Consider the following 56,438-nt stretch of genomic DNA (forward strand, 5'->3'; position numbering starts at 1 on the left):
CGGCCACGAGGGTCGGGGCATCGGCTTCAGCCACAAGGTGCGCGCCTACGCGCTGCAGGACGGCGGGCTCGACACGGTGGACGCCAACGTCGCCCTCGGGCTGCCGGTGGATGCCCGCAGCTTCGATTGCGCGGCGGAGATCCTCAAGGACCTCGGCGTGCGCTCGGTGCATCTGCTCAGCAACAACCCGCGCAAGAAGGACGAACTCGTCCGCGCCGGGGTGCCGGTGAATCGGGTCATCCCGGTGGTGCCACCCCATAATCACGAGAACCAGCGCTACCTGTACACCAAGCGCACCCGCATGGGCCACGACCTGCCGGGTTGAGCGGGAGGCGGCGGGGCGGCCGCTGTGCGGGCCTCGCCAGCCCCGGAAGCTTCTACCCTGAGGTGGCACCTTTTCTCGCCGGCCGGGCAATGGTGCGGGAGTGTCAGGAATTTTGTGTTCGAGACGGTTTTGATTCTTCCTGCCCCGCCGTGGCAGAGCGGGAAGAATTGGCTCATTGTTCCATCGCCGGGATGAAACGATCGATATACGGGATGGCGAACTGGTTCAATGGTGCCCGTGGCAACGGAAACATTGCGCCTACGGGGGATAAATCGCCCCGGGCCGTCGGCGCCTCAGGTGCCCCGTCCTTGCTTCCGCAGCGTACGCCAGGTGGTGACCGAGGCGATGCCCGGGGCCAGCCACAGCGACAGCCACAGCCCGGCCAGCACCGCCAGCGCCAGCGCGTTGGGCCCCGAGCGGGTGATCGCGTAGATGATCGCCAGCGCGAGCGCCGTCAGGATGACGCCCGAGGTGATGTAGACGACGGCCAGCTGGCGCAGGAAGACCAGCACGAAGCGCCCCGGCGGCACCGTCTCCAGGCGCAGGCCGCCCCGGCGGAAGGCGACGGCGCAGCCCGCCGCGCAGAGGGCCGCGGAGGCTGCCGCCAGCTGAAGCCAGAAGGTGTCCGTCCATTCCGCCCGGCCCCGTACAAACAGCACCAGGACGACCGAGCAGGCGAGGGCGCTGAGGGCGAAGACGACGCGAAGGGTTTGGCTGGGGGTGTTCATGGGCAGATCCCGATGGGCAGGCGGTGCATTTATACCCGTGGATGCGGGTTCGCCGCCTTGATGAAGGTGAAGCCGTACGGCCGGTCCGCCGGTTCCGATGCCGGCCGGGTGGCCTGGGCCACCCGGAGGGCGGCTGCGTCCGGCGGTGTCCGCCTGGGCGTATGATCGGGGTTCGACCCCCGCGGAGCCTGTGATGCCCTCTGCCGAATCCCGTCTGCCGCTGGCGCTCCTGGCCCTGGTGGGGCTTGCCCTCGCGGCCTCGGCGCTGGCGCCCTACGATCGTGCCACCTGGTGGATGGAGGTGGCGCCGGTGCTCATTGTGGCGCCGGTGCTGCTCGCCACCCACCGGCGTTTTCCACTCACCCCGCTGCTGCAGGTGCTGATCGCCGCCCACGCGCTGGTGCTGATCGTCGGCGGCACCTGGACCTATGCGCGGGTGCCCGTCGGGTTCTGGCTGCAGGATGTGCTGGCCCTCGACCGCAACCCCTACGACCGCATCGGCCATTTCATGCAGGGCTTCGTGCCGGCCATCGCGGCGCGGGAGATCCTGCTGCGCCAGCGGGTGTTGCGGGCGGGGGGCTGGCTGTTCTTCGTGGTGATCTGCATCTGCCTGGCGATTTCGGCGGCCTACGAGCTCGTCGAGTGGGGCGCCGCGGTAGCGCTGGGGCAGGGGGCGGAGGCCTTCCTGGGCACCCAGGGCGACCCGTGGGACACCCAGAACGACATGGCGATGGCGCTGCTCGGCGCGCTGGCGGCGCAGCTGGCGCTCGGCCGCTGGCACGGGCGCCAGCTTGCGCGGCTGGGCGGCCTGCGCCGCTGGTAGGCGCGGCCCTCAGTGCAGGGTGCGGGGCATCGCCAGCGTGAATTCGGCGATCGGGGCGTCGAACTGGCGGCCGTCGTCGGCCTGCATGAAGTAGCTGCCCTTCATGGTGCCCACCGGCGTGGCGATGCTGCAGCCGCTGGTGTACTCGAAGGACTCGCCGGGGCGCAGCACCGGCTGCTGGCCGATCACGCCTTCGCCGCGGACTTCCTGCACGTTCTCTTCGGCGTCGGTGATGATCCAGTGGCGGGTGAGCAGCTGCACCGTCTGCTCGCCGCGGTTGCTGATCGTGATGTGGTAGGCGAACACGTAGCGGTTGGCCGAAAGGTCGGACTGCTCGGGCAGGAAACGGCTGACGGTCTTGATCTCTACCGTCTCGGAGTCGGTCTGTATTTTCATCTTGTGGGCCGGACGATGGGTTGGGGAGGGTCAATTGAAACGGAAAGCGGGCCGTGCCGCAACCGGCGCGGGCGCCACGGGCCGTTGGCGCGGGGCAGGGCGGGCGGGTAAACTGCGGCGCTCGTGATGCGCCCCGTTTCGGGTCGCGTCGCCCTTCACCGCCAGGATTTCCCCATGAGCTTCCGCATCGCCCCCAGCCTGCTGTCCGCCAACTTCGCCAAGCTCGGCGAAGAGGTCGCCAACGTGATCGCCGCCGGCGCCGACTGGATCCACTTCGACGTGATGGACAACCATTACGTGCCCAACCTCACCATCGGCCCGCTGGTCTGCGAGGCGATCCGCCCGTGCACCACCGCGCCGATCGACGTGCACCTGATGGTCAAGCCCGTCGACCGCATCGTGCCCGACTTCGCCAAGGCCGGCGCCGACATCATCACCTTCCACCCGGAAGGCTCCGAGCACGTGGACCGCACCCTCGGCCTGATCCGCGACAGCGGCTGCAAGGCCGGCCTGGTGTTCAACCCGGCGACGCCGCTCACCTGGATGGACCACGTGATGGACAAGCTCGACGTGGTGCTGCTGATGAGCGTCAACCCGGGTTACGGCGGCCAGTCCTTCATCCCCGGCACCCTCGACAAGCTGCGCGAGGCCCGCGCCAAGATCGACGCCTACACCGCCCGCACCGGCCGCGAGATCCTGCTCGAGATCGACGGCGGCGTGAAGGTGGACAACATCGCCGAGATCGCCCGTGCCGGGGCCGACACCTTCGTCGCCGGTTCGGCGGTGTTCGGCGCCGGCCGCGAGGCCGACCCCAACCGCTACGACTCGGTGATCGCCAGCCTGCGCGGCGCGCTGGCCGGAGTCTGAGGACGCGGGGCCGGGTTCCGACCGTCCCCGCCTTGCCAGCAACGGCCGGCTCAGCCCGGCCAGCGCCGTCGCGCCGACGGCGGCATGCCGAGGGTGCGCAGAAACGCGCGGCGCATCCGCTCCGGGTCGCCGAAGCCGCAGTCCCGCGCCACCTGCTGCACCGGCCGGTTGCCGCTCTCGAGGGCTGCGGCGGCGGCTTCCACGCGCAGCCTTTCCACCGCCCGCGCCGGGGTGACGCCGGTCTCGGCGGTGAAGCAGCGCGAGAAATTGCGCGGGCTCATGCAGGCGATGCGTGCCAGCGTGTCCACGTCGAGCGGCGCCTGCAGGTTGCTCCGGATGTGGTCGAGCAGCCCCTCGAAGCGCTGTCCGGCCGGCTGCAGCTCGGCCAGCGCCGAAAACTGCGACTGCCCGCCCGGGCGCCGGTAATACACCACCAGTTGACGCGCCACCTGGCGCGTCACGCGCTCTCCCAGGTCTTCGGTGATCAGCGCCAGCGCCAGGTCGATGCCGGCGCTGATGCCGGCGGACGTCCATACGTTGCCGTCCCGCGTGAAGATGTGGTCGTCCTCCACCCGCACCGCCGGGAATCGCCGTGCAAAGTCGGGCGCGCGGCGCCAGTGGGTGGTGGCCCGCCGGCCGTCGAGCAGGCCGGCGGCGGCCAGCAGGTAGGCCCCCGAGCAGACGCTGGCGATGCGCCGCAGGCCGGCGCCGCTCCGGGCGACGAAGCCCCGGGTGAGCGGGCAAGCGGCGGCGGCCTCGACGCCGTCGCCGCCGACCACGATCAGGGTGTCTACCGCCGGGCCGTCGGCGATCGCCGCGGTGGCCAGGCTGGTGCCGCCGGAGCTGGCCACGAGGCCGCCGTCCCGCGACAGCACGACGAGGCGGTAGGCGCCGGGCACGAAGGCGCCGGCGGCCTCGAAGGCGGCCAGCGGACCGGCCGCGTCGAGGATCTGGAAGCCGGGATAGACGAGAAAGGCAATGCAGCGGCTCATGGCGTAAAAAGTGGGTTGGCTGTCATTTACGCCACGACTGTAGCGGGCGACGATGGGCGGGTCAAAACCTTCGGGAGTTCCGCCATGAATCGCAACGTCGTATTGCTGGCCCTCAGCCAGGCGCTGGTGATGACGGTCGTCAGCCTGATGCTGTCGGCCTCGGTGGTGGCCAGCGTCGGGCTGTCGGCCGCGCCGGGCTGGGCCACCTTGCCCCTCGCCATGCAGTATCTGGCCACCATGCTGGCGCTCCATCCCGTGGCCCGCCTGATGGCCCGCTGGGGGCGGAGGCCGGTGTTCGCCGGCGCCGCGCTGGTCGGGGCGGTGGGGCTGGCCTTGGCGGCGGCCGGGCTGGCCTGCGGCAGCTTCGCGGTGTTTGCCTGGTCGGGGCTGGGTGTCGGCGTGTTTGGCGCCGCGGGGCAGTTCTACCGCTTCGCGGCGGCCGAAGCCGTTCCGGCGGCGGCCCGCGGACAGGCCGTCGCCCTGACCCTCGCCGGCGGCGTGCTGGCCGCCTTTCTAGGGCCGTGGATCGCCGTGGCCACCCGCGATCTCGGCACCACGCCGTTTCAGGTGAGCTTTGCGGTGCTGGCCGGTCTGGCCCTGCTGGCCGCCGGGGTTGCCGGCCTGCTGCGGCTGCCCGCGCCGCCGGCCGTTGCCGCGGGGCCCGCGCCGCGGCCCTTGCGCCGCATCGCCCGTCAGGCGGATTTCCGGCTGGCGGTGGCCGGCGCGGTGGTGGGCTACGCGGTGATGGCGCTGCTGATGACCGCCACACCCCTCGCCATGCTGTGTGCCGGCGCGCCCGCCGACGCCGGCATCGCGGTGATCCAGTGGCACCTGGTGGCGATGTTCGCGCCGTCCTTCGTCACCGGCCTGCTCGTCGCGCGGATTGGCCTGCCGGCGCTCATGCTGCTCGGCGCCCTGGCGCTGCTGGCGGGGATCGGCGTTGCGCTGGCGGGCGAGGCGCTGGTTCATTTTTACGTCGCGCTGGTGCTGGTCGGCGTGGGCTGGAACTTCCTGTACGTCGGGGCGACCGCGCTGCTCACCCAGACCTGTCGCGACGCCGAGAAGCCCGCGGTGCAGGCCTTCAACGACAGCGCGGTGTTCCTGTCGGTGACCCTGGCCACCCTGTTCGCCGGGCGGCTGGTGGATGGGCTGGGCTGGGCTGGGAGAAGGTCAACCTGCTGGCGGCCGTGCCGGTGGCGGTGCTGGGCCTCGTGCTGGTGGCCGTCCTGGGGCGCCGCCGGGCGGGGCTGGCGCGGGGGGCCTGATCGCCGTATCCTCCGGCCTCCCCGACCTGCCTGTACGCAGAACCGCCATGCCTCCGTTCGCTCTCTCCACGCCGCCCCGGGCCGTGCTGTTCGACCTCGACGGCACGCTGCTCGACTCCATCCCCGACCTCGCCGAGGCCTGCCGGCGGATGATGGTCGAGCTCGGCCGCCCGCCACATCCGGTGGACACCATCCGGACCTTCGTCGGCAAGGGCATGCTCAATCTGGTGCGGCGCTGCCTGGAGGTCGGCGGCGGGGCCGACGAGGCGGGCTTCGAGGCCGCCGTCGACGCCTTTCGTCGCCACTACGCGGTGGTCAATGGCGAGCGTACCGAGGTCTACGCCGGCGTCGTGCCGGCCCTCGCCGCGCTGGCCGGGCGCGGGGTGGCGATGGCCTGCGTCACCAACAAGCCGGCGGCCTTCACCGGGCCGCTGCTGGCGCGCACCGGGCTGGCGCCGTACTTTGCGGTCACCGTCAGCGGCGACACCCTGGCCGAGAAGAAGCCCCACCCGGCGCCCCTGCTGCACGCCTGCGAACGCCTCGGCGTGCCGGCGGACGCGGCGCTGATGGTGGGCGACTCGGCCAACGACGCCGAGGCCGCCCGCGCCGCCGGGATGCCGGTGCTGCTGGTCACCTACGGTTACAGCGAGGGCGTGCCGGTGGACAGCATCGAATGCGACGGGCTACTATCGAGCCTCGTTGAAATGCTTCCGCATATCGGCGCCTGACCCAGATCGCAGACCATCCATCGTGACCCGCAAGCGCGTGCCCTTCGTTGAGGAGTTCCCTGCCGTTCGTATCCCCTCCGGTGGATGCGGCGGCCGGTCATGGCTGGGCTGCTGAGCCCCGCCCCGAACCATCGCGGTGAGCCTCCCGGCCCCGTGATACCCTCGCGAAAAAGCTGCATGCCCTTCCGGAGTCTCCATGACCGAAGCCGAATTCAACGCCCTGGCCGCCCAGGGCTATAACCGTATCCCGGTTACCCTCCAGACCTTCTCCGACCTCGACACCCCGCTCTCGGTCTACCTCAAGCTGGCCAACGCGCCCAACAGCTACCTGCTCGAATCCGTGCAGGGGGGCGAGCGTTTCGGCCGCTACTCGATCATCGGCCTCGCCGCGCCGACCCGCATCGAGGCCCGCGGCAACACCGTGCTGCTGCTCACCAACGACCGCCTCGTCGAGCGCCGCGACGACTGCAACCCCCTCGATTTCATCGCCGAGTTCAAGGCCCGCATCAAGGTGCCGCCGCGCGACCGCCTGCCGCGCTTTGCCGGCGGCCTGGTGGGCTGTTTCGGCTACGACACGGTGCGCTACATCGAGCCGCGCCTCGCCAAGACCAGCAAGCCCGACGCCCTCGGCACGCCCGACATCCTGCTGCTGCTGTCCGAAGAGATCGCCATCGTCGACAACCTCTCCGGCAAGCTGACCCTGGTGGTGTACGCCGAGCCCGACGTGCCCAACGCCTACAAGCGCGCCACCCGCCGCCTGGCCGAGCTGCTCGCCCGGCTGCGCGAGCCGGCCCAGCTGCCCGCCGACGTGCCGGCGCCCCACACCGAGCCGGTGTCGAGCTTCGGCGAGGAGGCCTTCAAGGCCGCGGTGCGGAAGGCCAAGGACTACATCGTCGAGGGCGACATCATGCAGGTGGTGCTGTCCCAGCGCATGAGCAAGCCCTTCGGCGCCACGCCGCTGGCGCTGTACCGGGCGATCCGCAGCCTCAACCCGTCGCCCTACATGTTCTTCTTCAATTTTGAAGACTTCCAGGTGGTCGGCGCCTCGCCCGAGATCCTGGTGCGCCTCGAGGACGACAACGTCACCGTGCGGCCGATCGCCGGCACCCGCAAACGCGGCGCCACCCACGACGAAGACCTGGCCCTGGAGGCCGAGCTGCTCGCCGACGAGAAGGAGCGCGCCGAGCACACCCAGCTCCTCGACCTCGGCCGCAACGACTGCGGCCGCGTGGCCCAGACCGGCTCGGTGCGGGTCACCGAGCGCTTCACCGTCGAGCGCTACTCCCACGTGATGCACATCGTCTCCAACGTCGAGGGCCGGCTCAAGGACGGTCTCGACGCCCTCGCGGTGCTGCGTGCCACCTTCCCGGCGGGCACCGTGTCCGGCGCCCCCAAGCTGCGGGCGATGGAGATCATCGACGAGCTCGAGCCCACCAAGCGCGGCATCTACGCGGGTTCGGCCGGCTACATCGGCTTCCATGGCGACATGGACCTGGCCATCGCCATCCGCACCGCGGTGGTCAAGGACGGCATGATCCACGTCCAGGCCGGCGCCGGCATCGTCGCCGACTCCGACCCCGACGCCGAGTGGCAGGAAACCCAATCCAAGGCTCGCGCAGCGCTCCGCGCCGCCGAGATCGCCGAAGCCGGACTCGACACGCGGCTGTGAGCGGCATGGCTGCCCACGCCATGAAAAAGGCCGCCCGGAGGCGGCCTTGCGGTGCTGCGCGGTGCCCGGCGGGGGCTCAAGGAAACGCAGGGCTGCCCCAGGTGTCCTTGCTCCCCACGGGGGGCGGGCTGGGCGGAGCCCGGCCCCGGGGGCGCTCAGAACGCGATGCCGACCTTCGCCTGCACCAGCCAGTTGTCGGCGCCTTCGCGGCCGCCGCCGACGTTCTTGTTGACGGTGTCCTGCCAGCGCGCGCCCAGGCCCAGGTTGAGCTGCCCGACGCGGTAGTCCAGGTCGGCGCCGGCCTGCCAGGCGAACATGTCCACGTTGCGGCCGCTGTCGGCCTTCACCCAGCCGATGCCGGGGCCGATGCCGAAGGTCAGGTCCTTGGCGACCGGGATGGTCCAGCGCGGGTTGAGCTCGACGGTGGTGAGGTCCAGCCCGGCCTTGTCGAACTTGTTCACCGACAGCTTGGTGCGCACCACGCCGGTGGGCGTCTGCACCAGGCCGCAGTTGAAGGCCAGCTCCAGGCCCCAGGCGTCGCCGCTGCCCACGTGCTGCGGGTCCATGATGCCGCCGGTCACCGAGGCGACGAAGTTCGGCGCGTAGCCCTTGTCGGCGATGGGCAGGAACTTCCAGTCGCCCGCGGCGAGGGCCGGCGTGGTGGCGGCGCCGAGGGCGAGGGCGGCCAGCAGGATGCGTGCGGATTTCATGAGGATTCCTCCAGGTGGGTTGAAAGATGCCCGGATGATTCCACAATCCGCCGTGCCCCGTCGGTAACCTTGGTTACAAAACTTTGTCCGCTGCCGCGCCGCCCGCGGCGCCGGACTGCAATTACGACAGAATACCCACCTGTGCCGGCCGCCCGTGGGGCGGCCCGCCGATCCGGAAAGGATTTCCAGCCATGCTGCTGATGATCGACAACTACGACAGCTTCACCTACAACCTCGTGCAGTATTTCGGCGAGCTCGGCGCCGACGTGCGGGTGTTCCGCAACGACGAGATCAGCGTCGAGCAGATCGCCGCCCTCGCGCCCGCCCAGATCGTCGTCTCGCCGGGCCCGTGCACGCCGGCCGAGGCGGGCGTCTCGGTGGCGGCCATCCAGGCCTTCGCCGGCAAGATCCCGCTGCTCGGCGTGTGCCTGGGCCACCAGAGCATCGGCGCGGCCTTCGGCGGGCGCATCGTGCACGCCCGCCAGCTGATGCACGGCAAGGTGTCGCCGGTCCATCACCTCGACAAGGGCGTCTTCAAGGGGCTGCCCAACCCGCTCACCTGCACCCGCTACCACTCGCTGGCGATCGAGCGCGACAGCCTGCCCGACTGCCTCGAGATCACCGCGTGGACCGACGATGGCGAGATCATGGGCGTGCGCCACAAGACGCTGGCCGTCGAGGGCGTGCAGTTCCACCCCGAATCCATCCTCACCGAGCGTGGCCACGATCTGCTGCGCAACTTCCTCGAACAATCCAGGCAAGCCGCCTGACCGGAGCCCCGATCATGACCTTTACCGCCCAGGAAGCCCTGCAGCGCACCATCGACCACCGGGAGATCTTCTACGACGAGATGCTGTCGCTGATGCGCCAGATCATGGCCGGCGAGATCTCGCCGGTGATGACCGCGGCGATCCTCACCGGCCTGCGTGTCAAGAAGGAGACCATCGGCGAGATCACCGCCGCCGCCACCGTGATGCGTGAGCTGGCCACCAAGGTGGTGGTGCCGCCGCCCAACGACCACTTCCTCGACGTGGTCGGCACCGGCGGCGACGGCTCCCACACCTTCAACATCTCCACCGCCACCATCTTCGTCGCCGCGGCGGCCGGCGCCCGCGTCGCCAAGCACGGCGGGCGCAGCGTGTCGAGCAAGTCGGGCAGCGCCGACGTGCTCGAGGCGCTGGGCGTCAATCTCAACCTCACGCCCGGGCAGGTCGCCGAGTGCATCGCCGCGACCGGCATCGGCTTCATGTTCGCGCCCAACCACCACGCGGCGATGAAGAACGTCGCCCCGGTGCGCCGCGAGATGGGGGTGCGCACCCTGTTCAACATCCTCGGCCCGCTCACCAACCCGGCCGGCGCGCCCAACACCCTGCTGGGCGTGTTCCACCCGGACCTGGTCGGCATCTGCGTGCGCGTGATGGAGCGCCTCGGCGCCAAACACGTGCTGGTGGTGCATGGCCGCGACAGCATGGACGAGGTGTCCCTCGGCGCGGCGACCATGGTCGGCGAGCTGAAGGACGGCCAGATCCGTGAATACGAGATCCACCCGGAAGACTTCGGCCTCACCATGATGTCCAGCCGCAACCTGCGCGTGGCCGACGCCGCCGAGTCGAAGGCCGTGCTGCTCGGCGTGCTCGACAACCAGCCCGGCGCCCCCCGCGAAATCGTCACCCTCAACGCCGGCACCGCGCTGTACACCGCCAACGTGGTGGACTCCATCGGCGCCGGCATCCAGCTCGCCCGCGAGACCCTGGCCTCCGGCGCCGCCCGCGCCAAGATGGAAGCCTTCATCGCCTGCACCCAAAAGTTCGCCTGACCCGCCTGGAAAACCGCATGTCCGACATCCTCAACAAGATCCTCGCCGTCAAGCGCGAGGAAGTGGCCGCCGCCCGCGCGGCGGTTTCCGACGCCGCCGTGCGCGAGCTCGCCGCGGCCCAGCCCCCGGCGCGGGATTTCGTCGGCGCGATCCGCGCCAGGATCGCCGCCGGCCGCCCGGCGGTGATCTCCGAGATCAAGAAGGCCAGCCCGTCGAAGGGCGTGATCCGCGCCGACTTCCGCCCGGCCGAGATCGCCGCCAGCTACGAGCAGGCCGGCGCCGCCTGCCTGTCGGTGCTCACCGACCGCCAGTTCTTCCAGGGCGCCCCGGAATACCTGCAGGCCGCCCGCGCCGCCTGCAGCCTGCCGGCCCTGCGCAAGGATTTCCTTGTCGATGCCTACCAGGTGTACGAGGCCCGCGCGATGGGCGCCGACGCGATCCTGCTGATCGCTGCGGCCCTCAGCCTGGCCGAGATGCAGGAGATGGAAGCCATCGCCGAGGGCCTCGGCCTGGCGGTGCTGGTGGAGGTGCACGACGGCGATGAGCTCGAACAGGCCCTGCAGCTGCGCACGCCGCTCATCGGCATCAACAACCGCAACCTGCGCACCTTCGAGGTCAGCCTGCAGACCACCCTCGACCTGCTGCCGCGCATCCCGGCGGGGCGCATCGTCGTCACCGAGTCCGGCATCCTCAAGCCCGCCGACGTGGCCCTGATGCGCGCCAACCAGGTTAATGCCTTCCTGGTCGGCGAAGCCTTCATGCGCGTCGACGACCCGGGCGCCGGGCTCGCCAGCCTGTTCGGCTGAGCAACGATCCGCGGATGAGCGAGGCGCCCGTTGCCCCCCCTGAAGCGTCGTCGGCACCGGCGCCGCGCCGTCCCGGCTGGCCCGTGCGCATCCTGCGCGGGCTGCTGGCGGCCGTCATCGGGCTGGTCGTGGTGGTGCTGGCGCTGGTCGGCTGGCTGGGCGCCACCCGCTCCGGCCTGGAGCAGGTCGTCGACTTCGCCGAGCGCCTCTCCGGCGGCCGCGTCACCATCGAGCGGCCCGAGGGCTACCTGCTCGGCCAGCTCCGGCTCGGGGCGCTCCACGTGCGTACGCCCACGCTGCATGTGGACGTGGCCGATCTCGTCCTCGACTGGCGCCCCGGCGCCTTCGCCAGCAGCGGGCTCGACGTGGCGGCGCTCACCGCCGCCGATGTCCAGGTCGCCACCGTGCCGAGCACCGAACCTACCGTGATGCCGGCCAGCCTCGCGCTGCCCGCCGCCGTGCACGTGGGGCATTTCCAGATCGACCGGCTGCGCATCGGCAAGCTCGACGGCGGCCAGCCCGCCGCGCCGGACCTCGAACTCACCCGCATCTCCGGCCGCCTCGATTCCGACGGCAGCCGGCACCGCCTCGACGCCCTGCGCGTCAGCGCGCCCTTCGGCCAGCTCGCCGGCCGGCTTGATCTCGACGGCCGCCGGCCTTTTCCGCTCACCGCCCGGGCCGTCCTCACCACCCACCAGGCCGGCGAGGCCTACACGGTGGCGGCGGGGGCGGCCGGCGACCTCGCCAGCTTCGCGCTGGATGCCCACGCGAGCGGCGCCGGCGTCGACGGCCGGGTGCGGGCGGTCGCCACGCCCTTCGCGCCGCTGCCGCTCGCATCGGCCCACATCGAGCTGCGCGGGGTGGACCCGCAGCGCTTCCACGAAGCCGCGCCCAAGGCCCGCCTCGACATCGACGTGGCCCTCGAACCCCGCCCCGGAGACGGGGAGGGCGTCGCCGGCTGGGTCGTCAGCGGCCCCGTCCGGCTGGTCAACACCGAACCCGGCCGCTACGACAGCGGCGCGCTGCCCCTCGAATCCCTGTCTGCCGCGCTGCGCTGGGCCGATGGCGAGCTGGCCGTCTCGCCGCTCGACCTGCGCCTGCCCGGCCAGGGCCGCGCCCGGGGCGAGGTGCGCTGGCGGGCGCCGCTCGCGGCCGACAGCGAAGGCTTCGGCCGCGTGGATGGCGAGCTCGCCATCGCCGGCCTGGATGCCCGCCGCCTCGACGGGCGCGCGGTGATCACGTCCATCGCCGGCCGCCTCGCCGCCAGCGCCGACGCCGCCGGCCAGCGTTTCAGCGCCGACCTGCGCGACCCGCGCCTGGCCCTGCGCCTCAAGGGCCAGCACGCCGATGGCGAGCTGGTGCTCGACGAGGTCTTCGCCCAGGCCCGCCAGGCGCGCCTCGAAGCCCGCGCCAGGCTGGCCCTCGCCGGCGACGGGCGCTTCGAGGTGGGCGGCAGCCTCAGCCGCTTCGACCCGCGGGCCTTCGTGGCCAGCGCGCCGCCGGCCGATCTCAACGCCCGCTTCAATGCCACCGGGCGGCGCGCGCCCCGGCTGGCCGCCCGCCTCAAGCTCGAGCTGGCGCCCAGCACCCTCGAAGGCAAGCCGCTGGCCGGCAAGGCCGCGCTGGAGGTGGACGGCAGCCGCCTTGTCGACGCCGACGTGGCCCTCGACCTGGCCGGTAACCAGTTGTTCGCCAAGGGGCGCTACGGCCGCCCCGGCGACGGGCTCGACGTCAATCTCGACGCGCCGCGGCTGGCGGCCCTCGGCCACGGGCTGGGCGGGCGGCTCCGGCTCGACGGCGTGCTGCGCGGCAGCCCGGCCCAGCCTACCGGCGAGTTCGAGCTGGCCGGCGACAAGCTCCGCTTCGGCAGCCTGCTGCTCGACGCCATCAAGGGCCGCGGGCGCCTGGCCGAGGGGCGCCACGGCGCGCTGGGCCTGGCCCTCGACCTGGAGGGCCTGCGTGGCGGTGGCGACGAGGCCCTGGTCCGCCGGGCCTCCCTGCGCATCGACGGCAGCCGGGCCGCCAACACTACCCGGCTCGAGCTGGCCGGGCCGGGCAAGGCGACCCTGGCGCTGAACCTCGTCGGCGCCCTCGCCGACGGGCTGCGCTGGGACGGCCAGCTCGCCGGCCTGGGGGTCGGCGGCGACTACCCGCTGCGCCTGCTGGCGCCGGCGCCGCTGCAGCTCTCGCCGGAGCTCGTCCGCCTCGGCCGGGCCGAGCTGCGCGGCGGGGGCGGCGGGCTCTACCGGCTCGACGAGACCCGCTGGCAACCCCGGCGCATCGTCGCCCGGGGCAGCGTCAGCGGGGCGCAGGTGGGCCTGATCCTCGACCCCGCCACCCGGGCGGTCAAGTCGCGGGGCGATTCGCTGCAGATCGGCGGCGAGTGGGACGTGGACATCACCGAGCAGGTGAATGGCGTGGTGCGCCTCTTCCGCGAGAAGGGCGACCTGACGCTGCAGGGTGACTCGCCGGTGCGGCTGGGCCTCGATGACCTGCAGCTGACCCTCACCGCGGCCAGCAACCGCCTCGCCTTCGGTTTCAGCGCCCGGGGCAGCCAGCTGGGCAGCGCCTCGGGGGCCGGTACGGCGCTGGCCGAGCGCAGCCCCGACGGCGCCCTGCGCCTGGTGCCGGGGGCGCCGCTCTTGGGTTCGGCGCGCATCGACATCCCGTCGATCGCCTGGGCCGGCCCGCTGGCCGACCAGAACCTCAAGACCGACGGCAGCCTGAAGGGCGAGTTCACCCTGGCCGGCACCCCGGCCCGCCCCGAGGCCGCCGGGCGCCTGCGCGGCGACGGGCTGTCCTTCGTGATGGCCGACCAGGGCCTGCACCTCTCGGGCGGGACGCTGGTGGCCGACTTCAACCGCGACCGCCTCAACCTCGACGAGCTTAGCTTCGTTTCGCCCAACCGCGTCAAGCCCGACGAGAAGCGCATCGCCCTGGCGCGCCTCACCGCCACCCCGGGCACCCTCAAGGTCCGCGGCGGCATCCAGCTGGCCAGCGGCGACGGGCGCTTCGAGTACCGCGCCGAGCGCCTGCCGCTGCTGCAGCGCACCGACCAGTGGCTGGTGCTGAGCGGCGAGGGTGAGGTGCTGTCGGGCTGGAACTTCGCCAACCTCAAGGGGCGTTTCTCGGCGGATGCGGGCTTCGTCGGGCTGGCCCACACGCCGCCCCCCAGCCTGGGCGCCGACGTGGTGGTGATCGACCCGGCCAAGGCCGCCAAGCCCGCCGCCAGCCCCTTCCAGATGTACACCGACCTCACCGTCAATCTCGGCGACGCCCTCTACGTGCGGGCCCTCGGCCTCGACACCCGCCTCGCCGGCGAGCTGTCGCTGGTCTCCGGCCCCGGCCGGCCGCTGGAGGCGACGGGCAGCATCCGCACCGTCGGCGGGGTGTTCGAGGGCTACGGGCAGCGCCTCAGCATCGAGCGGGGGATCATCACCTTCAATGGCCCGCTCGCCAACCCGGGGCTCAACGTGGTGGCGCTGCGCAAGGGGCTGGCGGTGGAGGCCGGCGTCGGCATCGGCGGCACCGCGCGGCGACCGGTGGTGCGGCTGGTCTCCGAGCCCAACGTGCCCGACCCCGAGAAGCTCGGCTGGATCGTCCTCGGGCGGCCGCCCGACCAGGGCTCCGGCGGTGAGATGGGCCTGCTGCTGCCGGCGGCCCAGGCCCTGCTCGGCGACACCGGCGGCGGCCTGCCGGCCAACATCGCCAAGTCCCTGGGCTTTGACGAGTTCTCGTTCGGCAGCAGCATCGATCCGCGTAGCCGCGTGCAGACCAGCAGCGTCGCCAGCAGCAGCGTGACGGGGGCCAGCAGCGCCTCGTCGAGCCAGGCGGCGACGATGCCCGGCCAGGTGGTGACGATCGGCAAGCGTCTGTCGGCGCGGGCCCAGCTGTCCTTCGAGCAGAGCATCGGCGGCACCTCCAGCGTCATCAAGCTGACCTACCTGCTCACCCGGCGCCTGTCGGTGATCGGCCGCGCCGGCAGCGAGAACGCGCTGGACCTGCTGTTCTCCCTGTCCTTCCGTTGAGGCGCCGCCGGCCCGCTTGATACAGGTCATGGACGCCGCCGGCCGGGCGGCGGCAAATGGGCCTTTCGACTCCGGAGCCCGCCGTGCCGCCCAGCCTCGACCCCTGCCGTATCCCCATCTCCACCGTGTCGGCCGCGCTGGCCGGCGGCTGGCGGGACTTCCGCCGCGTGCCGGCCCCGGCGGCGGGCTTCGCCGCCGTCTTCGCGCTGATCGGCGTCGTCATTTTTGCGCTGCTCGAGCACTTCGGGCTGGCGCCGATGCGGCTGCCCCTGGCCGGTGGCTTCCTGCTGGTGGGGCCGGCGGTGCTGGCGGGTTTCTTCGCGCTCCGGCGGGCCGCCGAAGCTGGCCGCCGGCCCGCGGTGGGTGAGGTGCTGGCGGGTTTCCGGCAGGCGCCACGGGGTCTGTGGGGGCTGGCCGGGGTGTGCTGCCTGCTGTTCCTGATCTGGGTGAGCGACGCGGCGACGGTGTACAGCTTCATGATCGGCGGCGACGCCGCGCCGGCGGGCGGCCAGGTGCTGCGCTTCCACCTGTGGACCAGCCTGATGGGGGTGGTGCTGGCGGGCATCGTGTTCTGCATCACTGCCTTTTCGGTGCCGCTGCTCTTTGATGGCCGGGCGGGGCTGGTGCAGGCGGTGACGGCCAGCGTGCGCGCGGTGTTCGCCAACTTCGGGGCGATGCTCGCCTGGGCAGTGGTGCTGGGGGCGGCCCTCATCGCGACGATCCACCTGCCGCCGCTCCTGCTGCTGTCGCTGCCCTGGCTCGCCTTTGCCAGCGATCTGCTTTATCTTGCGGTCTTCCCGCCGGCCAGCCGGCGCCCGGATGGAGAGACCAATTGACCGAAATGCGGACAGACAAGCAGACCGACAAACGCACTGCCACGGCGATCCTCGCCGGTGGCTGCTTCTGGTGCCTCGAGGCGGTGTTCCTGGGGCTGAAGGGGGTGGTGCGCGTGCAGTCGGGCTACATCGGCGGCCACGAGGATTCCCCCAGCTACGAGCGGGTCTGCAGCGGTGACACCGGCCACGCCGAGGCGGTGCGGGTCGAGTTCGCCCCCGACCTGCTGAGCTTCGAGGATCTCCTCGACGTCTTCTTCGCGATCCACGACCCGACCACGCCCAACCGCCAAGGCAACGACATCGGCACCCAGTACCGCTCGGCGATCTTCTACCTGAGCCCCGAGCAGGAGGCCGCGGCCCGCGCCAAGATCGAGCAGCTGGCCTGGGAGGGCGCCTTCGACGAGCCCATCGTCACCGAGGTCGAACCCGCCACCACCTTCTGGCCCGCCGAGGCCTACCACGACAACTACTTCGCCCGGAACCCGAACCAGCCCTATTGCCGCTACGTGGTGGCCCCCAAGGTCGCCAAGTTCCGCCACAGCTTCGGCGCACGGGTGAAGGGTAATTGACTTAGAATCGGCGGCCTTGCCCGGGGCCTTCCCCGATCAACCCTTGTCCATTCCCACCCACAGGAGCACCCCATGACCCAAACCACCACGGCGAGCGGCCTCGTCTACGAAGACCTGGAAGTCGGCACCGGCCCCGAGGCCAAGGCCGGCATGCACGTCCAGGTCCATTACACCGGCTGGCTCACCGATGGCCAGAAGTTCGATTCGAGCAAGGATCGCAACGACCCCTTCGTCTTTCCCCTCGGCGCGCGCCACGTGATCGCCGGCTGGGACGAGGGCGTTCAGGGCATGAAGGTCGGCGGCGTGCGCAAGCTGACCATCCCGCCCCAGCTCGGCTACGGCGCCCGCGGCGCCGGCGGCGTGATCCCGCCCAACGCCACGCTGGTGTTCGAGGTGGAGCTGCTGGCGGTGAAGTGATGCGCCGGGCCGGCCGGTGCCGGCTCGCAGCAGAAAACGGGCGCCCGATGAGGCGCCCGTTTTGCGTTTGGGGGCGGACAACGCCGATCCGCCCGCGGCCCCGGCGGGGCGCTCAAGGAAACGCAGGGCCACCCCAAGTTGCCTTGATCCCCACGGGGGCGAGCCCGGCCCTGGGGGCGCTCACGGATTGCTCGCGGCCCGCTCGGTCGGGCGGGGGGCGCTGGGCCGGAGCGCGTCGAGGGCGGCCAGCCGGCGCCGCCCGGCGATCAGGATCTCGCTGAGGGCCCGGTGCTGGGTGTGCCAGATGGGCGCGGCGGCCATCGCCCGGGTGGCGTCCGCCAGCGTTGCCCGCAGGATTTCGTTTTCGGCACGCAGCCGGGCGATCTCGTCGCCGGTGGTGTCTGGGAGGTGGCACTTTCTGGCGACCTCTCGCAGGTATTTCACGACGTCCATGATGTCTCTCCTGGGTAGGTTCCACATTGCAGGCCCTGGCGGAGGATGTCCGTTTGTGCACTGCATCATGAGGCCATGTTAGCGGCGTGGAGGGCGTTGTCAATAAATTTTGCTGCGATGCAACAATTCTTGCAAAGGCTTACTTATTTGAAAAATGTATAGATAAATCAGTTGCTTGAATGATCATGCCGATCATCGCTGCTGAAATTTTGATGGCATGCTTGCGCCAGGGGCTGGTGCAAGGTGCGTCGGGCAAGGACAGCCCGGAGGTGGGCGCGGCGCTGGCGGCCCAGGCCGCGTCCCGGGCAGGCGCTGGGCCGGGGCGCTGAGGCTGCTGAAGCGGGCGGTGGAGATCCGCAGCGCCCGTAAATGGCCGGGGCGACAGGCCGGCCAGATCGGTCCGTCGCCGCCGCGGGTGACGTCTTGCCTTACCGGGCGGCTTCTTCCTCGGTGATCCGCGCGATCTCGTCGCAGACGAAGTCGGCGAAGGTGCTGATCAGCCGGGAGCGGAACTTGTCGCGGGGCAGGATCATCTGCATCGTCGTGAAGGTGCGCGGCTCGAGGGGGATCGCGACCATGCGCCCTTCCTCCACGTCGACGCGGCTGGCGCGCTTGGAGGTGATGGCGCAGCCCATGCCCGCGGCCACGAAGTGCTTCACCGCGCTCAGGCTGCCAAACTCGGCGCAGACGGTGATCTCGCTGTCGGCGACGCCGCCGTTCTTGAAGAAGTCGTTGGTCGCCTGGCGCAGGCCGCTGCCCGGGTCGCGGTCGATGAAGGGGTGGCTGGCGAGCTCCCGGGCCGTGACCTGCTTGAGGCGGGCCACGGGATGGTCCGGGCTGCAGATCGCCACCAGCTCCTCGCGGGTGGTGGCGCGGGGTTCGATGCCCGGGTTGTCGCTGCTGAACTCGATGAAGCCGATGTCCATCTCCCGGTTGGCGATCCCCTCTTCGATGTGCCGCGCGTTGCCGAGGGTGACCCGCGGCAGCACCCGCGGGTACTGGCGCTTGAAGCGCTCGAGGATGGGCGGCAGCCAGTAGCCGGCGATGGTGGGGATGCAGCCGATGTCGAGCTTGCCGGCCAGCTCGCCGGCCAGCTCGGCGACCCGGGAGTCGAGTTCTTCCGAGAGGTCGAGGATCTTCTCGGCGTAGGCCAGCACGAGTTCGCCCGTCGGGGTGAGGCTGATCTTGCCGTGGCCACGCTCGAGCAGCCGGGCGTTGAGGTGGTCCTCGAGCTGCTTGATCTGGAAGGTGACGGCGGGCTGCGTCATGTGGAGGGACTCGGCCGCCCGCGTGAACGAGCCGTGCTTGGCAACGGCGTGGAATACCTGGAGTCTGCGGTCTGACATGGCTGGGCTGTGGCGTGCGGGTGGTGGGTCAGGCGTGCTCGGCGATGAGCCCGATGATCTCGGCGCCGTAGGCTTCGAGCTTGCGGTCGCCGACGCCGGAGATGGTGCCGAGGGCCTCGATGCTGCCGGGCCGGGTGCGGGCGATGTCGCGCAGGGTGGCGTCGTGGAAGATCACGTAGGCGGGCACGTTGCGCTCCTTGGCGGTGCTGGCGCGCCAGGCGCGCAGGCGGCCCAGCAGCTCGGCCTCGGCGCCGGTGGCCTCGGGCCAGTCGGCGGCCTTGCGGGCGCTGCCGACGTTGCGGCCCTTCTTGGGCGTGGCCACGTCGAGGCGCATCGTGAAGCTGGCCTCACCGCGCAGCAGCGGGCGGGCGGCCTCGGTGAGGGTGAGGGCGCCGTAGCGCTCGTGGTCGACGGCCAGGGCGCCCTGGGCCACCAGCTGGCGGATCAGGGTGCGCCAGCCCTTGTCGTCGAGTTCGGTGCCGATGCCGAAGGTGCTCACCTGGTCGTGCTGCCACTCCTTGACCTTGTCGGTGGCCTTGCCGATCAGCACGTCCACGATGTGCCCGGCGCCGAAGCGGCTGCCGGTGCGGAACACGCAGGACAGCGCCTTGCGGGCCGATTCGGTGGCGTCGCGCACCTGGGGCGGGTGCAGGCAGGTGTCGCAGTTGCCGCAGGGCTCGGCGGCCTCGTCGAAGTAGCCGAGCAGGCGCTGGCGGCGGCAGCCGGTGGTTTCGCACAGGCCGAGCAGGGCGTCGAGCTTGGCGGTGGCGACGCGCTTGACCTCGGCGCCGGCCTCGGACTGGTCGATGAAGCGGCGCTGCTGCACCAGGTCGGCCACGCTGTAGGCCATCCAGGCTTCGGCGGGCTGGCCGTCGCGGCCGGCGCGGCCGGTTTCCTGGTAATAGCCCTCGATGGAGCGGGGCAGGTCGAGGTGGGCCACGAAGCGCACGTCGGGCTTGTCGATGCCCATCCCGAAGGCGATGGTGGCCACCATCACGATGCCGTCCTCGCGCAGGAAGCGGTCCTGGTTGGTGGCGCGCTCCTCGGTGCTCATGCCCGCGTGGTAGGGCAGCGCGGCGATGCCCTTTTCGGCGAGCCAGGCGGCGGTCTCGTCCACCTTCTTGCGGGAGCTGCAATACACCACGCCGGCCTCGCCCAGGTGGCCGTCGCGGATGAAGGCCAGCAGCTGGGCGCGGGGGTTGTCCTTGGGGACGATGGTGTAGCGGATGTTGGGCCGGTCGAAGCTGGAGACGAACTCGCGGGCCTCCTGCAGGCGCAGGCGCTCGGCGATCTCGTGGCGGGTCTGGGCGTCGGCGGTGGCGGTGAGGGCGATCCGCGGGATCTGCGGGTAGCGCTCCTGGAGGATGGAGAGCTGCAGGTATTCGGGCCGGAAGTCGTGGCCCCACTGGGACACGCAGTGGGCCTCGTCGATGGCGAACAGCGCCAGCTGACCAGCCTCATGCAGGTGGTCCAGCAGATCCAGGAAGCGCGGCGTGACGAGGCGCTCGGGGGCCACGTAGAGCAGGTCGAGGGCGCCGGCCAGCATCGCCCGCTCGATCTCCATCGCCCGGTCGAAGCTGAGGGTGGAGTTGAGGAAGTCGGCCGCCACGCCGACCTCCTTGAGCGCGCTCACCTGGTCCTGCATCAGCGCGATGAGGGGCGAGACGACGATCGCCACCCCCGGCCGCAGCAGCGCCGGGATCTGGTAGCACAATGACTTGCCGCCGCCGGTGGGCATCAGCACCAGCGCGTCGCCGCCGGCGGCCACGTGCTCGACGATGGCCTCCTGCGGGCCGCGGAAGCCGGTGTAGCCGAAGACGTGGAAGAGGGTTTCGTGGGCGCGGCTGGTGTTCATGGGGGCGGATTTTACTCCGGCCCGGCCGTCAGGTCAGAACAGCTTGGCAAGATGCGGGACGAGCCCGGCCGGGCTGACGAAGCTGAGCTCGTACATCCCCGACAGGCCGGCGGCCTGCTCGTCGGAGAGCCCGGTGCAGCACAGGATGAACTGGCTGCGGTCGATGTCCAGGCGCTTCTTGAGGCGCAGGTATTTGTCGATCTCCTGGCGGAACTCGCCGGTCTTGCACTCGATGCAGACGGGTGTGGCGCCATCCACCAGAAAGAAGACGTCGAGTTCGTGGAGGTCTTCGTTGGGGAAGATCACCGACAGGTTGCGGGTGCACGACACCGCCCGGCGCCGTTCGCCGAAGAAGGCCAGCAGCTTCATCAGCGCGAACCATTCGAGCCACTCGCCGGCGAAGAAGCGGCGGATGTTGGGCGCCGGCTGGAGGGTGGCGCGGCCGATCTTCTCGGGCTTCTGGTAGTAATACTTGGCCAGGAAGGTGTGGTCGTAGAGGCGCTTGCAGAAAGCGTTGATGGCCTGGCCGTCCTTCTGGCTGCGGTCGGCGAACTTGAGGCTGAAGTTGGGCACGTCCTTCTGCTGGCCCCAGCGGATCTTGTCGACGACCTCGCCGTAGAGGGCGTAGTTGTCGCCGATCTCGACGGCGATCTCGTCGAAGAAGCCGGTGGTGTTGACGGCGTCCGGGTTGGTGCGCACCTGGATCTGGCGGCGCTGGAACCAGTCGAGGATGGCCGCGTGCTGGGCATCGCTGGCGAGCTGGTCGGTGTTGTGCAGGTCGAGGGCTGCGGATGCCGCGGCGGAGGGCGCCGTTGCCGCCGGCGCCACCGCCCCCGGCTGGGCCGCCTGGAGGCGCTGCAGCTCGTCGCGCAGGGCAAAATACTGCTGCAGCACCTTGCGCACGAAGAGCACGGTGTCGTAGGCAGGCGTCGCGTTGCCGCAGGCGGGGCAGGCCACTGGGGTGCCCGTGAGTTCGGCGGCCACTTCAGCCACGTGGCCGCATTTGTTGCAGCGGATCAGCGCCATGGAAAAATCGAATCGAATCGGAACAGGATGACGGATTATGCCAATCTGCTCCTCCGTTGGCGACTCCGCCAGCCTCAGGTCGTGTCGCTGTCGTGGCCCGGGGGGTGTTCGGACAGGTAGTGCGCGAGGGCGCTCTTGAGCACCGCGGCGTGGCGGGTGTCGCCCCGCGCGCGGGCGGCGTGGATGTCGTCCACGATCATCCGCCGGATGCGCCGCTCGCCCGCCTGCGTGTGGCACAGGTAGTTGCCCATCTCCAGGGCCGCCATTTCGGGGATGTGTTCGTGCTCGGCGATGGCGAGGATCTCTTCTTCGTCGAGTCCGGACAGCCCGATGCAGTCTTCCAGGGTCAGCATTGTGTCTCCTCTTCGTTTCTTCATTTATAGCCTGCTGGCCGGCGGGCGTCTGTACACTTCAAGGCGGGCTAGAATCGGGCCTTTACAAATACATGAGGGAGGATGGCAATGCAGGGTCTGACAGCTTTCGGTAACGGCATCTATGCGGTGGAGTCGGGCTACAACGGCCCCGACGTGGCAGCGATCCACCTGATCGAGGAGGGCGGCCGGGCCGCGCTGGTGGATACCGGCAACAACGACGCGCTGGTGCATGTGGAGCAGGCCCTCGCCGCGACCGGGCTGTCGCCCGAGGCGGTGGATTTCGTGCTGCTGACCCACATCCACCTCGACCACGCCGGCGGCGCGGGGGCCTTCATGCGGGCCTTCCCGAACGCGAAGCTGGTGGTGCACCCCCGCGGCGCGCGGCACATGGTCGAGCCCTCCAAGCTGTTCGCCGGCGTTTCGGCGGTGTACGGGCCGGAGCGGGCCCGGGAGCTCTACGGCGAGCTGATCCCGGTGCCCGCCGAGCGCATCGTCGAGGCCACCGACGGTCTCGAGCTCGACCTTGCCGGGCGGGTGATCCGCGTCTTCGACACCCCGGGCCATGCGCGCCATCACGTGTGCTACTTCGACACCCGTAGCCGCGGCTTCTTCACCGGCGACACCTTCGGGCTGTCCTACCGGGCGCTGGATGTGGACGGCCGGCCGAGCATCTTCCCGACCACCACGCCGGTTCAGTTCGAGCCCGAGGCGATGCACGACTCCGTCCGCCGCATGGAAGCCGAGCAGCCGGCGGCCATGTACCTCACCCACTACGCCCAGGTTACCGACGTGCCGCGCCTCGCCGCCGACCTGCACCGCCTGATCGACGCCCATGTGGCCGTCGCCGAGCGCCACGCGGGCGTCGAGGCTGGCGCGGCCCGCCAGGCGCTGATCGAGGCCGATCTGTGGAAGCTGGTGGACGAGGAAGGCGCCCGCCAGGGCTGGACGCTGCCGCCGGCCGAGGTGCGCCGGGTGCTGGCGCTGGACGTGGAGCTCAACGCCCAGGGCCTCGACGTCTGGCTGGCGGGACGCTGAAGCCCTCAGCCTTCTGCCCTCAGCCCTCGCTCTCCGGCCGGGTCGCCAGGTAGAACGCGGCGGCGAGCTGCGGCAGGCCGGCGACGGCCAGCAGCAGCGGGCGCTCGTGGAGGGCGAGGATGGTCATCGACAGGCCGAAGGCCAGCCCGCTGACGGCAAAGAACTTGCCGCGGCGGGTCAGCGTGCCGTCCTCCATCCAGCGGCGCACGTGGATGCCGGCGCCGGGCAGGTCGTAGAGGCGCCCGAGCAGGCGCGGGCAGCTCCGGCTCCAGGCCCAGGCGGCGATGATCCAGAACACCGTGGTGGGCAGCAGCGGCACCACCAGGCCGAGGGCGCCGGTGGCGAAGCTCAGGCCCCCCAGCACGAACAGGCCGTGGCGGCTGGCCCTGGCGAGCAGGCCCTCGGCCTGGGGGGCGATGGCGGCGGTGGCGGGGTAGCAGGGGCTGGGGCGCATGGCGGCGTGCTCTGTCTGACCGATGGGTTGGCGATGCCGCCCCGCGCGGTGGAGGCGGGGCCGGACGGCATGGTCAAAGTATGGAGAGCGGGCCCGCCCGCGGCCAGTTGAAAGATTTCCTGATCCGAATAGCCGCAACCTATCGGCCGCGCCGGCCGGCGCGCCCCGGGGAGCGGCTCACGCCAGCAGCGCCACCGCCTTGACCTGGGCCCACACCTGGCGGCCCGGCTGGATGTCCAGCTCCCGCTGCGAACGCCGGGTGATGCGGGCCAGCAGCGGGGTCGGGCCGACGTCGAGGCGGACGAGCACGTGCCCCGGCGTATCGGTGGGGGCGATCGCCGCCACCGTCGCGGCGAAGCTGTTGAGGATGCTGCTCGCCCGGGGCGGCTCAAGGGCGAGGCTGACGTCGCGGGCATGCACGCGGCAGCGCAGGCGGCTGCCCAGCGGCTCGGCGCGTTGGCCGACGCGCAGGCAGGCGCCGGCAAAGTCGAGCCGCGACAGGGCGTCGGCTTCGTGGCAGGCCAGCACCGTCTCGATGACCACCCCGGCGTCGTCGGCGAAGGCCGGCGGCAGGTCGGCGCGGGCCAGGGTCTCGCCGAGGGGGCCGCTGGCCACCATCCGGCCCTCGTGGAGCAGCACCAGGTGGTCCGCCAGCCGGGCCACCTCGTCGGGGGCATGGCTCACGTAGATGATGGGTATCGACAGCTCGTCGTGCAGGCGTTCGAGGTAGGGCAGGATCTCCAGCTTGCGCTTGAGGTCGAGGGCCGCCAGCGGCTCGTCCATCAGCAGCAGGCGCGGCGAGGTGAGCAGCGCCCGGGCGATGGCCACGCGCTGGCGCTCGCCGCCGCTGAGGCTGTCTGGCTGCCGGTCGAGCAGGCCGTCGATGCCCAGCAGCCCGGCGATCTCGTCGAGCCGCGCCTTGCCGGGGCTGCGCTTCTGGCCAAACGCCAGGTTGGCCCGCACCGACAGGTGGGCGAACAGGTTGGCCTCCTGGAACACGTAGCCCAGGGGCCGCCGGTGGGTGGGCAGGAACACTCCCTTGGCGTCGTCCTGCCACACCTCGCCGCCCACCGCGAGATAGCCGCCCGGGGCTCGCTCCAGGCCGGCCATGGCGCGCAGGCAGGTGGTCTTGCCCGAGCCGGAGTGGCCGAACAGGGCGGTCACGCCCTGGCCGGGGAGGGTCAGGTCCACATCCAGCGCGAAGCTGCCCCGGTCGAGGCGGAAGCGGGCGCGGATCTCGCTCATGGCCGCCTCCCGCCCGACGGTTGCGGGTTGAAGGTGTACAGCGCCAGCAGCACCAGGAAGCTGAAGACCACCATCCCGCCGGCCAGGAGGTGGGCCTGGGCGTACTCCATGGCCTCCACGTGGTCGTAGATCAGCACCGAGATGACCCGGGTCTTGTCGGGGATGTTGCCGCCTATCATCAGGACCACCCCGAACTCGCCCACGGTGTGGGCGAAGCCGAGGATCGTCGCCGAGATGAAGCCCGGCCGCGCCAGCGGCACGGCCACCGACCAGAAGGCGTCCCACGGACTGGCGCGGAGGGTGGCGGCGACCTCGAGGGGCCGCTCGCCGATGGCCTCGAAGGCGTTCTGCAACGGCTGCACCACGAAGGGCAGCGAGTAGAACACCGAGGCGACCACCAGCCCGGCGAAGGTGAACGGCAGGGTGCCGAGGCCGAGGGCCTGGGTGAGGCCGCCGACCGGCCCGTCCGGCCCCATCGCGACGAGCAGGTAGAAGCCCAGCACGGTGGGCGGCAGCACCAGCGGCAGGGCCACCACCGCGCCGACCATGCCCTTCAGGCGCGAACGCGTGCGGGCCAGCCACCAGGCGATCGGCGTGCCGATCACCAGCAGCAGGGCGGTGACGGTGCCGGCCAGCCGGAGGGTGAGCCAGATCGCGGCGAGTTCGGCCTCGGTCATGGGCTGAGCCTACAGATCGTAGCCGTAGGACTTGATGATGGCCCGGGCCTTGTCGCCCTTGAGGTAGGCGAGCAGGGCCTGGACGGCCGGGTTGTGGCGGCCCCGGGCGAGCGCGACGGCGTCCTGGCGGATCGGGGCGTGCAGGCTGGCGGGCACCGGCCAGGCCGACCCGGACGCGAGCTTGCCGTCCTTCAGCACCTGGGACAGGGCCACGAAGCCCAGCTCGGCGTTGCCGGTGGCGACGAACTGGTAGGCCTGGGCGATGTTCTCGCCCTGCACGAAGCGCGGCTGGAGGGCGTCGAACACGCCGAGCTTGCGCATCGCCTCGACGGCGGCCGTGCCGTAGGGGGCGGTCCTGGGGTTGGCGATCGCGAGGTGCTTGAAATCACCCTTCGTCAGGACTTCGCCGCGGTCGTCCACGTAGCCTTCCCGGGGTGACCACAGCACCAGCTTGCCGATGGCGTAGGTGAAGCGGGTGGCGGGGGCGGCGAGCTGCTCGTGCTCGAGCCGGGCGGGGGTTTCGTCGTCGGCGGCGAGCAGCACCTCGAAGGGCGCGCCGTGGGCGATCTGGGCGTAGAACTTGCCGGTCGCGCCGAAGGCCAGCTGGGCCCGGTGGCCGGTGTCCTTTTCGAATTCGGCGGCGATCTTCTGCATCGGCGCGGTGAAATTGGCGGCGACCGCCACGGAGACTTCTCCCGCGTGGGCGGGCAGCGCGAACAGCAGGGAGGCGAAGAGGGGGGCGAGGCGTTGCATGGGGCTCCGGTTCGGTGGCAGGCGCAGGGGAGGGCGGCTCGGGCCGCGCCGCCGGCTCCGGTTGTCGTGCCGGCGGCGGTCGTCGCAATGCTAGCCCAAAAGTGCGGGTCGGGCAGGGGGCGGCTGCGCCGGCCGCCCCCGCTGGGCGCGCCTTACAGCGCGATGTTGGCCTTCAGCCAGAGGGTGCGGCCGGGCTCGTTGACCCGGGTGGTCTGGGTGAAGCCGCCGATGCTGGCGCCGCTGCGGCTGATGAACTCGGCGTAGGTCTTGTCGAAGAGGTTGTCCACGCCGGCGGAGATCAGCGTGCCCTTTTTCGGCCGCCAGCCGGCGTTGAGCGACATGATCGCGAAGCCCGACGAGGCGCCGATGTCCTGGCCGACGATGTTGCCGTAGTCGGTGTCGTAGCGTTTCTGGCCCTGGACGAGGCGGAGCAGGGCGCCGGCGCTCCACACCTTGTCGTCGTAGCCGCCGCCGAGGCGCGCCTCCAGCGGGGCGATCTGCGACAGGGGCTTGCCGGTGCTGTCGTTCTCGCCGTGGGTCCACGCCAGGGTGCCGTAGGTCTTCCAGAAGCGGCCCAGGGCGTAGCTCACGTCGGCCTCGGCGCCGTAGGTGGTGGCGTCGATGTTGAGGGCGTCGGTGGCGAAGGTGTTGATCTGGCGGATCTGGATGAAGTCGTTGTGCCTGGCGTAGAAGGCCGACACGGAGGCCCGCAGCGGGCCGGCGGCGTAGATCGTGCCGGCGTCGAGCTGGGTGGTCTTCTCGGGCTTGACCAGGAAGGTGCTGGCGCTGCCGAGCACGGTCATCGAGGTGGCCGCCGGCGACTTGGTGCGTTCCCAGTAGTCGGCGGCACGCTCGCTGTGGCCGAGGCCGGCGTAGACGGTGGTGGTCGGGGCGAGGGCGTTCTCCCAGCGCAGGAAGCCGGCCTTGAGGGTGTCGTTGTCGGTGATGCCGGAGGTGCTGCGGCCGCTGCGCTGGTCCTGGGCCTTGCTGAAGTCCACCCGCAGGCCGCCGATCAGGCGGTTGGCGGCGTCGAGCTCGTGGGCGAGTTCGCCGAACACGCCCCAGCTGTAGAAGCGCATGTCGGGGCTGCGGGCCAGGCTGTCGTAGCCGGCCACGGCGGCGCCGCTGGCCTTGCGCAGGGTGTGCTCGTTGGTCTGGAAGTCGATGCCGGTCTCGAGGCTGGTGCGCGGCGAGAGGTCCAGCGTGGCGGCGACGCGGCCGCCGCGGGTCTCGCGGTCGGGGTTGTTGACCATCTTCATGTCTGGCTGCGCGCGCAGGCTGTAGTTGTCCATCACGTGGTCCACGTAGTTGTAGTAGACCTGCGCCTGCAGCTTGGCGACGAGCGGGCTGATGCGGGATTTCTCGAGCTTGAGGCCGACGTTGCTGCGGTCGAACTTGACGCCGTCCATCGTGCGGTCGGCGTAGGCGGCCTGGCCGTCGCTCTTGGCAAAGGTGAGTTCGAGGCGGGTGTCCTGGTCGGGGGTCAGGCCGATGGCGCCGCTGGTGCTCCAGCGGTCGTAGGCCGAATGCACCTGGCGGCCGGCGCCGTCGCGGTAGTCCTGGGCGTGGGAGTGGGTGCCGGTGATCTCGGCGTAATACCTTTCGTTGCCGACGCCGGCTTCGAGCACCTGGTCGTTGCGGCCGAAGCTGCCCCCCAGCAGGCTGGCCTCGAGATAGCTGGAGAAGCCGGTGCGAACCTTGGGGCTGCGCTCGAAGAGCACCACGCCGGCGCTGTTGCCGGGGCCGTACTTGACGGTCTGCGGGCCCTTCAGCACGGTGATCCTGTCGAAGGCCTCGGGGAAGACGTAGGCGGTGGGCGGGTCCATGCGCATGCCGCAGCCGCCGAGGATCATCTCGCCGTCGAGCAGGATGCCCAGGCGCGACGCCGCCATGCCGCGGAACACCGGGTCGCCGTCGGTGCCGCCCTTGCGGATCACCGAGAAGCCGGCGATGTTCTTGAGGTAGTCGGCGCCGTCATGGGCGGGCACCGGCTGGCGCGGGGCGCGGGGGTCGGTGGTGACGGTGAGCGGCGCCTCCATCGCCGGGGCGGTGACGACGACCTGGCCGAGGGGCGTGGCCTCCTGGGCGAAGGCCGCGGAGGCGCTGGCGATGGCGGCGACGATGGCGAGGGGCCGCAGCGCGGGGTGTCGGGACGGGCATTGCGGCGACGTGCGATGGTTCATGGGTAGCTCCCTGGTTGCAAGTGGGCGCTACCTTAAATGTCCAGCCCGCCGCCGGGTTTGACCTGGCGTAAAAAAACGCACCAAAATGGTGCGTCATGGTGTCGCAGGGGCGGCAGCCCCGGGCCCGCCGGGGCCCGGGGAGGCGGGGCTCACACCCGGAAGCTGGCGACGCTGGCGCGCAGGGTGTCGGAGACCCCCACCAGGTTGCGGGCGGTGCCGGCCACCGAGGCGACGGCGACGGAGTTCTCCTCGGACATCTGGGCGATGGCCTCGACGTTGCGGGCCAGTTCGGTGGAGGCGCCGCGCTGCTCGCGCAGGGCGTCGGTGATGTTCTCGATGGTGATCTGCATGGTGTGGGCGGAGTCGCAGATGCCGCCCATCGACGCGCTGGCCTTGTTGGCCGCCTCGACGACCTCGCCGACCAGCGCGCGGCTCGACTGCATGCTGCCCACCGCCGCCTCGGCGCCCTGCTGGATGGTGCTGATCACGGTGCTGATTTCCTGCACCGAGCTGGTGGTGCGTTCGGCGAGCTTGCGCACCTCGTCGGCCACCACGGCGAATCCGCGGCCCTGTTCGCCGGCGCGCGCCGCCGCGATGGCGGCGTTGAGGGCGAGCAGGTTGGTCTGGTCGGCCACCTCGCGGATCACCACGGTGATCCGGTCGATCTGGCGGACCTGCTCGGAGAGGGTCTGGATCTGCCCGGCGGTGTTCTCGACCTGCTGGGACACCTGGCCGATCTTCTCGGCGGCCGCATCGACCCCCTTGCCGCTGTCGATGGCCTGGCTGCCGGCTTCGGCGGCCTGGCGGTTGGCTTCGTCGGCGCTGCTGCCCACGTGATCGATGCTCACCGTGAGCTCCTCGACGGCGGCGGCGGCGGCGGCCGTCGAGCTGGATTGCTGGGCGCTGCTCACCGAGACCTGCTGGGCGGAGGCCGACAGCTCTGCAGCGGAGCTGGCCACGTTGTTCGAGCATGCCACCACCTCGCTGATGGTGCTGGCCAGCTGGCCGCGCATCCGGTCGAGGGCGTCGAGCAGATGGCCGATCTCGTCGCTGGCCGTGCCGCTGGCCGTGCCGCCGCGCAGGTCGCCGCCGGCGATGCGCTCGGCGAGGGTGTTGGCGTCACCGAGGCGGGCGCTGATGCCGCGGATCGTGATGAAGCTGAAGATCCCCAGCACGGCCGCGGTGGCGATCAGGATGGCGATGGAGACCAGGGTGGCGGAGTCCTTGGCGGCGGCGCCTTCCTCGGCGGCTTTCGTGCCGATGGTCTTGTTGTACTGCATGTGGGCGGTGATCCCGTCGATGAAGGCGACGGCCAGCGGGCCGATCTGCTGCTTGGTCAGCAGCTTGGCCTCCTCGGTCTTGCCGGCACGGGACACGGCGAGCATCGCGTCGACGGCCTTGGTGTACTCGGCCATCGTCTTGCGTTCCGCTTCCAGCAGGCGCTTGTCTTCGGCATCGGCGACATAGGCCTCGTAGTCGTTGAAGGCCTTCTCGATCCGTGCGCGCGATTCCTGGATGGTCTTTTCGGCGGCCGCATGCTCTGCCGGGTCGGAGGCGAGGATGTGCCGGAAGGTCCACACCCGCAGGCGTCCGAAATCCAGGGTGATGGTGTTCAGGGCTTCCATGCTAGGCACGACGTTCACGTTGCCCCAGTTGGCTGCGTCGTACACCTTGCTCATCTGGTTGTAATTGATGGCGCTGAGGGCTGCCAGACTGATGAGGGCCGCTCCGACGAGGAGCAGAAGTCGTTGTTTGATCGTCATGTTCGTGTCGTCCGTCGCGAGGGAGTGTCCGTGCCGCCGCCGGTCTGGCATAACGCATCGGCTCTAGCGGTAACGGCCCGCGGGCTGAAAACTTTAGCGGTATACGGGGGCGTCCGGCGGGTCGCGCCGCGCCGGGGCCGGGCGTACAATCCGGCCTCCGCCGTCGCCAGCCCTTCCGGGAACCGCCCGTGCCCCGCCCCCAAGCCGCCTCCGTCCTCGTGCTGCCCAGCCCGTTTTTCTCGGACTCCGACACCATCCGACTGCTCGAGCCGGCCGATTGCGATACCCGGGACGTGCTGCGCCAGGTGGTCTCGGGCGAATACGACCGGCCCTTCGTGATCGACGACGGCAGCACCCGCACGCTGCATTTCTCGCTGTCGCTGATCCAGAGCACGATGAGCCTGAAGGATCCCTTCGCCCTCGAGCTGGACTACACCCAGGCGATGATGAGCTTCCTGCTGTTCCTGGCGCGGCCGCAGCACATCTTCATGCTCGGGCTGGGGGGCGGCTCGCTGGCCAAGTTCTGCTGGCGCCACGTGGGGTCGGCGCGCATCACGGTGGTCGAGATCGACCCGGACGTGATCGCCTTCCGCGACGAGTTCGAGCTGCCGCCCGACGGCCCGCGGCTGGCGGTGATCGAGGGCGACGGCGCCGCGCACGTACAGGCCCTGAGCGCCACGGGCGAGAAGCCCGACGTGATCATGATGGATGCCTTCGACCGGCATGGCCTGGCCGGCTCGGTGAGCTCCGTCGATTTCTACGAGAGCGTGCTCCGCGCGCTGGCCGGCCGCGGCATCATGGTGGCCAACCTCGCCGGCGAGGGGGCCGACCGGGTCGAGCACCTGGCGATGATCGGCGAGGTCTTCGACGATCGGGTGCTCAGCCTGTCGCTGCCCGACGGCAACGACATCGTGCTCGCCTTCAAGAACCCGGCCTTCGCCCCCCGCTGGCGCGACGTGGCCACCCAGGCCAAGGCGCTGCGGGCGCGCACCGGGCTGGATTTTCCGAAGTTCGCCCAGCGCCTCGAGCGCAACTCGCGGCTGCGTTATTTCTAGGCCCGGGGGGGCCGCGTCGAGGGCGCCGTTGCCGCCGGATGGGGGCGGGTAGTGACACTCGCGGCGGCTCGCGCCTGCTGCTGCCGGTTCCTGTTTCAAGCATAGATAACGAGGCGGACAACGCAACAGGGGAGTGAGGATGCGCGGGCTGGACAGGGTGCAGCGCCGGGAAGTGTGTTTCCACGAGGCCGGCCACGCGGTGGTCTTTGCCCTCGGCGGCGTGGCGGTGTCGCGGGTCGCGGTGGCACCGGAGGGCGCCGGGGAGTGGCGCACCCCGAGCGGAAACGGACGCACCTGCTCCGACCTGTGGGGCCTGTGCGTGAAGGCCGAGCTCGTGCTGCCCCGCCAGCTGCTGCGCTGGCTGATGAGCGAGGGCGCCCTGTGCCCCGACGGCAGCGGCTACGCCCGCGTGCTGGAAAGCGCCGAAGGCCGGGCCATCGTCGAGGCCCTGGGCCCGCGCCAGCGACGGGACATCCGCGCCCAGCTGGCTGGTCTGCTCGCCGGGCCGCTGGCCGAGCAGCTGTGCCGGGGCGGGGCCGTGGGGATCCGGGCGGACAGCGACGCGGGGGACATCGTCAGGGCCCGGGGGCTGGCCAGCCTGCTCGGCGACCCGGACGAACTCGGGCGCCTGGCCCTGCTCGCCGAGGCTGCGCTGCGCGAGTCGGCCGTGTGGGCGCGGGTCACGGCCCTGGCCGACGCGCTGGAAGCTGCCGGGCAGGTGGAGGCGGGCATCCGCGAGCACCTGCCCGCGGCCGATCCGCGCTGGCCGCCGGCGCCGGCCTGAGCGGGCGCTCCCGGCGCACCGGCGCGGGGCACGCCGCCATGGAGGCGGGCGGGGTTTCCGGCTAGCATCGCGGGTTTTCCCGCCCCCACCCCCCCCTGCCTTCCCGCGAAGACCTGCGGGCCGGACGCCTGGCGGGCGCCCGCCACCTCAAGCTCGCCGCCGGCCTCACCGAGTTCCCGCCGGAGATCTTCACCCTGGCCGACACGCTGGAGGTGCTCGACCTCGCCGGCAACGCCCTCACCCAACTGCCCGACGACCTGCCGCGCCTGGGCCGGCTGCGCATCCTGTTCTGCTCGGGCAGCCCCTTCGAGGCCCTGCCCGAAGTGCTCGGCGCCTGCCCCCGGCTGGAGATGATCGGCTTTCGCGGCTGCGGCATCCACACCGTGCCTGAGGCCGCGCTGCCGGCGGGGCTGCGCTGGCTGATCCTCACCGAGAACCGCATCGAGGCGCTGCCCGCCGCCATCGGCCGCTGCAGCCGCCTGCAGAAGCTGGCCCTGGCCGGCAACCGGCTGGCCAGCCTGCCCCCCGAGATGGCGGGCTGCACCGGGCTGGAGCTGGTGCGCATCGCCGCCAACCGCCTCGACGCCTTGCCCGGCTGGCTGCCGGCGCTGCCGCGCCTGGCGTGGCTGGCCTACGCCGGCAACCCCTTCTGCGCAGCGGTGGAGGCGGACCGCCAGCGGGAGGGGCGCAGCCACCCGTTTGCGTGGGATGCGCTGGAGATCGGCGAGGTGCTGGGGCAGGGCGCCTCCGGGGTGATCCACCGGGCGCTGTGGCATGACGGCGGTGAGCGGCGCGAGGTGGCGGTGAAGCTCTTCAAGGGCGCGGTCACCAGCGACGGCCTGCCCGAGGACGAGATGGCCGCCTGCCTGGGCGCCGGCGCCCATCTCAGCCTGATCCCCATCCTCGGCCGGCTGGCCGGCCACCCGGAGGGGCGCGACGGGCTGGTGATGGCGCTCGTCGAGCCGGCCTTCCGCAGCCTCGCCGGGCCGCCCAGCCTGGCGTCGTGCACCCGCGACGTGTATGCCCCCGGCACCCGCCTCGGCGCGGCCCAGGCGCTGGGAATCGCCCGCGGCATCGCCTCGGCGGCGCGCCAGCTCCACGCCCGCGGGATCAACCATGGCGACCTCTACGCCCACAACATCCTGTACCACCCGGACGGCCGGGTGCTGCTGGGGGATTTCGGCGCGGCCTCCTTCGTGCCGCCGGGCGCGTCGCGGCTGGCGGCGGCGCTGGAGCGCGTCGAGCTGCGCGCCTTCGGCTGCCTGCTGGAGGAGCTGGCCGAGCGTTGCCCGCCCGACCCGGGCGCCGCGCTGGGCGCATTGGCCCGCCGCTGCCAGGCCCCCGAGCCGGCCCGGCGGCCGTCGTTTGTCGAGGTGGAGGAGGCCCTGGCGAGGCTTGCGGCCTAGCCCCGGGCCTTGTCGCGGTACATGCGCCGGTCGGCGTGCTTGATGAGGCTGTCGGCGTCGTCCCCGTCTTCGGGGTGGATGGCGACGCCGATGCTGGCCCGGGCGTGCAGGGTGTGGTCGGCGATGGCGAAGGGCTGGCGCAGGCTGTGGTGGATCTTGTCGGCCACGGCGGCGGCGTCCTGGGGGCCGTGGATGTCCTCCAGGATCACCACGAACTCGTCGCCGCCCAGCCGCGCCACGGTGTCGGCCCGGCGCACGCAGCGCTCCAGGCGGCGGCCGATCTCCTGCAGCAGGCGGTCGCCCGCGGCGTGGCCGAGGGTGTCGTTGACGCCCTTGAAGTCGTCGAGGTCGATGTAGAGCAGGGCCATCCGCCCTTGGCGGCGCCGGCTGCGGGCGAGGGCGGTGTCGATGCGGTCGTGGAAGAGGCGCCGGTTGGGCAGGCCGGTGAGTTCGTCGTAGCGGGCCGCGCGCAGGAGCTCGGCCTTCAGCCGGCTGCGTTCGATGGCGGTGGCGACCTGGGCCGACACGAAGCCGAGCAGTTCCCGGTCCTTGTCCGAGAACGCCGTGCCCGGGTGGGCCTTGAGCAGCAGCGCGCCGATCGGGTCGGCCTCGTCCATGAGCGGGACGACGAGCCAGAACACGCCCGCTCCGGCGGTCTCCGGCGGGGTGAGGGCGGAGTCGGGCAGCTGCTGGGTCTGGCTGCTCGCGATGACTTCATGGCAGTGCTCCCGCGCCAGCCGCTCGTCGACGGTGAGCGGCGCCCCGTGGTGGTCCCGCCCGTAGGCGAGGTGGACGCCGGCCCCCTTGCCGTCGCAGGTGGCCACGACGAGGCCGGCCACCGGCACCAGCCGGGCGATGATGTCGTGGATGGTCGGGAACAGGGTGTCGAGGTCGCTGGCGTGGTGGGCAGCCTCGGAGACCGCGTAGGTGGCGGCCTGCAGGTCCTGGGAGTGGTGCTGTTCGGTGACGTCCCGGGCGACGCCGATGCGCAGCTGGTCGGCCGCGGACCAGCGGGCCGACCACATCACACGCACCGGGCGGCCATCCTTGCGCCGGTAGCGGTTCACGAAGCCGACCCGCGGCTGGCCGGCCATGATCAGCGCGGCCTCTTCGAGGGTCCGGGCGCGGTCTTCGGGCAGCACGAGGTCGAACAGCGGCTGGCCGATCAGCTCGTCCGGCGTGTAGCCGAAGATGGGTTCGCAGGCCGCATTGACGTAGCGGATGCGCCCGTCGGCGCTGATGAGGAAAACCGCGTCGAGGAGCAGATCGACGCAGTTGAGGAGCAGGCGAGGTGATTCTGAGAGTGGCATGGTGACAGCGCGCGTGTTTGCCCGGGTGCTGCAATCCTTTGGATAAACGCGCGGTAGACTGGCGCAAGCCACCCGCGTTCCGCAAGCCTCGGTGTGCCGCCGGTGTGCGGAAATGCGTCACCCGCGGGCGGTGGGCGCAAAAAAAACGGCGGCCGTTTGCGCGGCCGCCGTCAAGGCTCCCCCGGGGCGCCTCACCCCGGTGCTGAAGAAGCGTTGCGGGTGATCAGGGGATCATCCAGGTGAACACGTAGGCCTGCAGGGTGGTGATGATGCCGACCATGCCGGCGAACAGCAGGCTGTGCTTGACGGTGAAGCGGAACAGGTCGGACTCCTTGCCCACCAGGCCGACCGCCGCGCAGGCCACCGCGATGGACTGCGGCGAGATCATCTTGCCGGTGACGCCGCCGGTGGTGTTGGCCGCCACCAGCAGGGTGTCGGAGACGCCGACCTGGTGCGCGGTGGTGGCCTGCAGCGAGCAGAACAGCGCATTGGATGAGGTGTCGGAGCCGGTCAGGAACACGCCCAGCCAGCCCAGGAAGGGGCTGAAGAACGGGAACAGCGCGCCGGTGCCGGCCAGCAGCAGGGCCAGGGTGGCCGACAGGCCCGAGTAGTTGGCCACGAAGGCGAAGGCCAGCACCATGCCGATGGAGTAGATCGGGCGCTTCAGCTCGACCACCGTCTCCTTGAGGGCCTTGGCGGCGTCGCTGGAGCGCATGCCCAGCACGACCATGCTGATGATGGCGGCGATGAAGATCGCGGTGCCGGTGGCCGACAGGATGTCGAGCTTGTACACCGCGGCGTAGGGGGTGGCCTTGGCGACGATGGGCTCCATCTTGATGACCAGCTTGTCGAGCATCGGCACCGGGAACTGGAACACCAGCGAATACAGCGGGCCGTCCTTGGCGAACAGCGCCTTGAAGGGCTTGAGGCTCCAGATGGTGACCATGACGGTCAGGATCACGAAGGGCGACCAGGCCTTGATGATCTGGCCGAAGCTGTGGTGGCTGTCCTCGCCCACTTCGGCGTGGTGCTGGTTGTCGAAGCGGAAGATGCGCTTGGGCTTCCAGTTCTTCAGGAAGACCGTCAGGCAGATCAGGCTGACCAGCGCCGAAGTGATGTCCGGCAGCTCGGGCCCGATGTAGTTGGCGGTGAAGAACTGGGTGATGGCGAAGCTCAGGCCGGCCACCAGGATCGCCGGCCAGGTCTCCTTGATGCCGCGCCAGCCGTCCATCATGGCGACCAGCCAGAAGGGCACGATCACCGACAGCAGCGGCAGCTGGCGGCCGGCCATCTGGCCGATCTTGAAGGGGTCGATGCCGGTCACCTGGCCACCGACGATGATGGGGATGCCCATCGCGCCGAAGGCCACCGGGGCGGTGTTGGCGATCAGGCACAGGCCGGCGGCGTAGAGCGGGTTGAAGCCCAGGCCCACCAGCAGCGCGGCGGTGATCGCCACCGGCGCGCCGAAACCGGCCGCGCCCTCCAGGAAGGCGCCGAACGAGAAGCCGACCAGCAGCATCTGCAGGCGCTGGTCGTCGGTGATCGACACCACCGAGGCGCGGATGATGTCGAACTGCCCGGTCTTGACGGTGATCTTGTAGAGGAACACCGCCGCGATGATGATCCAGGCGATCGGCCACAGGCCGTACAGGAAGCCGTAGCCGGCCGAGGCGAGAGCCATCTCGACGGGCATCTTGTAGAAGAAGATGGCGACGGCCAGCGCGATGGCCACCGTGATGGTGCCGGCCACGTGCCCCTTCATGCGCAGCACGGCCAGCGCGACGAAGAAGAAGATGATCGGCAGGGCGGCGACCAGCGAGGACAACCAGAGGTTGCCGAGCGGGTCGTAAATCTGCATCCAGGGTTGCATTCGGTGTTTCCTCCTTTGGTGAATGCGCGGTGTTGCGGGTGTGGGGGCGGTGGGAAAGGGGGGCGCAGGCCCGCGGGCCAGGTGTGTGCCTGGCGGGCGGGGGGTCAGCAGGTGGCCAGCCGGGCCGCCTCGGCGCTGCATTCGTCGAGCAGATGCACGATGGAGCGGTAGGGCAGGCCGGTGGCGTGGGTGAGGCCGATCTCGCAGGTCTGGTTGCTGGAGTAGCCGCCGCAGCAGCCGGCGGGCACCTCGGCGTGGAGCTTGCGCAGGGCGTAGGCGTTGAGCTCGGGCACCACGAAGCCGCGGTCGCCGCCGAAGCCGCAGCACTTCACCTCGGCGGGCAGCACCACCTCGTTGGCGCAGGCCGCGGCGAGCTGCCTGAGCTTGGCCTCGAAGCCCATCCGGCGGGCCGAGCAGTTGAGGTGCACCAGCACCGGGTCGGTCTTCTTGTGGAGCATCAGGCGCGGCAGCAGCGCGTCGTGGGCGAACTCGACGAGGTCGAGCACCGTGAGGCGCCCGGCGAGGAAGGTCTTCATGCGCAGGCTGCAGGCGCTGGCGTCGAGGATCACCGGGTATCTGCCGTTGTCGCTGGCCCGCAGCAGGGCGGCCTCGAGCTCGGCCGACTTGCGGTCGGCGTCGTCGGCGAGGCCCTTGCTGGCGAAGGACTGGCCGCAGCACAGGCTGCTTGCGCCCTCCGGCACGATGGGCGCGTAGCCGGCCCGCTCCAGCACGCGGATGACGGTGGCCGACAGGGCCTGCTCGGGCGTGTCGGCGCCGAACATGCGCCCGGCGCAGGTGGGGAAATACACCACCTTGTCGCCGCTGCCACGGGGGGCGCGGCTTGGTGAACCCAGAGGCTGTGGGCGCGGCATGCCGGCCTTCCAGGCGCCGCCGGTGAGCCGCCCGAGGGCCGAGGGGCCGACGATGGCCTCGGCCAGGTGGCCGGCCTTGAGGGCGGTGCGGGCGAGGGCCTGGGTGGCGCCGAAGTGGTTGGCGGCGACGCGACCGAGGCTGCGCGCGACGCTGGAGAGCCGCTCGCCGCGCACCGCGCGGGTGAGGGCTCCGGTCTCGATGCCCACCGGGCAGGCGGTGGAGCACAGCCCGCACGTGGCGCAGGTGTCGAGGCCCATGTAGAGGTAGTCCTCGCCGAGCTTGCCGGGAGCCTCGCCGGCGGCCTCCCGGCGCGACAGCTCGCGCCAGCCGACGATGCGCTGGCGGGGCGACAGGGTGAGGCCGTGGGACGGGCACTGGGGTTCGCAGAAGCCGCACTCGATGCAGCGGTCCACCGGCGCGTAGAGCTGGCCGGCGGCGGGCATCGGCTTGAGGTGCTTGAGGTGGGCGGCGGGGTCGTCGTTGATGATCACGCCGGGGTTGAGCAGGCCGTCGGGGTCGAAGAGCTGCTTGATCTCCTTCATCAGCCCGTAGGCCTGGGCGCCCCATTCGAGCTCGACGAAGGGGGCCATGTTGCGGCCGGTGCCGTGCTCGGCCTTCAGGGAGGCGTCGTACTTTTCGACCAGCACCGTGCACAGCTCGTCCATGAAGGCCGCGTAGCGGGCGACTTCCGCCTCGATGCCGAAGTCCTGGGTGAACACGAAGTGCACGTTGCCCTCCAGCGCGTGGCCGAAGATGATCGCCTCGTGGTAGCCGTGCTTCGCGAACAGGCGCTGCAGGTCGAGGCAGGCGGCGGCGAGGTCGGGCACGGCGACCGCCACGTCCTCGATGATCACCGTGGTGCCGGGCTTGCGTACCGCGCCGACGGCCGGGAAGGTGCCCTTGCGGACGTTCCACAGGCGCTCGATCTCGGCCGGGTCGGTGGTGAAGCCGGGGGCCTCGATGAGCGGGTGGGCGTGCAGCTCTGCCAGCACCGCCGCGATGCGCGCCTGCAGCTCGGGGGCGCCGGGGGCGCGGGTCTCGATGAGCAGCGCGGTGACGCCGTCGGGCAGGGTCTTGAGCTGCGGCGGCATGCCCGGCTTGTCGGCCACGCAACGCAGGGAGGCGCGGTCGAGCAGCTCGACGGCGTCCACGGGCCGTGCCTTGAGGCCGACCACCGCCCGGCAGGCGCTCACCATGTCGGGGAAGAAGGCCAGCGCGCTCGCCTTGTGGGCGTACTCGGGCACCGTGTGGTAGGTGACCTGGGAGATGAAACCGAGGGTGCCCTCGGAGCCGATCATCAGGTGGGCCAGGATGTCCACCGGGTCGGTGTAGTCCACCAGGGCGTTGAGGCTGTAGCCGGTGGTGTTCTTGATCTTGTATTTGCTGCGGATGCGGCTGGCCAGGGCGTCGTCGGCGCGCACCCGCGCGGCGAGCCCGGCGAGGCCGTCCAGCAGGGCGCCGTGGCTGGCCTTGAAGGCGGCCACGCTGGCGGCGTCGGCGGTGTCGAGCAGGGTGCCGTCAGCCAGCATCACGCGGATCGCGGCGAGGGTGTTGTAGCTGTTCTGGGCGGTGCCGCAGCACATGCCGGAGCTGTTGTTGGCGGCCATCCCGCCGATCTTGGCGGCGTTGATCGAGGCCGGGTCCGGCCCGATCTTGCGGCCCAGCGGGGCGAGGCGCCGGTTGACCTCGGCGCCGACGATGGCCGGGCCGACCCGCACCGTGGTGCCGCTGGCGGGGATGTGGCAGGTGGCGAAGCCTTCGCCGAGCAGCACCAGCACGCCGTCGGTGACGGCCTGGCCGCACAGGCTGGTGCCGGCGGCGCGGAAGGTGACCGGCCGCCCGTGGGCGCGGGCGATGCGGGTCACGTCGCGGACTTCGGTTTCGTCGTCCACCACGGCGACCACCTCGGGCACGAGGCGGTAGAAGCTGCCGTCGGTGCCGTAGGCGAGGCGGCGCAGTTCGTCGGTGATCACGCGTTCGGCGGGCAGCCGTTGGCGCAGGGCGTCGATGAGAGCGGACACGGAGGGGCCTCCCGTCAGGGATGAGGTTTGAATTTGGGGGGTGGGCATGTAGGGGCGACTTCAGTCGCCCCTACACCAGGCGGCGCTACCTTCGGTCTTTGACCATGTCCCTCAGCCTTCGCGGAGCGGGTTTGAGCGGCGTGCGGGCGGCGGTCCAGCCGCTCTGCTGCTTCGGGGTGAGAAAACGGAAGCGGGTCGCCAGCCAGCTGAAGGCCCGATAGGTGGCCGGGCGGGCGTAGAGCCGCGCCCACAGCTTCCACAGCAGGCTGACCTTCGGGTCGTGGCCGGCGCCCTGGCCGACCATCGCCGGGTTGGCGTGGGGGGCGCTCTGCGCTTCGCCGCGCAGGCGGATCAGCAGCTCGGGGATGGGGATCTTCACCGGGCACACCTCGCCGCAGGCGCCGCACAGGCTGGAGGCGGTGGGCAGCAGGTGGGTCTGCTCCAGGCCCAGCATGTGGGGCGAGACGATCTTGCCGATCGGGCCGGGGTAGGTGGTGCCGTAGGCGTGGCCGCCGATGCGGGTGTACACCGGGCAGTGGTTCATGCAGGCGCCGCAGCGGATGCACTGCAGGGTCTTGCGCAGCTGCTCGTCGGCGTAGGCCTGGCTGCGGCCGTTGTCGAGGAGCACCAGGTGCACCTCCTCGGGGCCGTCCCGGTCGCCGCCCCGGCGCGGGCCGGAGATCATGTTGAAGTAGGTCGACACCGCCTGCCCGGTGGCCGAGCGGGTGAGGATGGAGAACAGCGGCGCCACGTGTTCCAGCTTCTCGACCACCTTCTCGATGCCGGTGATGGCGATGTGCACCTTGGGCACGGTGGTGCACATGCGCCCGTTGCCTTCGTTCTCGACGAGGCACAGGGTGCCGGTCTCGGCCACCGCGAAGTTGACGCCCGACAGGCCGATGTCGGCTTCCTCGAACTTCTCGCGCAGCACCCGGCGGCCGATCTGGATGAGGGCGTCCACGTTGTCGGTGTAGTCGACGCCGGGGATGTGCTCGGCAAACAGCCTGGCGATCTGCTGCTTGGTCTGGTGGATCGCCGGCATGATGATGTGGGACGGCTTCTCGCCGGCCAGCTGGACGATGTATTCGCCCATGTCGGATTCGAGCGCGCCCACGCCGGCGGCTTCCATGGCGTGGTTGAACTCGATCTCCTCGCTCACCATCGACTTGCCCTTGACCACGAGCTTCGCGGCGTGGCGCCGGGCGATGGCGAGCATGATGGCGTTGGCCTCGTCCGGCGTTTCGGCCCAATGCACCTGCACGCCGTTGCGGGTGAGGCTGGCCTCGAGCTGTTCGAGCAGGTCGGGGAGGCGGGACAGGCTGTACTGGCGGATGGCTTCGGACAGCGCGCGCAGCGATTCCAGCTCGTCTGCGTCGGGAAACTGGGCGGCGCGCTTGGCCATCAGGAAGTCCATCGCGCCGCGGAAGCTCTGGCGCAGGTGGGCATCGTTCACCGCGTCGTGCATCCGCGCGCGCAGGGCCTGGGCCGACACGAAGGCGATGGGCTGGCCGGCGGTCTTCTGGGCCTGGGTGCTCATTGCGCGTCTCCTTCGGCGTTGATGACCAGCACGACGAGCTCCTTGGGGCCGTGGGCGCCGTAGGCCAGGGTCTGCTGGATGTCGGCGGTCTTCGACGGGCCGGAGATCAGCAGCGCGTTGGTGGGCAGGCCGGCGGCCCAGTTCTCGCTCACCAGGGCGTCGTAGAAAGTGGGGTGAATGGTGGCGGCGTCGAGCAGCGCGAAGTGGATCGGCGGCACCAGTGACAGGCTGCGCGGCTCGTCGGCGGACGACCACAGGATCAGGCTGCCGGTCTCGGCGATGGCGCCGCGGGCCTGGGTGAAGCCGGCGTCCACCCGGTGGAACAGGTCGGCCTTGATGTCCTCGAACTGGCCGGCCCACGGGCGCAGCGTGGTGGCGTCGCAACCGGCCTCGGCCAGGCGCCGGCCGGCCGGAGTGTTGGCGCCGAACATCAGGGTGCCCACCTGCTTGTCGGCACACAACCGGGCGAGCAGGGCCGGCCAGTCGGCCTCGCTGCTCACATGCACTTCGGCGTGAAAGCCCTCGATGCCGGTGCGGAAGCGGGCCAGGCGCGCGGCTTTGGCTTCGCCACGGGCGCGGGGCGCGTAGTGGGCGGCGAGGTCGGGCAGGGGGTCCGGCTGGGCCGGCTGGCTGCCGCGCAGTTTGGTGAGGATGCGGTCGCGGGCGCTCATTGCTGGTCCCCCGCCGGGCTACCGCCAGTGCGACGCAGCAGGAAGGTGGCCAGGTGCTCGCCGGGCAGCGAAGGCTTGCTGCGGCCTGCGTCCTGGTCTTCGCGGGCGGCGCGCTGGGTGATGTTGAGCATGCAGCCGCAGTCGGCGGTGACCAGCTGGCTGGCGCCGGTGGCCTTCAGCGCGGCCACCTTGTCGCTGACCATCGCGGTGGAGACGTCGGGGTGCTTGAGCGAGAAGGTGCCGCCGAAGCCGCAGCATTCCGATTCGTGGTCGTGGTGGGCGAGGGTCACGTTGCCGAGGCGGGCCAGCAGTTCGCGGCCGACCAGGTGGGTGCCCATCTCACGCCGCGCGGAGCACGAGGTGTGCAGCGTGACGGTGGTGGCCGGGCCTTCGTCCTTGCGGTTGAAGCCGACCACGTGCAGCAGGAACTCGGCGAGCTCGAAGGTGCGCGCGGCGATCGCCGCAGCCCGGGCCTTGAGGGCCGGGTCGGCGCCGACCACCTTCTCCCAGTGCCAGCGGATCATCCCGCCGCAGGAGCCGGACGGCACCACGATGGGATAGTCGCCGGGAAACAGGTCGAGCTGCGACGCCACCACCCGGCGGGCTTCGTCGGGGAAGCCGCTGGTGAAGGCCGGCTGGCCGCAGCAGGTCTGGTTGTCGGGGAAGATCACCCGGATGCCTTCGCGCTCCAGGAGGGTGATGGCGTCCATGCCGGCCTCGGGCACGAACATGTCCACCAGGCAGGTGGCATAAAAGTACACCGCCTCGGGGCGGGGCGGATAGCTGCGCGTGGGCGTGCCCGGCATGTGGCTGCTCATGTCTCCTCCTGTCCTGCCGGCGGGCGTCGGGTGCTCCGTCGCCGCGGCGGTCTGCGATCTGGTCATGATTTACGGTAAATTGGTAATACCAACCAATCCGATGGAGCGAAAATCTACCCGCGGGTCGGCGAGAAGTCAATCTTATGAGCGCATCAAAACTTTGATTTGATGGCGTTCTACGGGTAAACCGTTAGCGCGAGCGCCCGCCCGGCTTGTCCTGATGCGGACGCTGAAAGTAGAATTTTGGTCAGACCAATTGAGAGACCCCGCCCATGGCCACCGGCAAGCTCGCAGTCCCGCGCCTCTCCGACACCATCGCCCACGAACTCGAGCGCCGCATCCTGGATGGCGCCCTCAAGCCCGGCGACCGCCTGCAGCCTGAACGCGAGCTGGCCGCCGAGCTGGGCGTGTCGCGGCCGTCCCTCCGCGAGGCGATCCAGAAGCTGGTTTCAAAGGGCCTGCTGCACAGCCGCCAGGGCGGCGGCACCTACGTCACCGATCGCCTCGATGCCGGCTTCACCGACCCCTGGCAGGAGATGCTCCGCCAGCACCCCGACATCCAGGCGGACCTGCTCGAATTCCGCGGGATGCTCGAATGCGAGGCCGCGGCCCTCGCCGCCAGCCGGGCCACCGAGGCCGACCTGCTGCGCATCGGCGCCGCCTTCGAGCGCCTGGAGGCCGTCTTCGCCGAGGGCACTTCGCCGGAGGTGCTGGCCCAGCAGGTGGATGCGGACCTCTCCTTCCACCAGGCGATCGCCGAGGCCGCCCACAACGTGATGTTCGGCCACCTCACGGCCAGCCTGTTCCGGGTCATCAACGACCACATCGACCGCAATCTGCGCCACCTGCGCGGCCAGGCGAGCAACTGGCTCGACCTGCAGGGCCAGCACCAGGCCATCTGGGACGGCATCCGCCGGCGCGACCCGGCCGCCGCCCGGGCCGCCGTGCGCCGCCACATCGACTTCGTGCACGAGAGCATGCAGGCCCGCGCCCTCCACGAGGAGCGCGAGCGGCGGGCCCGCACCCCCCGCGCCAGCGTCACCGCCACCCCCGGGTGAGCGCCGGCGGAGGAGGGCTCGAGAAGCACAAAACGGCGCGATATTGCGTGATATTTTTAACGTATTTAACAAGTTTGCTACCATCGAGCCATGTCTGTAGCCCCATCGTCCCCGTTGCCCCGTGCCGTGCCGCCTGCCCGTCGCCTGCCGGGCGGGTGTCTCCTGCCCGCCGCGCTGGGTTTGGCCGGGCCCTGTCACGCCGGCGAGGCCGCCGCCGCGGGGGGGGCGCTCACCGAGGGGCTGGTCGTCGGCGGGGGGCTGTTCCTGCTGCTGGCGGCCCTGACCGTGCTGACCCTGTGCGCCTTCCAGGGGCGCCGGCGGGCGGTGGAGCTGAAGCGGGCCGAGGCCGAGCGCCGGGCCCGGGAGGCGGAGGCGGCGAGTGATCGCGACCGCCGGGCCTTCGAAGACCAGCGCCACCTGCTGTCGATGATGGCCCACGAGTTCCGCACGCCGCTGGCGATCATCGACGCATCGGTGCAGTCCCTGCGCCTGCTCGACGAGGACGCCACGCCGGAGCGGCTCAACCGCTTCGGCCGCATCGCGCGGGCGGTGGAGCGGATGAACGGCCTGCTCGAACTCGTGCAGACCCGCGACCGCTTCGATGTGTCGGTGTGGACCCAGGATCTCGCCAAGTGCGACCTCGCCGACGTGACGGCGGACGCCCTCGACATCGTCGGTGCCCACGCGGAGCAGCGGGTGGTCGTGCAGAGCGCCGACGGCGTGCCGCCCCTGGAGGCCGACCACCGCATGCTGCGCTACGCGCTCCTCAACCTGATCGACAACGCCCTCAAGTACTCGCCGCGGGGTTCGCGGGTGGATGTGTCGATCAAGCCGATGCAGTGCGACGGCCGCGCCGGCCTGCTCTGGACGATCCTCGACCAGGGGCGCGGCATCGCCGCCGCCGACCGGGAGCGGATCTTCGAAAAATACTACCGATCCGACGACACCTCCGAGACCGCCGGGCTGGGCCTCGGCCTCTACATCGTGCGGCAGATCATCCAGCGCCATCAGGGTTCGGTGCGCGCGGTGGTCGGCGAGCCGGGCAACGGGGGCTGTTTCGAATGCTGGCTGCCGCTGGCGCAGTGCCCGGAAGGAGGGCAAGCATGATTCACATCGCCGTCGTCGAAGACAACGAAGACCTGCGCGACGAGGTCGTCTTTCACCTGGGCCGGATGGGCCACTGCGTCACCGGCCTGCCGGACGGCACAGCCCTCGACCGCCACCTCGCAAGCCAGCCGACCGACGTGCTGGTGCTCGACCTCGGCCTGCCGGGCGAGGACGGGGTCAGCATCGCCCGGCGGCTGGCGGTGTCGCACCCGCGGCTGGCGATCGCCATGCTCACCGCCCGGGGGCAGCTGGAGGACCGGCTGGTGGGCCTGGAGAGCGGGGCGGACATCTACCTCGTCAAGCCCGTGGACATGCGCGAGCTGTCGGCCGTCTGCGAGAGCCTGTACCGCCGCCTGCACCGGGTCGACGTGCCCGAGCGGCCCGCCGAGGGCTGGCAGCTCGACATGCAGTCCCTCGAGCTGGTGCCGCCGGGCGGGGCGGCGATCCTGCTTACGCCCACCGAATTCAAGCTGATGAAGGTGCTGGCCGAAGCGGCGCCCGAGCCCGCCCGCCGCGGCGACCTCGCCGCGGCGATGGGCCACCCGGAGCTGGATTTCGACTTCCGCCGCCTCGAGACGGCGCTGAGCCGCCTGCGCCGCAAGATCGAGATGCGCTTCGGCGAGGCCGCCACCCTGCGCAGCGCCCGTAACGTGGGCTACGTGTTTGCCGCGCCGATCCGCCTGTGGCAAGGCTGACGGCGAGGAGTGATTTGTTTTAATTGTCGAAAACATCATTTCTGTCAGCAAAAGACAGCAAATTATCGTTTTTGTTGATTAATGTTAGGGTCGGTATGAACAACTACACCGACCCATGTCCCCCAAAGCTCAATCCACCGCCACGCTAGAGGCGGGTTCGCCCGAACTCCGGTTCGCACTGGGCGAATTGCGGAGCACGCTGCGGCGTGCCCTGGCCTTCGGGCTGTGCGCCAGCCTGCTGGCGCTGACACCCTCCTGGTACATGCTCGAGGTGTATGACCGGGTGGTGAACAGCCGCAATGGCCTCACCCTGCTGATGCTCACCCTGGCCGTGCTGCTGGCCTACGCGGTGATCCAGGTGCAGGAGTGGACCCGCGAGGCGCTGCTGCGCCATGCCGCGCGGAGCTTCGACCAGCGCCTGGGCGGGCGGGTGTTCGACGCCGCCCTGCGGGCGATCCGCCTGCGCACCCCGGGCGGCGGCCAGCAGGCCGTGCAGGATCTGCACACGGTGTCGGAGTTTCTCCGCTCGCCGGTCATCACCGCGGCCTTCGAGGCCCCGATGGTGGTCGTCTTCGTGCTGCTGGTGAGTGCCATCTCGCCGTGGCTGGGCGTGGTGACGGTGGCGGCGGCGCTGCTCCAGGGGCTGATCGGCTGGTGCAACGAGCGGGCCACCGGGCCGGCGCTGCGCGAGGCCAACCGCAAGGCCTATGCCGCCCACCAGCACGCCGACCGCCTGCTGCAGAACGCCCAGGTGGTGCACTCGATGGGCATGCTCGCCAACGTGCACGGGCGCTGGGTGCAGCGCCACCAGGAGGCCCTGGCCGACCAGGCCCGCGCCTCCCTCTCCGCCGGCAACTGGCAGGCCGTCTCGCGCCTGCTGCAGAACGTGCTCAGCTCGGCCCTGCTGGGCCTCAGCTGCTGGCTGCTGCTGCATGACCAGCTGAACGGCGGCGGCGGCATGCTGGTGGTGTCGGGCATCTTCGGCGCCCGCGCGCTGGCGCCCTTCAACCAGCTGGTGGGCCAGTGGCCGACGGTGGTCGGCGCCCGCGAAGCCTGGCGCCGGCTCGTCGCCCTGCTGGCGTCGCAGCCGGCGCTGCCGCCCGGCATGCCGCTGCCGCCACCCCAGGGCCGCCTCACGGTGGAGCGGGTGGCCGCCGGCGCCCCGGGCACCCCGGCGACGCTGTTGCGGGAGCTCAACTTCGCCCTCGCCCCGGGCGAGGTGGTCGCGGTGATCGGCCCCTCCGGCGCCGGCAAGACCTGCCTCGCGCGGACCCTCCTCGGGCTGTGGCCGGCCTCGTCCGGCAAGGTGCGCCTCGACGGCGTGGACATCGCCACCTGGCCGAAGGCCGAGCTCGGCCCCCACCTGGGCTACCTGCCCCAGGGCATCGAGCTGCTCGACGGCACCCTCGCCGACAACATCGCCCGCTTCGGCCCCCCCGACCCGGCGCGGCTGCAGGCCGCCATCGAGGCCGCCGGCCTGTACGAGTTCGTGCAGTCGCTGCCGGAGGGGCTCGAGACCCCAATCGGCCCGGGCGGCGCGCGCCTCTCCGGCGGCCAGCGCCAGCGCGTCGGGCTGGCCCGCGCCATCTACGGCCAGCCGGCGCTGGTGGTGCTGGACGAGCCCAACGCCAGCCTCGACGAGGCCGGCGACGTGGCCCTCGCCCAGCTCATCGAGACGCGCAAGCAGGCCGGCACCACCTTCGTGGTCATCACCCACCGCACCAGCGTGCTCGCGGTGGCCGACAAGGTGCTGCTGCTGGTCGATGGCCAGCAGCAGGCCTTCGGCCCCCGCGACGAGGTGCTCGCGGCCATCCAGCGCGCCAACCAGCAGGCCCACGCGGCGCGGGCCGCCGGCACGCCGACCGTCTTCCCGCCGGCGGTGCGTGCGCCGGCCAACGTCTGAGTCCGCCATGAAACCGTCTTCTCCCTTCCTTGCCGGCCGCAGCGAGCTGGTGCGCGCGCTGGCCGCCCATCGCGACGCCCTGGTCCGGGTCGGTCTCGTCAGCCTGCTGGTCAATCTGCTGATGTTGACCCCGACCCTCTACATGCTGCAGGTCTACGACCGGGTGGTGGTGAGCCGCAACGAGCTCACCCTGCTGGCGGTGTCGCTGATCGCGCTGCTGCTGTTCGCCGTGATCGCGGGGGCCGAGGCGCTGCGCTCGCGGCTGCTGGTGAAGGCCAGCGCGGCGATCGAGGCCCGCCTGGGCCTGCGGGTGTTCGGCGCGGCCTTCGAGGCCAGCCTCAACCCGCTGTCGGGCGACGGCGCCCGGGCGCTCGGCGACCTCACCACGCTGCGCCAGTTTCTCACCGGCCAGGCCGTGTTCGCCTTCTTCGACGCGCCCTGGACCCCGATCTACATCCTGGTGCTCTACCTGCTGCACCCGGCGCTGGGGGCCGCCGCGCTGCTGTTCGGCATCCTGCAGACGGTGCTGGCGGCCTGGAGCCATCGCCAGAGCGTGGCGCCGGCCCAGCAGGCGGCCGACGCGGCCCAGCGCGAGCAGGCCCTGGTGGGCGGCATCAGCCGCAACGCCGAGGCCGTCGAGGCGATGGGCATGGCGCCGGCGCTCCACCAGCGCTGGGCGGGCCTGCGCCGGGAGCGCCGCGACAGCGCCGGCGCCCAGCAGGAGCTGGGCCAGCGCCTCGGCGCGGTGAGCAAGTTCACCCGCCAGGCCCAGCAGTCGCTGATCCTCGGGCTGGGCGCGCTGCTGGTCATCGACGGCCAGCTCACCGCCGGCGCGATGATCGCCGCCAACGTGCTGACCACCCGCGCCCTCGCCCCCATCGACACCCTGGTGGGCAGCTGGCGGGTGGCGATCGCCGCCCGCGAGGCGTTCGGCCGCCTGGAGCGGCTGCTGGAGGGCTTCCCCCCGCGGGAGGCCCACCCGGTGCCCGCCGAGCCGGCCGGCTTCGTGACGCTCCGCCAGGTGAGCGCGATGGTCCCCGGCCGCGAGGCGCCGGTGCTCGACTACATCGACCTGAAGCTGGAGCCCGGCACCGTGACGGCGCTGATCGGCCCGTCGGGCTCCGGCAAGTCGACCCTGGCGCGGGTGATCATGGGCGTGTGGCCCGACGTGCGGGGCGAGGTGCTCCTCGACGGCGAGCCGCTGGAGAACTTCGACCGCGCCCGGCTCGGCCCGCAGCTCGGCTACCTGCCCCAGGACATCGAGCTCTTCGAGGGCAGCGTCGCCGACAACATCGCCCGCTTCGGCCAGCCCGACCCCAACAAGGTGATCGTCGCCGCCCAGGCCTGCGGCCTGCACGAGGCCATCCTGCGGCTGCCCCGCGGCTACGACACCCCGGTGGGCGAGGCCGGCCACCTGCTCTCCGCCGGGATGCGCCAGCGCATCGGGCTGGCCCGCGCCGTGTATGGCAAGCCCGCCCTGGTGGTGCTCGACGAGCCCAACGCCAACCTCGACGAGGCAGGCGAGCTGGCCCTGTCGCGTCTGCTCCATCACCTCGGTGAGATCGGCAGCACCGTGCTGGTCGCCAGCCACCGGCCCGGCGTCCTCGGCGTGGCCGGGCGGGTGGTGGCCATGCAGGCCGGCCGCGTGCGCTTCGACGGCCCCCGCGACGAGGTGCTCGTAGCGCTGCGCTCCCGGGCGCCCGCCCCCGACACCGCCCCTCCCCAGCCCCCCGGTTTCGACCCGCTGACGGCGCATCCCTGAGCCGCGCCGCCCCTTTTCCGACGAGTCCATCATGCCCAATTCCCATCGCCCCGACCCGCTGCTGCGGGATGAATTCGACACCGTGGCCGACGCCGCCCGCCGCGAGCCCGCCTCGGTCAGCCCGATCGCCCCCGACGCCGACAGCGGCGCCCGGCGCGCCACCCGCATCGGCCTCGCCCTCAGCCTGGCCGGCCTCGTCGCCGCCCTCGGCTGGGCGGCCTTCGCGCCCCTCGACGAGGGCGTGCCGGCCCCCGGCAGCGTGGTCGTCGACACCAAGCGCAAGGCCGTCCAGCACCCGGTTGGCGGCATCGTGCGCGGCGTGCAGGTGGGGGAGGGCGCCATGGTGCGCAAGGGCGACCTGCTGCTGACCCTCGACGATGCCGCCGCCCGCGCCAACCACGAGGCCGTGCGCCAGCGTTACCTGGGGCTGCGCGCCGCCGAGGCGCGGCTGGTGGCCGAGCGCGACGGCAAGCCGGAGATGGTCGCCCACCCCGACCTCGCGGCGGCCCAGTCCGACCCGGTGATCCAGACCCAGTGGCTGGCCCAGCAGAGCCTGCTCACCTCGCGGCGCGCCGCGCTCGCGGCCGAGCTGGCCGGCATCGACGAGAACCGCCGGGCCCAGCTGGCGGCCATCGAGTCGTTCAAGGGCATGCTCGCCAACCGCCAGAGCCAGCTGGCGCTGCTCAAGGAAGAGCTGGAGCAGACCCGCGGCCTGGTGGCCGAAGGCTACGCGCCGCGCAATCGCCAGCTCGAGCTGGGGCGGATGGTTGCCGAGACCCAGGCCGCCATCGCCGACCTGCAGGGCAACCTGCTGCGCAGCCAGCGGGCGATTGGCGAGCTGGGCCAGCGCGCCCTGCAGCGCAAGAGCGAATACCGCAAGGAGGTGGGCGACGCCCTGACCGAGATCTACCGCGAGCTGCAGGCCGACGCCGACAAGATGCGCGCCACCGCCGACGAGCTGGCCCGCACCGAAGTGCGCGCGCCGGCCGACGGGCAGGTCGTCGGGCTGGCGGTGCAGACCGTCGGTGCGGTGATCCAGCCGGCCCAGAAGGTCGCCGACGTGGTGCCGGCCGGCGAGGCGCTGCTCCTCGAGGCGCGCATCCCGCCGCACCTCATCGACCGGGTGCGCACCGGCCAGGACGTGGATGTGCGCTTCAGCGGCTTTGCCCACTCGCCCCAGCTGGTGGTGGACGGCAAGGTCCAGTCGGTGTCCGGCGACGTGCTCGCCGACCCCAGCGGGCAGCAGACCTTCTACCTGGCCCGCGTGGCGGTGACCGCCGACGGCCTGCGCACCCTGGGCAGCCGACAGCTGCAGCCCGGCATGCCGGTGGAGGTGGTGTTCCGCACCGGCGAGCGTTCGCTGCTCACCTACCTGGTGCACCCGCTGGTCAAGCGGCTCGCCGCCTCGATGAAGGAGGAGTGACCATGGCCCGCCTTGCTTCCATCGCGATCCGCCGGGGCCTGCTGGCCTGCCTGGCGGGCTGCGCCACCCTGGCCTCGGCCGCCGGCCCGGCCCGCCTCGACCTCGCCAGCGCCTGGCAGGCGGCCCTCGCCAACGACCCGACCGTGCGCGCCGCCGCCGCCGGCGTCGAGTCGGGCCGCGAGCTGCTGCCCCAGGCCGAGGCCCAGCTGCTGCCCCAGGTGGCCTTCAGCTACAACCGCTCGGTCAACGAGCTGAGCAGCACCTCGCCCAACCTCGTCGGCCAGCGCATCACCTCCGACCGCAACTACATGAGCAGCACGGCGCTCCTCAGCGTGCGCCAGCCCCTGATCCAGCCGGCCCTGTGGGCCGCCGTGCGGCAGGCCCGGGCCCAGGGGGCGGATGCCGAGTCGCAGTTCGCCAACACCCGCCAGCAGCTCGCCGCGCGGCTCGCCGAGGCCTACTTCGCGCTGCTCCTCGCCGACGACCAGATCGCCCTCGTCGAATCCCAGCGCATCGCCCACGGCACCCAGCTCGACGCCGCCCGCAAGGCGCTGGCGGCGGGCTCCGGCACCCGCACCGACATCGACGAAGCCCAGGCCCGCCTCGACATGGACGTGGCCCAGGCCCTCGAAGCCCGCCAGCAGGCGCTGCTCGCCCGGCGCCAGCTGGCGCAGCTCGTCGGCATGGGCTTTGCCGACGTGGCGCCCCTCGACCTCGGCCGCCTCGCCGCCCAGCCGCCCCAGGTGGGCGAGCTCGACGACTGGCTGCAGCTCGCCGAGCAGAACAGCGCCGAGCTCCGCTCGCAGCAGGCCCGCCTCGAGGCGGCCACGGAGGAGGTGGCCAAGGCCCGCGCCCGCCACCTGCCCACCCTCGACGCGGTTGCCCAGTACAACCGCAGCGACAGCGAGACCATCAGCCGGATCGACGCCACCAGCAACACCACCAGCATCGGCATGCAGCTCAACGTGCCGATCTATTCGGGGGGCGGCGTCCAGTCGGCCCTGCGCCAGGCGGTGGCCGAGCGCACCAAGGCCGCCGAGAACCTCGCCGCCCTGCGCGCCGACCTCGGCCTGCGCCTGCACCGCGAGTACCGCGGCCTCAGCGAGGGCCTGCTGCGGGCCCGCGCGCTGGAGCAGGCGGTGCGCTCCGCCGAGCAGATGGTCAGCTCCAGCCAGCGCAGCTTCCAGGCCGGCGTGCGGACCACGCTGGACGTGCTCAACGCCCAGCAGCAACTCGCCACGGCCCGCCGCGACCTGTCCCAGGCCCGCTACACCGCGCTGCTGTCGCTGGTCCGCCTGCAGGCGCTGGCCGGCGTGTTCGACGAGGCCCGGCTGGCCCGCCTCAACGACTGGCTGCAACGCTAAATTAAGAAAATCGATAAAACGCAAAATTAAGTTGTGAGTTTTTGTCAGCTTTGGCGAATTTATTCGCGCTAAGGTTGGCACAACCCGATATGCGGACATCCGCCCGAATGAGGGTGCCTGAGCCGGAATTCCACCGGCCGGCGCCAGAACTGACTGCCCAGGAGCGTCGACATGACCACCAGCACCGCCTCTCAGATCCTGTTCATCGATTCCCGCGTCACCAACGCCGATTCGTTGTTGGCCAGCATCGATTCCAATATCGAAATCGTCTGGCTGAGCGCAGACCGTGACGGCCTCGAGCAGATCGCCGATGCGCTGGCGGGGCGCTCCGGCGTCTCCGCCGTGCATGTGGTCTCCCACGGCGGCCCCGGCTACCTCAGCCTCGGCGCGGGCATCGTCGACACCGCCAGCCTCGCCAGCCACGTGGCCCAGATGGACACCATCCGCGCCGCGCTGACCGACACCGCCGACTTCCTGCTCTACGGCTGCAACGTCGCCGAGGGCGACGCGGGGGCGGCCTTCATCGACGCCCTGGCGGGCGCCTCCGGCGCGGACGTGGCGGCGTCCACCGACGCGACCGGCGCGGCCGTGCTCGGCGGCGACTGGGTCCTGGAGGCGGCCACCGGCTCCATTGAGACCGCGGCGCTCGAAGCGCCGGCCTACGAAGGCATCCTGGCCCCCAGCAACGCCGGCTTCGAGAGCGACTTCTCCGGCTGGGTGAGCAGCGACGCGGTGATCGGCACCGGCGCGGTGTACAGCGCCGGCTCCAACCAATGGACGGTGAATCCCTACGGCTCCAAGATGGCCGTGGTCCAGCCCGCCGGCCCCTCCGGCGAGCTCTCCGGCGTCTATGGCGCGCTTCAGGTCGGCTCCGCCGCCCAGACCTACCTCAACAGCCGCTTCAGCAATCCGACCAACTTCGGCTACGTCTACACCGACGTGACGCTGGCGGCCGGCGAAACCTTCGACATGGCGTGGAACTACGTCGCCACCGACTATTCGCCCTACAACGACGCCTCGTGGGTGTCGGTGGTCAACCGCAGCAACGCCTCCGACACCTCGATGTCGATCCGTCCGGGCGCCGGCTCCGCCTTCGTCGGCGGCCAGGTGTCGATCCTCGGCGCCACGGTCACCGGTACCGGCAACTACGTCACCGGCAACTACGGCAGCACCGGCTGGCAGACCGTGACCATCGTCGCCGGCGAGGCCGGCACCTACCGCATCGGCTTCGCGGTCTTCAACCTCGCCGACACCATCCTGTCGCCCTACCTGTTCGTCGACCAGGCCGCCGGCACCACCCTCAAGAACGGCACGCCCTACGGCCCGGTGCCGGCCCCCGCAGTGCTCCCGCCGCCGCCGGTCGCCCCCAACGCCGCGCCGGTCTTCTCCGGCACCACCTACTCCTCCGGCAGCAACACCTACACCGACACGGCCGGCAACGACACCTTCCTGACCGCGATCGGCAAGCTGAACGCCACCGACGCCGACGGCAATCCGCTCACCTTCTCGGTCATCGGCGGCAACTCCTCCACCACCCGGAGCACCGCCTACGGCACCTTCACGATCACCAACGCCAGCACCGGCGAATTCACCTACACCCCCAACAACGCCGCCATCCAGGGGCTCAAGAGCAGCGTCACCGACAGCTTCTCGATCACCGTCTCCGACGGCAAGGGCGGCTCCGCCTCCACCACCGTCAGCTTCGCGATCAACGGGGCGAACGACACCACCGTGTTCGGCGGCGTGAACAGTGGTGCGGTGCAGGAAGACGGCATCGCCTCGGCCAGTGGCACGATCACCGCCGCCGACCGCGACACCGGCGACGCGACCATCCTGCCCACCGCCATGGCGAGCATCTACGGCACCTTCATCGCCGACGCCAGCGGCAACTGGACCTACGCCCTCAAGAACACCAGCACCGCCGTTCAGAGCCTCAACGCCGGCCAGACCGTGTTCGACACCTTCTCGGTGACCACCGCCGGCGGCGCCAGCCAGACCGTGACCATCGCCGTCACCGGCGTGAATGACCGTCCGACCTTCTCGTCGTCGGCCAAGCTGCTGACCCTGGCCGAAGATGCCAGCCCCACCACCGGCCCCACCGTCGCCACCCTGTTCGGCGGCCGCTTCGGCGATGTCGACAGCGGGGCCAGCCTCGGCGGTGTGCTCGTCACCGCCAACGCCGCCACGGCGGGCCAGGGCACCTGGCTGTACAAGGCCGTCGGCGGCGCCTGGACGGCGATCCCCACCTCGGGCCTGTCCACCACCCACGCGCTTGCGCTCGACGCAGACACCCAGATCAAGTTCGTCCCGGCCCTCAACTACAACGGCACTCCGGGCGTGCTCACCGTTTACGCCGCCGACGACCAGTACGCCGGCGGGTTCTCCACCAGCGCCGGCGAGGTGCTGGCCGACACCGGCGCCGAAGGCGTCTCGGTGGCCGGCGTGAGCCTCTCCATCACCATCTCGGCGGTCAATGACGCGCCCACCTTCAGCCCGGCGACCGACGTGGCCGTGGGCTTTGCCGAAAGCGCGCTCCCCGACTCCGTTGCCGATCTCACGACCGCCGCCGGCGCCGCCCTGAGCGGCTCCGTGGCCGCCACCGACGTGGAAAACGACGCGCTGACCTTCGCCATCCAGGGCGGCAGCGTGGTGGGCGGCCTGTCGGTGCTGCAGGGCACCTACGGCAAGCTGTCGCTCAACCCCCTCACCGGCGCGTGGACCTACCTGCCCAACAAGACGGTGGCCATCAACGCCCTCGACGTGGGTGAGACCGGCGTCGACAGCTTCACCCTGCGCGTGGCCGACCCCTCCGGCGCCAGCGCCACCAAGGTGCTGGCGGTGAGCATCACCGGCGCCAACGACACCCCGGTCCTCCAGGCCGCCGTGTCCGACCAGGCCTTTGCCGGCCCCGGCGAGTGGGTGTTTCAGATCCCGGTCAGCACCATCACCGACGCCGAAGGCACCGGCCTCACCTACGCCGCCACCCTCTCCAACGGCGACCCGCTGCCCGGCTGGCTCAGCTTCGATCCCGTCACCCGCACCTTCAGCGGCAACCCGCCCAAGAGCGTCGAGAACACCGACTTCGCGATCACCATCACCGCCACCGACAACCACGGCCAGGCGGTGAGCGAGACCTTTACCGTGTCGCTGGGTGGCAACCTGAACGACGTGCCCACCGGCGGCGTCACCATCACCAACACCACCGACGCCGTCCGCGGCACCGCCACCCTGCGCCAGGGTGACGTGCTCAATGCCGCCAACTCGCTGGTCGATGGCGACGGCCTCGGCGCCGTCACCTACACCTGGTACGCCAACGGCGTGGTGATCGGCAACGGCGACAGCCTGACGCTGTCCCAGGCCGAAGTCGGCAAGTTCATCACCGTCGTGGCCAGCTACACTGACGCCGGCGGCGTGGTCGAGTCCGTCTCCAGCGTCAAGACCGGCGCCGTGGTGAACGTCAATGACGCGCCCACCGGGGTGCCCACCGCCGTGCTCGCCCAGGGCACCGAGGACAACGCCTACTACGTGACCCAGGCCGACCTCCTCAAGGGTCTCTCCGACGCCGACGGCGACACCATGACCACCGGCAGCCTCGTGGTGCTCGACGGCAACGGCGATCCGGTCGTCGGCGCCACCGTGTCGGCCCTCAACCCGGACGGCTCCTACAAGATCCTCCTGCCCGCCAACGCCAACGGTACCTTCACGCTCGCCTATCTGGTCAGCGACGGGGTCGCCAGCACCGCGGCCGCGCAGACCTTCACCATCACCCCGGTGAACGACGTCCCGGCCGGCACCGCCTCGGCCGCCCTCGTCGACGGCACCGAAGACCAGCCCTACACCGTTTCCGCCCTCGCTCTCCTCGCCGGCTTCAGCGATGCCGAGTATGACAATCTCTCCGTGATCAACCTCAAGGCGGACCACGGCAGCGTCAAGGACAACGGTGACGGCACCTACACCATCACCCCCGAGCTCAACTACAACGGGGTGGTGTCGCTCAGCTACAGCATTGTCGACAGCAAGGGCGGCGCCGTGGCCGCCAGCCAGAGCCTCGTGCTCAGCGCGACGGACGACGCGCCGGCCCTTACCGGCGTGGTGACCAACCACAGCGTCTCCGAGAACGTCGCGCTCACCCCGTTCACGGTGGCCGGCCTGTTCTCCGAGGTGGATGGCGGCACCCTCAACTACACCGCCACCCTCGCCGACGGTTCGCCGCTGCCCGGCTGGCTCAGCTTCGACCCGCTCACCGGCACCTTCAGCGGCCTGCCGGGCAGCGGCGACGTGGGGGCCATCGGCATCAAGGTCACCGCCCACGACGGCGCCGGCGGCACCGGCCAGGCCACGCCGATCACCTTCGTGCTGACCGTCGATGGCGTGCCGACCACCGCCGCCGACGCCCCGATCAGCCTCCAGGAAGACCACTCCTACGTCTTCACCCCGAGCGACTTCGGCGCGGTCGACTCGGCCCAGCTGGTGCGCATCGACTCGCTGCCGGGTGCCGGCACCCTGTGGCACGACGGCGTGGCCGTGATCGGCCAGCACGACGTGCCCCTCGCCGACATCATCGACGGCAAGCTCACCTACGTGCCGGCGCAGGACGGCAACGGCGCGCCCTACGCCACCATTGGCTTTGCCCTCGGCAACG

At 71.1% G+C, this 56,438-nt stretch carries 47 protein-coding genes and 1 pseudogene (2 of these 48 running past the window's edge); 26 read left to right on the forward strand and 22 right to left on the reverse strand.

Annotated elements, in window-relative coordinates; genetic code table 11:
* Positions 1-325, forward strand: the 3' portion of a protein-coding gene (gene ribA, locus ACE3OU_RS05760; protein ID WP_374240587.1) for a GTP cyclohydrolase II. The gene continues 323 nt to the left of window position 1, outside the view; the window shows 325 of its 648 coding nt (coding positions 324-648); its start codon lies beyond the left edge, outside the window; its stop codon occupies positions 323-325.
* A 293-nt stretch (positions 326-618) separates the two neighbouring features.
* On the opposite strand, the gene ACE3OU_RS05765 is transcribed toward ribA, so the two are convergent.
* Positions 619-1,053 (reverse strand): hypothetical protein, encoded by a 435-nt coding sequence (locus ACE3OU_RS05765; protein WP_374240588.1) that lies wholly within the window; start codon positions 1,051-1,053, stop codon positions 619-621.
* A 193-nt stretch (positions 1,054-1,246) separates the two neighbouring features.
* Between ACE3OU_RS05765 and ACE3OU_RS05770 the strand changes: the two genes are divergently transcribed.
* The gene (locus tag ACE3OU_RS05770; protein WP_374240589.1) at positions 1,247-1,876 is read left to right on the forward strand and encodes a DUF2238 domain-containing protein; all 630 of its coding nucleotides are present in this window, start codon (positions 1,247-1,249) and stop codon (positions 1,874-1,876) included.
* 9 nt (positions 1,877-1,885) lie between these two features.
* Here the strand turns inward: ACE3OU_RS05770 and apaG are convergent, their stop codons facing one another.
* Positions 1,886-2,272 carry a Co2+/Mg2+ efflux protein ApaG gene (gene apaG / locus ACE3OU_RS05775; protein WP_374240590.1) on the reverse strand — a complete coding sequence of 129 codons (387 nt, stop codon included), beginning with the start codon at positions 2,270-2,272 and terminating at the stop codon, positions 1,886-1,888.
* A gap of 174 nt (positions 2,273-2,446) precedes the next feature.
* Here apaG and rpe point away from each other — a divergent pair, with 174 nt between their 5' ends.
* Complete coding sequence (gene rpe, locus ACE3OU_RS05780) at positions 2,447-3,139, forward strand: ribulose-phosphate 3-epimerase (RefSeq protein WP_374240591.1); 693 nt, start codon at positions 2,447-2,449, stop codon at positions 3,137-3,139.
* Between the two features lie 50 nt (positions 3,140-3,189).
* Here rpe and ACE3OU_RS05785 read toward each other — a convergent pair whose 3' ends face one another.
* Positions 3,190-4,131: a GlxA family transcriptional regulator gene (locus ACE3OU_RS05785; protein ID WP_374240592.1), complete on the reverse strand. Its 942-nt coding sequence runs from the start codon at positions 4,129-4,131 to the stop codon at positions 3,190-3,192.
* A gap of 26 nt (positions 4,132-4,157) precedes the next feature.
* Positions 4,158-4,370, reverse strand: a complete 213-nt coding sequence (locus ACE3OU_RS05790) for a hypothetical protein (RefSeq protein WP_374240593.1) — start codon at positions 4,368-4,370, stop codon at positions 4,158-4,160.
* Here ACE3OU_RS05790 and ACE3OU_RS05795 point away from each other — a divergent pair.
* The 3 genes and pseudogenes from ACE3OU_RS05795 to trpE form a co-directional block, all read left to right on the forward strand.
* Positions 4,279-5,190: pseudogene (locus ACE3OU_RS05795) on the forward strand (MFS transporter); the annotation flags it as partial. The gene ACE3OU_RS05790 and the pseudogene ACE3OU_RS05795 overlap by 92 nt on opposite strands.
* Positions 5,191-5,443: 253 nt before the next feature.
* The gene (locus ACE3OU_RS05800) at positions 5,444-6,124 is read left to right on the forward strand and encodes a phosphoglycolate phosphatase (RefSeq protein WP_374240594.1); all 681 of its coding nucleotides are present in this window, start codon (positions 5,444-5,446) and stop codon (positions 6,122-6,124) included.
* Between the two features lie 196 nt (positions 6,125-6,320).
* Entirely contained in the window at positions 6,321-7,793 is a 1,473-nt protein-coding gene (gene trpE / locus ACE3OU_RS05805) for an anthranilate synthase component I (protein WP_374240595.1), read from the forward strand.
* 155 nt (positions 7,794-7,948) lie between these two features.
* On the opposite strand, the gene ACE3OU_RS05810 is transcribed toward trpE, so the two are convergent.
* A complete protein-coding gene (locus ACE3OU_RS05810; RefSeq protein ID WP_374240596.1) occupies positions 7,949-8,503 on the reverse strand; it encodes a hypothetical protein in 555 nt (184 codons plus the stop codon).
* A 191-nt stretch (positions 8,504-8,694) separates the two neighbouring features.
* On the opposite strand from ACE3OU_RS05810, the gene ACE3OU_RS05815 reads away from it, so the two are divergent.
* The 7 genes from ACE3OU_RS05815 (at position 8,695) to ACE3OU_RS05845 (ending at position 16,975) form a co-directional block, all read left to right on the forward strand.
* Positions 8,695-9,273, forward strand: a complete 579-nt coding sequence (locus tag ACE3OU_RS05815; RefSeq protein WP_374240597.1) for an aminodeoxychorismate/anthranilate synthase component II — start codon at positions 8,695-8,697, stop codon at positions 9,271-9,273.
* A gap of 14 nt (positions 9,274-9,287) precedes the next feature.
* Positions 9,288-10,319, forward strand: a complete 1,032-nt coding sequence (gene trpD, locus ACE3OU_RS05820; protein WP_374240598.1) for an anthranilate phosphoribosyltransferase — start codon at positions 9,288-9,290, stop codon at positions 10,317-10,319.
* 17 nt (positions 10,320-10,336) lie between these two features.
* On the forward strand, positions 10,337-11,125 hold the full coding sequence (gene trpC, locus ACE3OU_RS05825) for an indole-3-glycerol phosphate synthase TrpC (RefSeq protein ID WP_374240599.1): 789 nt from the start codon (positions 10,337-10,339) through the stop codon (positions 11,123-11,125).
* An 83-nt stretch (positions 11,126-11,208) separates the two neighbouring features.
* On the forward strand, positions 11,209-15,153 hold the full coding sequence (locus tag ACE3OU_RS05830; RefSeq protein ID WP_374240600.1) for a translocation/assembly module TamB domain-containing protein: 3,945 nt from the start codon (positions 11,209-11,211) through the stop codon (positions 15,151-15,153).
* An 83-nt stretch (positions 15,154-15,236) separates the two neighbouring features.
* Positions 15,237-15,989: a DUF2189 domain-containing protein gene (locus ACE3OU_RS05835; RefSeq protein ID WP_374240601.1), complete on the forward strand. Its 753-nt coding sequence runs from the start codon at positions 15,237-15,239 to the stop codon at positions 15,987-15,989.
* Between the two features lie 5 nt (positions 15,990-15,994).
* Positions 15,995-16,558: a peptide-methionine (S)-S-oxide reductase MsrA gene (gene msrA / locus ACE3OU_RS05840; RefSeq protein ID WP_374240657.1), complete on the forward strand. Its 564-nt coding sequence runs from the start codon at positions 15,995-15,997 to the stop codon at positions 16,556-16,558.
* 72 nt (positions 16,559-16,630) lie between these two features.
* Positions 16,631-16,975: an FKBP-type peptidyl-prolyl cis-trans isomerase gene (locus ACE3OU_RS05845; RefSeq protein ID WP_374240602.1), complete on the forward strand. Its 345-nt coding sequence runs from the start codon at positions 16,631-16,633 to the stop codon at positions 16,973-16,975.
* 180 nt (positions 16,976-17,155) lie between these two features.
* On the opposite strand, the gene ACE3OU_RS05850 is transcribed toward ACE3OU_RS05845, so the two are convergent.
* Positions 17,156-17,428, reverse strand: a complete 273-nt coding sequence (locus ACE3OU_RS05850; RefSeq protein WP_374240603.1) for a hypothetical protein — start codon at positions 17,426-17,428, stop codon at positions 17,156-17,158.
* Positions 17,429-17,607: 179 nt separating this feature from the next.
* On the opposite strand from ACE3OU_RS05850, the gene ACE3OU_RS05855 reads away from it, so the two are divergent.
* Positions 17,608-17,757 carry a hypothetical protein gene (locus ACE3OU_RS05855; protein ID WP_374240604.1) on the forward strand — a complete coding sequence of 50 codons (150 nt, stop codon included), beginning with the start codon at positions 17,608-17,610 and terminating at the stop codon, positions 17,755-17,757.
* A gap of 99 nt (positions 17,758-17,856) precedes the next feature.
* Here ACE3OU_RS05855 and ACE3OU_RS05860 read toward each other — a convergent pair whose 3' ends face one another.
* From ACE3OU_RS05860 to ACE3OU_RS05875, 4 genes are all read right to left on the reverse strand, one after another.
* Positions 17,857-18,774: a LysR family transcriptional regulator gene (locus tag ACE3OU_RS05860; protein WP_374240605.1), complete on the reverse strand. Its 918-nt coding sequence runs from the start codon at positions 18,772-18,774 to the stop codon at positions 17,857-17,859.
* Between the two features lie 28 nt (positions 18,775-18,802).
* Positions 18,803-20,629, reverse strand: coding sequence for a DNA helicase RecQ (gene recQ, locus ACE3OU_RS05865; RefSeq protein WP_374240606.1), 1,827 nt, complete (start codon positions 20,627-20,629; stop codon positions 18,803-18,805).
* A 33-nt stretch (positions 20,630-20,662) separates the two neighbouring features.
* Positions 20,663-21,655, reverse strand: a complete 993-nt coding sequence (locus tag ACE3OU_RS05870; RefSeq protein WP_374240607.1) for a hypothetical protein — start codon at positions 21,653-21,655, stop codon at positions 20,663-20,665.
* A 74-nt stretch (positions 21,656-21,729) separates the two neighbouring features.
* Complete coding sequence (locus ACE3OU_RS05875; RefSeq protein WP_374240608.1) at positions 21,730-22,008, reverse strand: hypothetical protein; 279 nt, start codon at positions 22,006-22,008, stop codon at positions 21,730-21,732.
* A gap of 108 nt (positions 22,009-22,116) precedes the next feature.
* Between ACE3OU_RS05875 and ACE3OU_RS05880 the strand changes: the two genes are divergently transcribed.
* Positions 22,117-23,064: an MBL fold metallo-hydrolase gene (locus tag ACE3OU_RS05880; RefSeq protein ID WP_374240609.1), complete on the forward strand. Its 948-nt coding sequence runs from the start codon at positions 22,117-22,119 to the stop codon at positions 23,062-23,064.
* A 19-nt stretch (positions 23,065-23,083) separates the two neighbouring features.
* Here ACE3OU_RS05880 and ACE3OU_RS05885 read toward each other — a convergent pair whose 3' ends face one another.
* The 6 genes from ACE3OU_RS05885 to ACE3OU_RS05910 all read right to left on the reverse strand — a co-directional run bounded on the left by ACE3OU_RS05885 (position 23,084) and on the right by ACE3OU_RS05910 (position 30,139).
* Complete coding sequence (locus tag ACE3OU_RS05885) at positions 23,084-23,518, reverse strand: YbaN family protein (RefSeq protein WP_374240610.1); 435 nt, start codon at positions 23,516-23,518, stop codon at positions 23,084-23,086.
* A gap of 177 nt (positions 23,519-23,695) precedes the next feature.
* Positions 23,696-24,763 (reverse strand): molybdenum ABC transporter ATP-binding protein, encoded by a 1,068-nt coding sequence (gene modC, locus ACE3OU_RS05890; protein WP_374240611.1) that lies wholly within the window; start codon positions 24,761-24,763, stop codon positions 23,696-23,698.
* On the reverse strand, positions 24,760-25,440 hold the full coding sequence (gene modB / locus ACE3OU_RS05895) for a molybdate ABC transporter permease subunit (protein ID WP_374240612.1): 681 nt from the start codon (positions 25,438-25,440) through the stop codon (positions 24,760-24,762). The genes modC and modB overlap by 4 nt, the downstream gene beginning before the upstream one ends.
* Positions 25,441-25,449: 9 nt before the next feature.
* On the reverse strand, positions 25,450-26,193 hold the full coding sequence (gene modA / locus ACE3OU_RS05900) for a molybdate ABC transporter substrate-binding protein (protein ID WP_374240613.1): 744 nt from the start codon (positions 26,191-26,193) through the stop codon (positions 25,450-25,452).
* A gap of 152 nt (positions 26,194-26,345) precedes the next feature.
* Complete coding sequence (locus ACE3OU_RS05905; protein ID WP_374240614.1) at positions 26,346-28,376, reverse strand: TonB-dependent copper receptor; 2,031 nt, start codon at positions 28,374-28,376, stop codon at positions 26,346-26,348.
* Positions 28,377-28,525: 149 nt separating this feature from the next.
* On the reverse strand, positions 28,526-30,139 hold the full coding sequence (locus tag ACE3OU_RS05910) for a methyl-accepting chemotaxis protein (RefSeq protein ID WP_374240615.1): 1,614 nt from the start codon (positions 30,137-30,139) through the stop codon (positions 28,526-28,528).
* Between the two features lie 188 nt (positions 30,140-30,327).
* On the opposite strand from ACE3OU_RS05910, the gene ACE3OU_RS05915 reads away from it, so the two are divergent.
* The 3 genes from ACE3OU_RS05915 (at position 30,328) to ACE3OU_RS05925 (ending at position 33,384) form a co-directional block, all read left to right on the forward strand.
* A complete protein-coding gene (locus ACE3OU_RS05915) occupies positions 30,328-31,194 on the forward strand; it encodes a spermidine synthase-like protein (RefSeq protein ID WP_374240616.1) in 867 nt (288 codons plus the stop codon).
* A gap of 139 nt (positions 31,195-31,333) precedes the next feature.
* Positions 31,334-31,978, forward strand: coding sequence for a hypothetical protein (locus ACE3OU_RS05920; RefSeq protein WP_374240617.1), 645 nt, complete (start codon positions 31,334-31,336; stop codon positions 31,976-31,978).
* A gap of 212 nt (positions 31,979-32,190) precedes the next feature.
* Entirely contained in the window at positions 32,191-33,384 is a 1,194-nt protein-coding gene (locus ACE3OU_RS05925; RefSeq protein ID WP_374240618.1) for a leucine-rich repeat-containing protein kinase family protein, read from the forward strand.
* Here ACE3OU_RS05925 and ACE3OU_RS05930 read toward each other — a convergent pair.
* From ACE3OU_RS05930 to ACE3OU_RS05955, 6 genes are all read right to left on the reverse strand, one after another.
* Positions 33,381-34,694 (reverse strand): diguanylate cyclase domain-containing protein, encoded by a 1,314-nt coding sequence (locus ACE3OU_RS05930; protein ID WP_374240619.1) that lies wholly within the window; start codon positions 34,692-34,694, stop codon positions 33,381-33,383. The two genes, ACE3OU_RS05925 and ACE3OU_RS05930, sit on opposite strands and share 4 nt — an antisense overlap.
* 223 nt (positions 34,695-34,917) lie before the next feature.
* Entirely contained in the window at positions 34,918-36,564 is a 1,647-nt protein-coding gene (gene lldP, locus ACE3OU_RS05935; RefSeq protein ID WP_374240620.1) for an L-lactate permease, read from the reverse strand.
* Between the two features lie 104 nt (positions 36,565-36,668).
* Entirely contained in the window at positions 36,669-39,458 is a 2,790-nt protein-coding gene (locus ACE3OU_RS05940) for an FAD-binding and (Fe-S)-binding domain-containing protein (RefSeq protein WP_374240621.1), read from the reverse strand.
* Positions 39,459-39,543: 85 nt separating this feature from the next.
* Positions 39,544-40,995 (reverse strand): LutB/LldF family L-lactate oxidation iron-sulfur protein, encoded by a 1,452-nt coding sequence (locus tag ACE3OU_RS05945; RefSeq protein WP_374240622.1) that lies wholly within the window; start codon positions 40,993-40,995, stop codon positions 39,544-39,546.
* A complete protein-coding gene (locus tag ACE3OU_RS05950) occupies positions 40,992-41,666 on the reverse strand; it encodes a lactate utilization protein C (RefSeq protein WP_374240623.1) in 675 nt (224 codons plus the stop codon). The genes ACE3OU_RS05945 and ACE3OU_RS05950 overlap by 4 nt, the downstream gene beginning before the upstream one ends.
* Positions 41,663-42,484 (reverse strand): (Fe-S)-binding protein, encoded by an 822-nt coding sequence (locus ACE3OU_RS05955; RefSeq protein ID WP_374240624.1) that lies wholly within the window; start codon positions 42,482-42,484, stop codon positions 41,663-41,665. Before ACE3OU_RS05955 ends, ACE3OU_RS05950 begins: the two co-directional genes overlap by 4 nt.
* A 272-nt stretch (positions 42,485-42,756) precedes the next feature.
* Between ACE3OU_RS05955 and ACE3OU_RS05960 the strand changes: the two genes are divergently transcribed.
* The 8 genes from ACE3OU_RS05960 to ACE3OU_RS05995 form a co-directional block, all read left to right on the forward strand.
* On the forward strand, positions 42,757-43,542 hold the full coding sequence (locus ACE3OU_RS05960) for an FCD domain-containing protein (protein ID WP_374240625.1): 786 nt from the start codon (positions 42,757-42,759) through the stop codon (positions 43,540-43,542).
* 180 nt (positions 43,543-43,722) lie between these two features.
* Complete coding sequence (locus tag ACE3OU_RS05965; protein WP_374240626.1) at positions 43,723-44,649, forward strand: sensor histidine kinase; 927 nt, start codon at positions 43,723-43,725, stop codon at positions 44,647-44,649.
* The gene (locus ACE3OU_RS05970) at positions 44,646-45,344 is read left to right on the forward strand and encodes a response regulator transcription factor (protein WP_374240627.1); all 699 of its coding nucleotides are present in this window, start codon (positions 44,646-44,648) and stop codon (positions 45,342-45,344) included. The genes ACE3OU_RS05965 and ACE3OU_RS05970 overlap by 4 nt, the downstream gene beginning before the upstream one ends.
* A gap of 115 nt (positions 45,345-45,459) precedes the next feature.
* Positions 45,460-47,247 carry a type I secretion system permease/ATPase gene (locus ACE3OU_RS05975; RefSeq protein ID WP_374240628.1) on the forward strand — a complete coding sequence of 596 codons (1,788 nt, stop codon included), beginning with the start codon at positions 45,460-45,462 and terminating at the stop codon, positions 47,245-47,247.
* Positions 47,248-47,254: 7 nt separating this feature from the next.
* Positions 47,255-49,009 (forward strand): type I secretion system permease/ATPase, encoded by a 1,755-nt coding sequence (locus tag ACE3OU_RS05980; RefSeq protein ID WP_374240629.1) that lies wholly within the window; start codon positions 47,255-47,257, stop codon positions 49,007-49,009.
* A 31-nt stretch (positions 49,010-49,040) separates the two neighbouring features.
* Complete coding sequence (locus ACE3OU_RS05985) at positions 49,041-50,432, forward strand: HlyD family type I secretion periplasmic adaptor subunit (RefSeq protein ID WP_374240630.1); 1,392 nt, start codon at positions 49,041-49,043, stop codon at positions 50,430-50,432.
* A gap of 2 nt (positions 50,433-50,434) precedes the next feature.
* Positions 50,435-51,796 carry a TolC family outer membrane protein gene (locus tag ACE3OU_RS05990; RefSeq protein WP_374240631.1) on the forward strand — a complete coding sequence of 454 codons (1,362 nt, stop codon included), beginning with the start codon at positions 50,435-50,437 and terminating at the stop codon, positions 51,794-51,796.
* Between the two features lie 171 nt (positions 51,797-51,967).
* Positions 51,968-56,438, forward strand: partial view of a VCBS domain-containing protein gene (locus ACE3OU_RS05995; protein ID WP_374240632.1) — the 5' portion only. 13,226 nt of this gene lie beyond the right edge of the window; the window shows 4,471 of its 17,697 coding nt (coding positions 1-4,471); its start codon is at positions 51,968-51,970; its stop codon lies beyond the right edge, outside the window.

The organism is Zoogloea sp. (genome assembly GCF_041908905.1).
Classification (GTDB): Bacteria; Pseudomonadota; Gammaproteobacteria; order Burkholderiales; family Rhodocyclaceae; genus Zoogloea.

What these genes read in the sequence shown, in the direction of transcription:
- ACE3OU_RS05850 (WP_374240603.1), bottom strand. Translation starts at nt 17,428, where the DNA reads ATGGACGTCGTGAAATACCTGCGAGAGGTCGCCAGAAAGTGCCACCTC.
- ACE3OU_RS05790 (WP_374240593.1), bottom strand. Translation starts at nt 4,370, where the DNA reads ATGGTGGCCAGATACTGCATGGCGAGGGGCAAGGTGGCCCAGCCCGGC.
- msrA (WP_374240657.1), top strand. Translation starts at nt 15,995, where the DNA reads ATGCGGACAGACAAGCAGACCGACAAACGCACTGCCACGGCGATCCTC.
- ACE3OU_RS05960 (WP_374240625.1), top strand. Translation starts at nt 42,757, where the DNA reads ATGGCCACCGGCAAGCTCGCAGTCCCGCGCCTCTCCGACACCATCGCC.
- ACE3OU_RS05800 (WP_374240594.1), top strand. Translation starts at nt 5,444, where the DNA reads ATGCCTCCGTTCGCTCTCTCCACGCCGCCCCGGGCCGTGCTGTTCGAC.
- ACE3OU_RS05765 (WP_374240588.1), bottom strand. Translation starts at nt 1,053, where the DNA reads ATGAACACCCCCAGCCAAACCCTTCGCGTCGTCTTCGCCCTCAGCGCC.
- recQ (WP_374240606.1), bottom strand. Translation starts at nt 20,629, where the DNA reads ATGAACACCAGCCGCGCCCACGAAACCCTCTTCCACGTCTTCGGCTAC.
- ACE3OU_RS05815 (WP_374240597.1), top strand. Translation starts at nt 8,695, where the DNA reads ATGCTGCTGATGATCGACAACTACGACAGCTTCACCTACAACCTCGTG.
- trpE (WP_374240595.1), top strand. Translation starts at nt 6,321, where the DNA reads ATGACCGAAGCCGAATTCAACGCCCTGGCCGCCCAGGGCTATAACCGT.
- ACE3OU_RS05905 (WP_374240614.1), bottom strand. Translation starts at nt 28,376, where the DNA reads ATGAACCATCGCACGTCGCCGCAATGCCCGTCCCGACACCCCGCGCTG.
- ACE3OU_RS05875 (WP_374240608.1), bottom strand. Translation starts at nt 22,008, where the DNA reads ATGCTGACCCTGGAAGACTGCATCGGGCTGTCCGGACTCGACGAAGAA.
- ACE3OU_RS05770 (WP_374240589.1), top strand. Translation starts at nt 1,247, where the DNA reads ATGCCCTCTGCCGAATCCCGTCTGCCGCTGGCGCTCCTGGCCCTGGTG.
- ACE3OU_RS05885 (WP_374240610.1), bottom strand. Translation starts at nt 23,518, where the DNA reads ATGCGCCCCAGCCCCTGCTACCCCGCCACCGCCGCCATCGCCCCCCAG.
- ACE3OU_RS05870 (WP_374240607.1), bottom strand. Translation starts at nt 21,655, where the DNA reads ATGGCGCTGATCCGCTGCAACAAATGCGGCCACGTGGCTGAAGTGGCC.
- ACE3OU_RS05845 (WP_374240602.1), top strand. Translation starts at nt 16,631, where the DNA reads ATGACCCAAACCACCACGGCGAGCGGCCTCGTCTACGAAGACCTGGAA.
- ACE3OU_RS05985 (WP_374240630.1), top strand. Translation starts at nt 49,041, where the DNA reads ATGCCCAATTCCCATCGCCCCGACCCGCTGCTGCGGGATGAATTCGAC.
- ACE3OU_RS05970 (WP_374240627.1), top strand. Translation starts at nt 44,646, where the DNA reads ATGATTCACATCGCCGTCGTCGAAGACAACGAAGACCTGCGCGACGAG.
- ACE3OU_RS05980 (WP_374240629.1), top strand. Translation starts at nt 47,255, where the DNA reads ATGAAACCGTCTTCTCCCTTCCTTGCCGGCCGCAGCGAGCTGGTGCGC.
- ACE3OU_RS05950 (WP_374240623.1), bottom strand. Translation starts at nt 41,666, where the DNA reads ATGAGCGCCCGCGACCGCATCCTCACCAAACTGCGCGGCAGCCAGCCG.
- ACE3OU_RS05855 (WP_374240604.1), top strand. Translation starts at nt 17,608, where the DNA reads ATGATCATGCCGATCATCGCTGCTGAAATTTTGATGGCATGCTTGCGC.
- ACE3OU_RS05880 (WP_374240609.1), top strand. Translation starts at nt 22,117, where the DNA reads ATGCAGGGTCTGACAGCTTTCGGTAACGGCATCTATGCGGTGGAGTCG.
- ACE3OU_RS05810 (WP_374240596.1), bottom strand. Translation starts at nt 8,503, where the DNA reads ATGAAATCCGCACGCATCCTGCTGGCCGCCCTCGCCCTCGGCGCCGCC.
- ACE3OU_RS05930 (WP_374240619.1), bottom strand. Translation starts at nt 34,694, where the DNA reads ATGCCACTCTCAGAATCACCTCGCCTGCTCCTCAACTGCGTCGATCTG.
- ACE3OU_RS05910 (WP_374240615.1), bottom strand. Translation starts at nt 30,139, where the DNA reads ATGACGATCAAACAACGACTTCTGCTCCTCGTCGGAGCGGCCCTCATC.
- ACE3OU_RS05945 (WP_374240622.1), bottom strand. Translation starts at nt 40,995, where the DNA reads ATGAGCACCCAGGCCCAGAAGACCGCCGGCCAGCCCATCGCCTTCGTG.
- ACE3OU_RS05920 (WP_374240617.1), top strand. Translation starts at nt 31,334, where the DNA reads ATGCGCGGGCTGGACAGGGTGCAGCGCCGGGAAGTGTGTTTCCACGAG.
- ACE3OU_RS05975 (WP_374240628.1), top strand. Translation starts at nt 45,460, where the DNA reads ATGTCCCCCAAAGCTCAATCCACCGCCACGCTAGAGGCGGGTTCGCCC.
- trpC (WP_374240599.1), top strand. Translation starts at nt 10,337, where the DNA reads ATGTCCGACATCCTCAACAAGATCCTCGCCGTCAAGCGCGAGGAAGTG.
- modA (WP_374240613.1), bottom strand. Translation starts at nt 26,193, where the DNA reads ATGCAACGCCTCGCCCCCCTCTTCGCCTCCCTGCTGTTCGCGCTGCCC.
- lldP (WP_374240620.1), bottom strand. Translation starts at nt 36,564, where the DNA reads ATGCAACCCTGGATGCAGATTTACGACCCGCTCGGCAACCTCTGGTTG.
- ACE3OU_RS05785 (WP_374240592.1), bottom strand. Translation starts at nt 4,131, where the DNA reads ATGAGCCGCTGCATTGCCTTTCTCGTCTATCCCGGCTTCCAGATCCTC.
- ACE3OU_RS05955 (WP_374240624.1), bottom strand. Translation starts at nt 42,484, where the DNA reads ATGAGCAGCCACATGCCGGGCACGCCCACGCGCAGCTATCCGCCCCGC.
- rpe (WP_374240591.1), top strand. Translation starts at nt 2,447, where the DNA reads ATGAGCTTCCGCATCGCCCCCAGCCTGCTGTCCGCCAACTTCGCCAAG.
- modB (WP_374240612.1), bottom strand. Translation starts at nt 25,440, where the DNA reads ATGACCGAGGCCGAACTCGCCGCGATCTGGCTCACCCTCCGGCTGGCC.
- apaG (WP_374240590.1), bottom strand. Translation starts at nt 2,272, where the DNA reads ATGAAAATACAGACCGACTCCGAGACGGTAGAGATCAAGACCGTCAGC.
- ACE3OU_RS05860 (WP_374240605.1), bottom strand. Translation starts at nt 18,774, where the DNA reads ATGTCAGACCGCAGACTCCAGGTATTCCACGCCGTTGCCAAGCACGGC.
- modC (WP_374240611.1), bottom strand. Translation starts at nt 24,763, where the DNA reads ATGAGCGAGATCCGCGCCCGCTTCCGCCTCGACCGGGGCAGCTTCGCG.
- ACE3OU_RS05990 (WP_374240631.1), top strand. Translation starts at nt 50,435, where the DNA reads ATGGCCCGCCTTGCTTCCATCGCGATCCGCCGGGGCCTGCTGGCCTGC.
- trpD (WP_374240598.1), top strand. Translation starts at nt 9,288, where the DNA reads ATGACCTTTACCGCCCAGGAAGCCCTGCAGCGCACCATCGACCACCGG.